The 44,671-nt window shown below is 70.9% G+C and carries 39 protein-coding genes and 1 riboswitch; of the genes, 23 read left to right on the forward strand and 16 right to left on the reverse strand.

What is annotated here, in order from left to right; all coding sequences use genetic code 11:
- Positions 1-104: 104 nt before the first annotated feature.
- Positions 105-569: an ATP-binding protein gene (locus ACFXAE_RS28420; protein WP_384719892.1), complete on the reverse strand. Its 465-nt coding sequence runs from the start codon at positions 567-569 to the stop codon at positions 105-107.
- 220 nt (positions 570-789) lie between these two features.
- Between ACFXAE_RS28420 and ACFXAE_RS28425 the strand changes: the two genes are divergently transcribed.
- From ACFXAE_RS28425 to ACFXAE_RS28465, 9 genes are all read left to right on the forward strand, one after another.
- Positions 790-1,587, forward strand: a complete 798-nt coding sequence (locus tag ACFXAE_RS28425; protein ID WP_384719894.1) for a hypothetical protein — start codon at positions 790-792, stop codon at positions 1,585-1,587.
- 178 nt (positions 1,588-1,765) lie between these two features.
- On the forward strand, positions 1,766-2,521 hold the full coding sequence (locus ACFXAE_RS28430) for a YcnI family protein (protein ID WP_384719896.1): 756 nt from the start codon (positions 1,766-1,768) through the stop codon (positions 2,519-2,521).
- 92 nt (positions 2,522-2,613) lie between these two features.
- Positions 2,614-3,270, forward strand: coding sequence for an SCO family protein (locus ACFXAE_RS28435; RefSeq protein ID WP_384719898.1), 657 nt, complete (start codon positions 2,614-2,616; stop codon positions 3,268-3,270).
- A complete protein-coding gene (locus ACFXAE_RS28440; protein WP_384719900.1) occupies positions 3,267-3,716 on the forward strand; it encodes a copper chaperone PCu(A)C in 450 nt (149 codons plus the stop codon). The genes ACFXAE_RS28435 and ACFXAE_RS28440 overlap by 4 nt, the downstream gene beginning before the upstream one ends.
- Before the next feature lie 13 nt (positions 3,717-3,729).
- Positions 3,730-5,637, forward strand: coding sequence for a copper resistance CopC/CopD family protein (locus ACFXAE_RS28445; RefSeq protein WP_384719902.1), 1,908 nt, complete (start codon positions 3,730-3,732; stop codon positions 5,635-5,637).
- A gap of 6 nt (positions 5,638-5,643) precedes the next feature.
- Complete coding sequence (efeB, locus tag ACFXAE_RS28450) at positions 5,644-6,930, forward strand: iron uptake transporter deferrochelatase/peroxidase subunit (protein WP_384719904.1); 1,287 nt, start codon at positions 5,644-5,646, stop codon at positions 6,928-6,930.
- A 70-nt stretch (positions 6,931-7,000) separates the two neighbouring features.
- Complete coding sequence (pheA, locus tag ACFXAE_RS28455; protein ID WP_384719906.1) at positions 7,001-7,933, forward strand: prephenate dehydratase; 933 nt, start codon at positions 7,001-7,003, stop codon at positions 7,931-7,933.
- 548 nt (positions 7,934-8,481) lie between these two features.
- On the forward strand, positions 8,482-9,759 hold the full coding sequence (gene serS, locus ACFXAE_RS28460; protein ID WP_384719908.1) for a serine--tRNA ligase: 1,278 nt from the start codon (positions 8,482-8,484) through the stop codon (positions 9,757-9,759).
- Complete coding sequence (locus ACFXAE_RS28465) at positions 9,756-10,568, forward strand: HAD family hydrolase (protein ID WP_384719910.1); 813 nt, start codon at positions 9,756-9,758, stop codon at positions 10,566-10,568. Before serS ends, ACFXAE_RS28465 begins: the two co-directional genes overlap by 4 nt.
- A 444-nt stretch (positions 10,569-11,012) precedes the next feature.
- Here the strand turns inward: ACFXAE_RS28465 and ACFXAE_RS28470 are convergent, their stop codons facing one another.
- The 4 genes from ACFXAE_RS28470 to ACFXAE_RS28485 are packed head-to-tail and all read right to left on the reverse strand — an operon-like array spanning position 11,013 to position 14,553.
- Positions 11,013-11,732, reverse strand: a complete 720-nt coding sequence (locus tag ACFXAE_RS28470; RefSeq protein ID WP_384719912.1) for an ABC transporter permease subunit — start codon at positions 11,730-11,732, stop codon at positions 11,013-11,015.
- Between the two features lie 10 nt (positions 11,733-11,742).
- Positions 11,743-12,654 carry an ABC transporter ATP-binding protein gene (locus tag ACFXAE_RS28475; protein WP_384719914.1) on the reverse strand — a complete coding sequence of 304 codons (912 nt, stop codon included), beginning with the start codon at positions 12,652-12,654 and terminating at the stop codon, positions 11,743-11,745.
- A complete protein-coding gene (locus tag ACFXAE_RS28480) occupies positions 12,651-13,565 on the reverse strand; it encodes an ABC transporter permease (protein WP_384719916.1) in 915 nt (304 codons plus the stop codon). The genes ACFXAE_RS28475 and ACFXAE_RS28480 overlap by 4 nt, the downstream gene beginning before the upstream one ends.
- Positions 13,555-14,553: an ABC transporter ATP-binding protein gene (locus ACFXAE_RS28485; protein ID WP_384719918.1), complete on the reverse strand. Its 999-nt coding sequence runs from the start codon at positions 14,551-14,553 to the stop codon at positions 13,555-13,557. Before ACFXAE_RS28485 ends, ACFXAE_RS28480 begins: the two co-directional genes overlap by 11 nt.
- 187 nt (positions 14,554-14,740) lie before the next feature.
- Between ACFXAE_RS28485 and ACFXAE_RS28490 the strand changes: the two genes are divergently transcribed.
- The 4 genes from ACFXAE_RS28490 to ACFXAE_RS28505 all read left to right on the forward strand — a co-directional run bounded on the left by ACFXAE_RS28490 (position 14,741) and on the right by ACFXAE_RS28505 (position 19,162).
- On the forward strand, positions 14,741-16,525 hold the full coding sequence (locus ACFXAE_RS28490) for an SDR family oxidoreductase (RefSeq protein ID WP_384719920.1): 1,785 nt from the start codon (positions 14,741-14,743) through the stop codon (positions 16,523-16,525).
- A 147-nt stretch (positions 16,526-16,672) separates the two neighbouring features.
- Positions 16,673-17,242: an RNA 2'-phosphotransferase gene (locus ACFXAE_RS28495; protein WP_384719922.1), complete on the forward strand. Its 570-nt coding sequence runs from the start codon at positions 16,673-16,675 to the stop codon at positions 17,240-17,242.
- 42 nt (positions 17,243-17,284) lie between these two features.
- Positions 17,285-18,187 carry an LLM class flavin-dependent oxidoreductase gene (locus ACFXAE_RS28500; protein ID WP_384719924.1) on the forward strand — a complete coding sequence of 301 codons (903 nt, stop codon included), beginning with the start codon at positions 17,285-17,287 and terminating at the stop codon, positions 18,185-18,187.
- An 87-nt stretch (positions 18,188-18,274) separates the two neighbouring features.
- Positions 18,275-19,162 (forward strand): HAD family hydrolase, encoded by an 888-nt coding sequence (locus ACFXAE_RS28505; RefSeq protein ID WP_384719926.1) that lies wholly within the window; start codon positions 18,275-18,277, stop codon positions 19,160-19,162.
- A 12-nt stretch (positions 19,163-19,174) separates the two neighbouring features.
- On the opposite strand, the gene ACFXAE_RS28510 is transcribed toward ACFXAE_RS28505, so the two are convergent.
- The 5 genes from ACFXAE_RS28510 to hisC all read right to left on the reverse strand — a co-directional run bounded on the left by ACFXAE_RS28510 (position 19,175) and on the right by hisC (position 27,734).
- Entirely contained in the window at positions 19,175-20,227 is a 1,053-nt protein-coding gene (locus tag ACFXAE_RS28510) for a M23 family metallopeptidase (protein ID WP_384719928.1), read from the reverse strand.
- A 151-nt stretch (positions 20,228-20,378) separates the two neighbouring features.
- Complete coding sequence (cydD, locus tag ACFXAE_RS28515) at positions 20,379-23,873, reverse strand: thiol reductant ABC exporter subunit CydD (protein ID WP_384719930.1); 3,495 nt, start codon at positions 23,871-23,873, stop codon at positions 20,379-20,381.
- A gap of 12 nt (positions 23,874-23,885) precedes the next feature.
- Positions 23,886-24,890: a cytochrome d ubiquinol oxidase subunit II gene (cydB, locus tag ACFXAE_RS28520; RefSeq protein ID WP_384719932.1), complete on the reverse strand. Its 1,005-nt coding sequence runs from the start codon at positions 24,888-24,890 to the stop codon at positions 23,886-23,888.
- Positions 24,891-24,910: 20 nt separating this feature from the next.
- Positions 24,911-26,416 carry a cytochrome ubiquinol oxidase subunit I gene (locus ACFXAE_RS28525; RefSeq protein ID WP_384719934.1) on the reverse strand — a complete coding sequence of 502 codons (1,506 nt, stop codon included), beginning with the start codon at positions 26,414-26,416 and terminating at the stop codon, positions 24,911-24,913.
- A 238-nt stretch (positions 26,417-26,654) separates the two neighbouring features.
- On the reverse strand, positions 26,655-27,734 hold the full coding sequence (gene hisC, locus ACFXAE_RS28530; RefSeq protein ID WP_384719936.1) for a histidinol-phosphate transaminase: 1,080 nt from the start codon (positions 27,732-27,734) through the stop codon (positions 26,655-26,657).
- Positions 27,735-28,173: 439 nt separating this feature from the next.
- Between hisC and ACFXAE_RS28535 the strand changes: the two genes are divergently transcribed.
- The 3 genes from ACFXAE_RS28535 (at position 28,174) to ACFXAE_RS28545 (ending at position 32,054) form a co-directional block, all read left to right on the forward strand.
- Complete coding sequence (locus ACFXAE_RS28535; protein WP_384719938.1) at positions 28,174-29,286, forward strand: LacI family DNA-binding transcriptional regulator; 1,113 nt, start codon at positions 28,174-28,176, stop codon at positions 29,284-29,286.
- 623 nt (positions 29,287-29,909) lie between these two features.
- On the forward strand, positions 29,910-31,001 hold the full coding sequence (locus ACFXAE_RS28540) for a metallophosphoesterase (RefSeq protein ID WP_384719940.1): 1,092 nt from the start codon (positions 29,910-29,912) through the stop codon (positions 30,999-31,001).
- Between the two features lie 183 nt (positions 31,002-31,184).
- Positions 31,185-32,054 (forward strand): hypothetical protein, encoded by an 870-nt coding sequence (locus ACFXAE_RS28545; RefSeq protein ID WP_384719942.1) that lies wholly within the window; start codon positions 31,185-31,187, stop codon positions 32,052-32,054.
- A 120-nt stretch (positions 32,055-32,174) separates the two neighbouring features.
- Here the strand turns inward: ACFXAE_RS28545 and ACFXAE_RS28550 are convergent, their stop codons facing one another.
- Both ACFXAE_RS28550 and thiC read right to left on the reverse strand, forming a co-directional pair.
- Entirely contained in the window at positions 32,175-33,593 is a 1,419-nt protein-coding gene (locus ACFXAE_RS28550; protein ID WP_384719962.1) for a VWA domain-containing protein, read from the reverse strand.
- 126 nt (positions 33,594-33,719) lie between these two features.
- Complete coding sequence (gene thiC, locus ACFXAE_RS28555) at positions 33,720-35,516, reverse strand: phosphomethylpyrimidine synthase ThiC (protein ID WP_384719944.1); 1,797 nt, start codon at positions 35,514-35,516, stop codon at positions 33,720-33,722.
- A riboswitch (TPP riboswitch) is annotated at positions 35,509-35,699 on the reverse strand. It overlaps the preceding gene by 8 nt.
- A 71-nt stretch (positions 35,700-35,770) precedes the next feature.
- On the opposite strand from thiC, the gene ACFXAE_RS28560 reads away from it, so the two are divergent.
- The gene (locus ACFXAE_RS28560; RefSeq protein WP_384719946.1) at positions 35,771-37,183 is read left to right on the forward strand and encodes a YibE/F family protein; all 1,413 of its coding nucleotides are present in this window, start codon (positions 35,771-35,773) and stop codon (positions 37,181-37,183) included.
- A gap of 67 nt (positions 37,184-37,250) precedes the next feature.
- Here ACFXAE_RS28560 and ACFXAE_RS28565 read toward each other — a convergent pair whose 3' ends face one another.
- The 4 genes from ACFXAE_RS28565 to ACFXAE_RS28580 all read right to left on the reverse strand — a co-directional run bounded on the left by ACFXAE_RS28565 (position 37,251) and on the right by ACFXAE_RS28580 (position 39,487).
- The gene (locus tag ACFXAE_RS28565; RefSeq protein WP_384719948.1) at positions 37,251-37,685 is read right to left on the reverse strand and encodes an SsgA family sporulation/cell division regulator; all 435 of its coding nucleotides are present in this window, start codon (positions 37,683-37,685) and stop codon (positions 37,251-37,253) included.
- A 98-nt stretch (positions 37,686-37,783) separates the two neighbouring features.
- Complete coding sequence (locus tag ACFXAE_RS28570) at positions 37,784-38,497, reverse strand: IclR family transcriptional regulator (RefSeq protein WP_384719964.1); 714 nt, start codon at positions 38,495-38,497, stop codon at positions 37,784-37,786.
- Between the two features lie 310 nt (positions 38,498-38,807).
- The gene (locus tag ACFXAE_RS28575; protein ID WP_030048440.1) at positions 38,808-39,020 is read right to left on the reverse strand and encodes a DUF5326 family protein; all 213 of its coding nucleotides are present in this window, start codon (positions 39,018-39,020) and stop codon (positions 38,808-38,810) included.
- Between the two features lie 149 nt (positions 39,021-39,169).
- A complete protein-coding gene (locus ACFXAE_RS28580) occupies positions 39,170-39,487 on the reverse strand; it encodes a cupin domain-containing protein (protein WP_004929283.1) in 318 nt (105 codons plus the stop codon).
- A 60-nt stretch (positions 39,488-39,547) separates the two neighbouring features.
- Between ACFXAE_RS28580 and ACFXAE_RS28585 the strand changes: the two genes are divergently transcribed.
- From ACFXAE_RS28585 to ACFXAE_RS28610, 6 genes are all read left to right on the forward strand, one after another.
- Positions 39,548-39,925 carry a phage holin family protein gene (locus tag ACFXAE_RS28585; protein WP_384719950.1) on the forward strand — a complete coding sequence of 126 codons (378 nt, stop codon included), beginning with the start codon at positions 39,548-39,550 and terminating at the stop codon, positions 39,923-39,925.
- A gap of 5 nt (positions 39,926-39,930) precedes the next feature.
- Positions 39,931-40,422: a low molecular weight protein-tyrosine-phosphatase gene (locus tag ACFXAE_RS28590; protein WP_384719952.1), complete on the forward strand. Its 492-nt coding sequence runs from the start codon at positions 39,931-39,933 to the stop codon at positions 40,420-40,422.
- Positions 40,419-41,588, forward strand: coding sequence for a cystathionine gamma-lyase (locus ACFXAE_RS28595; RefSeq protein ID WP_384719954.1), 1,170 nt, complete (start codon positions 40,419-40,421; stop codon positions 41,586-41,588). Before ACFXAE_RS28590 ends, ACFXAE_RS28595 begins: the two co-directional genes overlap by 4 nt.
- Positions 41,589-41,804: 216 nt before the next feature.
- Positions 41,805-42,710, forward strand: a complete 906-nt coding sequence (locus ACFXAE_RS28600; protein WP_384719956.1) for a LysR family transcriptional regulator — start codon at positions 41,805-41,807, stop codon at positions 42,708-42,710.
- An 87-nt stretch (positions 42,711-42,797) separates the two neighbouring features.
- Positions 42,798-43,280 carry an NUDIX domain-containing protein gene (locus tag ACFXAE_RS28605; RefSeq protein ID WP_384719958.1) on the forward strand — a complete coding sequence of 161 codons (483 nt, stop codon included), beginning with the start codon at positions 42,798-42,800 and terminating at the stop codon, positions 43,278-43,280.
- Between the two features lie 489 nt (positions 43,281-43,769).
- On the forward strand, positions 43,770-44,636 hold the full coding sequence (locus ACFXAE_RS28610; protein ID WP_384719960.1) for a GNAT family N-acetyltransferase: 867 nt from the start codon (positions 43,770-43,772) through the stop codon (positions 44,634-44,636).
- Positions 44,637-44,671: the final 35 nt, after the last annotated feature.

Below are 44,671 nucleotides of genomic sequence, written 5' to 3' on the forward strand. Positions count from 1 at the left end.
GCCGGGGCGCCGGGGGGGGCGGCCGGGGGTCGGTGGTTGTCGGCCCCCCTCGTGGGCGGCCCCCACCCCTGTGGTGCGGGGCCCCACCGGCCCCCCCCCCACCGCTACACCGCGACGAGCGGGGCGTTCTCGCGCCACTTGAGTATTTTGTCGAAACTCACCACCGCGCCGCCCCGGCCCGGCTTGTTGCCGATGTGGACGTGGTCGGCGAGCTCCTGGATGAGACACAGGCCCCGTCCGTGCTCGGCGTCGGCCGGCGCGGGACGGGCCGGCCGACGGGAGCGGTTCCCGGTCGCGCCGGGGAAGCCGGGGCCCGCGTCGGTGACCTCGATGCGGCACTTCTCGCCGTCGAGATAGGCGGTCACCCGGAACGCCTCCGAGGTGCCGCCCCGCGCGGTGCCCCCGCCGTGCTCGACCGCGTTGGCGCAGGCCTCGCCGAGGGCGACGGAGAGGTCGTAGGAGATGTCGGGGTCGACGCCCGCGGTCTCCATGGTGCCGAGCAGCAGGCGCCGGGCGAGCGGCACGCTGGCGGCATCGCGCCGCAGATGGAGTGACCACCAGATGCTCATGCTCCAGCCTCCTGGCTGCGGCTCGACATACCGTTACGTATTGCCCTGAGTTCTCGCTCGTAAGCATGGAGTCGACGTGACACCGCCCATATGGCGGGTGTGTCGTGGAACCGACAGGTGTATGTGGGGCGTGCCGTGGCAGATGTGATCTTCCGGTCGTACCTCATCTTGTGGACCTGCCGTACGGCGACCGGTGGGCTGGTGCGATGATGAGCGCGCCATGTCTGCCCCCCACCCGCGCACGATGCGCTCCGGACGAGGACTCCGGATCCTGCGGGCCGCGGTGTTCGCCGCGGTCTGCGTCGTGCTGGCCGGGGCGGGCCACACGCTCGCCTCCTGCGCCGACGTACCGCTGTGGACACTGGGCGCGGGCTTCCTCGGGGTCTTCGCGGTCGCCGCGCCGCTCGCCGGACGCGCCCGGTCGCTGCCGGGAATCGCGGTGCTGCTGGCGTGCGGCCAGACGGCCCTGCACACACTCTTCGGCCTGGGACAGCACGGCACACCCGCCACGGGTTCGTCCTCCGCGCTCTCCGACGCCGCGCTGATCGAGCAGGCCGCGCGGCTGTTGTGCGGGACCACCGCGGCGGGGCTCAGCCCCGCTCGGGCCGAGCGCGTCCTCATCGAGGCGCGGGTCCACCACGCCGGGGCCGCCACCCACGCGGAGGCCGTCGCGGACGCCCCGGCGTCCCTGCTGCCGTCCCTGCCGATGCTGCTCGGCCACGTCCTCGCGGCGCTGGCCGCGGGATGGCTGCTGCGCCGCGGTGACCTGGCCCTGCTGCGGCTGGCCGAACTGTCGGCGCACGGTGTCGTCGAGGGCGCCCTCGTACGGTCCCTCCGCGCGGCGCTCGCCCTGGTGCGTGCCCTGCGCGCCGGGCTCCCGGGAGCACCGGAAGGGGCCCCGCGCATGGCGCGCACCGCGCTGCTCGCCCCGCTCCCACCCCGTGCTGCCGAGCTGCATCACACGGTGATCCGCCGGGGCCCGCCGGCCGCCGTCACCGCACTCGCTCTCGCCGCCTGACGCGAGGCGACCACCACTCCGGGCTTCGACCGAGGAGAGGGGCGCCGGCGTGCGGCACGCGCGCGTGCGGCCGTTCTTGTGTGCGCCCGGCCGTCCTGCCCGAAAGGCTCGTCCGGCCGTACGCGCGGCACGTCCCTCACCGTCAGTGAAACCTCAATCGAAGCGGAGTGCTTCTGCCATGAAGGCTTCCCGTATCGCCGCCGCCGGTGCCGCCGCCGGTGCCGCCGTCCTCGCCGTGTCCACCCCCTGCTTCGCGCACGTCAGTGTGCAGCCGGAGGGTGAGGCCGCGAAGGGCGGCTACGCGGTCGTCGGCTTCAAGGTCCCCAACGAGCGGGACAACGCCTCGACCACCAAGCTCGAGATCACCTTCCCCACGGACCACCCGCTGGCGTCCGTGATGCCGCAGCCGGTCGAGGGCTGGGACGTCAAGGTCACCAAGTCCAAGCTGGACAAGCCGCTCGAGATGCACGGCGAGAAGATCAACGAGGCCGTCTCCAAGGTCACCTGGACCGCCAAGGGCGACGGCATCGAGCCCGGCTTCTTCCAGAAGTTCCCGGTGTCCGTCGGCACACTGCCCGAGGACGCCGACGAACTCGTCTTCAAGGCCCTGCAGACGTACTCCAACAAGGAGGTCGTCCGCTGGATCGAGGTGCCGCAGGAGGGCCAGGAGGAGCCCGAGCACCCTGCCCCCGTGCTCACCCTGTCCGAGGCCTCCGAAGACGGCCACTCGCACGGTGCCGCAGCCGACGACAAGGCCTCCGACGACACCGCGGCGGCCGAGAACGCCTCCGCCCAGACCTCCGCCTCCGACGACGAGGGCGACTCCGGCGGTACGGACACCACCGCCCGCGTCCTGGGCGTCGTCGGCATCGTGGTCGGCGCCGCGGGCGTCGCCTACGGCGTCCTCGCCGGGCGTCGGCGCACCACCGCCTGACCACCTCCCTCCTCTCGACGGCGCGCACCGGGTCGCCCACGGCCCCGTGGCCTCCCGGTGCGCGCCGGAACACCCACCCCTCAGGACCATTCATGCGCAAGAAGACCTTCGCGGCCGCGGCCCTGCTCGCCGTCGCCTCCCTCACCCTGTCCGCCTGCGGCAGCGGAGCCGGCGACAGCGGCAAGCCCGTCGCCGTGGTGTCCGAGGAGGCCGGCGCCCGGAAGGCTGCCACCGTCCTCGACAAGCCGTTCGAGAAGCCGGACCTCGTCCTCACCGACACCCGGGGCAAGGAGTACGACCTCCGCGAGCGGACCGCGGGCAGGCCCACACTGATCTACTTCGGCTACACCCACTGCCCCGACGTCTGCCCGCTGACCATGAACAACCTCGCCGTGGCCAAGAAGCAGCTGCCCCGGGAACAACAGGACGAGCTGCGGATCGTGTTCGTCACCACCGACCCGGAGCGCGACACCTCCGCCGCCCTGGGCACGTGGCTCAAGGGCATCGACTCCCAGGTCGTCGGCCTGACCGGCGACTTCGACACCATCCAGGCCGGTGCCCGCACCCTCGGCATCTCGATCGACCCGCCGCGCAAGGACGACAACGGCAAGACCGTCTCCGACCACGGCACCCAGGTCATCGCCTTCTCCCCGAAGACCGACGGCGGTTACGTCCTCTACGGCGAGGACGCCACCGTCGAGGACTACACCAAGGACCTCCCCAGGATCATCAAGGGCGAGAACCCGTGAGGCGCCCGGCAACCACGGCCCTGATCATCGCCGGGGCGCTGGCCCTGACGGGTTGCGGCGGCCCGGACGACGGCACGGCGGAGCTGTCCGTCGGTTCCGCGTACATGCCGCAGCCGGTCTCCGACATGGCCGCCGGCTTCCTCACCATCACCAACGAGGGCGACTCCGCGGACCGGCTGACCTCGGTCGGCAGCGACGTCGCCGGCCAGATCACCGTGCACGAGACCGTCGACGGGGCCATGCGGGAGGTCGAGGCCCTCGACATCCCGGCCCACGGCAGCCTGGTGCTGGAGAGCGGCGGCAACCACCTGATGTTCGAGCAGCTGAAGCGGAAGCCGAAGCAGGGTCAGAAGGTCACCGTCGAGCTGCGCTTCGACCGGTCCGACCCCGTCACGGTCGAGATCCCGGTGAAGCCGGCCACCTACACCCCGAAGACCGGACACTGAGGGAGACACCCCTGTGACCCAGACCATCGCCCCCCGCGTGCGGACCCTGGTGCTGTTGCTCCTGGCCGTCACCGGCGCGCTCCTCGCCGGAGCCGCTCCCGCCTCCGCGCACGCCGCGCTGACCGGCAGCGACCCCGGGCAGGGGGCGGTGGTCGACACGGCGCCCACCCAGGTCTCGCTCACCTTCTCCGAGCAGATCGCGGTGAGCGACGACGCCGTGCGCGTCCTCGGCCCCAAGGGCGAGCGCGTCGACAAGGGCGCCCCTGCCAACCCCAGCGGCACGACGTACACCGTGCGGCTGCTCAGCGGGCTGCCCGACGGCACGTACACCGTGGCCTACCAGGTGGTGTCCGCGGACAGCCACCCCGTCGCCGGCGCCTTCACCTTCTCCATCGGCGCACCCTCCCAGACCTCCGTTTCGGTCTCCGCGCAGGCCTCCGACGACGGCCTGATCGACTGGCTGTACGGCATCGGCCGCTACGTGTCGTACGCCGGCTTCGTCGTCATGGCCGGCGGGGCCGCCTTCGTGCTCGCCTGCTGGGGGCGCGGTTCCGGGGTGCGGGCGGTACAGCGGCTGGTCGTCTCCGGCTGGCTGGTACTCACCGCGGCCACACTCGCACTGCTGCTCCTGCGCGGCTCCTACACCACCTCCGGCACGGTCGGCGACGTCTTCGACCTGTCGCTGCTCGGGGACGTGCTCCAGACGAAGACCGGCGCGGCGCTGGTGTCCCGGCTGCTGCTGCTCGCCGCGGCGGCCCTGTTCATCGCGGTGCTGTTCGGTGCCTATGACAAACGGGAGGCCGAGGAGAAGCGGGACCTGACCTTCGGCCTGGCGATCGGCGGAACGGTCGTGGCGGCCGGACTCGCCGCCAGCTGGGCCATGTCCGAGCACGCCTCCCAGGGACTCCAGCCCGGCATCGCCATGCCCGTCGACGTGCTCCACCTGCTGGCCGTCGCCGCCTGGCTCGGCGGACTCACCACCCTGCTCGTCGCCCTCTACCGGGCACCCGCCGACACCCCGGTCGACCAGGACGCCGTCCAGCGGTTCTCCCGGCTCGCCTTCGGCAGCGTGGTGACGCTGGTCGTCACCGGCGCCTACCAGAGCTGGCGGCAGCTCGGCTCCTGGTCGGCGTTCACCGACACCCGGTACGGGCAGCTGCTGCTCGCCAAGATCGGGCTCATGGCGGTCCTGGTCGCGATCGCCTCCCTCTCCCGGCGCTGGACGGCACGGCTGGCAACGGCACCGGCCTCGGCCCCGGCGGCGCGCGAGGAGGAGAAGCAGCCGGCGGGGGCGGGCAGAGCCACCGGGGCCGAGAAGGGCGACGCCGCCCGGGCCGCTCAGCTCGCCCGGCAGCGGGCCGCGATGGAGAGCACCCGGCAGAAGCGGCTGCGCGACGCCGACCCCAACCGCTTCGGTCTGCGCCGTTCCGTACTCGCCGAAGCGGGCATCGCTGTCGTCCTGCTCGCCGTCACCACCGTGCTGACGCAGACCGAGCCGGGACGTACGGAGCAGGAGGCCGAGGCGGCCACCTCCACCTCCGCCTCGTCCTCGTCGTCCGCCTCGACCGGCCAGGGCACCGGCGCGGTGACACTGAACATGCCCTTCGACACCGGCGGCGAGAACGGCAAGGGCGTCGTCACGGTCGATCTCGACCCCGCCCGGGCCGGCGACAACACCATGCACGTCTATGTGGAGGGTCCCGACGGCCAGGCCGTCGACATCCCCGAAGTGAAGATCGCCCTCACCCTCTCCGCCCAGGACATCGGGCCACTGCCCGTCGTCCCCGACCACATCACCACCGGCCACTGGTCGGCGAGCGGAGTACAGATCCCCATGACGGGCGACTGGAAGATCGAGGTGACCGTGCGGACCTCCGACATCGACCAGGTGACCGTCTCGAAGAACGCGCAGATCGGCTGAACCACCATGGTTGACCATTCCATCCCGCAGGTCCGGGAACCCGAGTCGCCCCGGGAGGAGCCCCGGGGCCGGACCGCCGGGAACGGCCTCTCCCGACGCCGGCTGCTCGGTACGGCCGGTGCCACCGGACTCGTACTGGGAGCCGCGGGCGGGGCCGTGGGATACGCGTCGGCGCCCGCCGGAGCCACCCCGCTGACGTCGGTGGGCGACAGCCGGGTCGAGTTTCACGTGAAACATCAGCCCGGCATCACCCAGCCGCTCCAGGCCCGCGGCCATCTCATCGCGTTCGACCTCGCCCCCGGAGCCGGACGCAAGGAGGCGGCCGCACTGCTGCGCCGCTGGTCGGACACCGCCCGCCGGCTGATGGCGGGCGAGCCCAGCGCGCAGGACGACACCGGCGTGGCCCGCGACGCCGGCCCCTCCTCACTGACCCTCACCTTCGGCTTCGGCCACAGCTTCTTCGGGCGCACCGGCCTGGAGAAGCAGCGCCCACTCGCCCTGGACCCGCTGCCCGACTTCTCCTCCGACCGCCTCGACAAGGCGCGCAGCAACGGCGACCTGTGGGTGCAGATCGGCGCCGACGACGCCCTCGTGGCCTTCCACGCCCTGCGCGCCGTCCAGAAGGACGCGGGCTCCGCGGCCAAGGTGCGCTGGCAGATGAACGGCTTCAACCGCTCACCCGGCGCCACCGCCCACCCCATGACCGCCCGCAACCTGATGGGCCAGGTCGACGGCACCCGCAACCCCAAGCCCGCCGAACCCGACTTCGACGAGCGGATCTTCGTCCCCGAGAAGAGCGAGCCCGCCTGGATGGCGAACGGCTCCTACGCCGTCGTACGCCGTATCCGCATGCTGCTCGACGACTGGGAGAAGCTGCCGGTCAAGGAGCAGGAGAGCGTCATCGGACGCCGCAAGTCCGACGGGGCACCGCTGTCCGGGGGCGCCGAGACCTCCGAGATGGACCTGGAGAAGACGGATTCCCGGGGCAACCTGGTCGTCCCCGTCAACGCCCACGCGAGGATCACCCGGCCCGACCAGAACGGCGGTGCCGCCATGCTCCGCCGCCCGTTCTCGTACCACGACGGCATCGACGCGGACGGGGCGCCGGACGCCGGGCTGCTGTTCATCTGCTGGCAGGCCGATCCGCTGCGCGGCTTCGTGCCGGTGCAGCGCAAGCTCGACCGGGGCGACGCCCTGACCCCGTTCGTCCGTCACGAGGCGAGCGGACTGTTCGCGGTGCCGGGCGGCGCGGCGGAGGGAGAGTATGTGGGGCAACGACTGCTGGAGGGATGAGAACCGTCCCGCGTCACCCCTGAGCGCTCTTGCCGGGCTGCCGTCGACCGGGGCCCATTAGGGTGAGGTCATGCCAGCGAGCTATGCGTATCTCGGCCCAGAGGGCACCTTCACCGAAGTCGCCCTGCGCACGCTTCCCGAGGCGGCCACCCGTGAGCTGATCCCGTACGTGTCCGTACAGTCCGCGCTCGACGCGGTGCGCGTCGGCGAGGCCGAGGCCGCGTTCGTCCCCATCGAGAATTCCGTCGAGGGCGGCATCACCACCACCCTCGACGAACTGGTCGCGGGCACCCCGCTGATGATCTACCGCGAAGTGCTGCTGTCGATCACCTTCGCACTGCTCGTCCGTCCGGGCACCAAGCTGTCGGACATCAAGACGGTCACCGCCCACCCGGCCGCCCAGCCGCAGGTCCGCAACTGGCTCAGGAGACATCTCCCGGACGCCGTCTGGGAGTCGGCCGCCTCCAACGCGGACGGTGCGCGACTGGTCCAGGAAGGCCGGTACGACGCCGCCTTCGCCGGTGAGTTCGCCGCCGCCCGGTACGGCCTGGAGGCCCTGGAGACGGAGATCCACGACGCGGAGAACGCCCAGACCCGGTTCGTGCTGGTGGGCCGCCCCGCCCGGCCCGCCGCGCCCACGGGCGCCGACAAGACCTCCGTCGTGCTGTGGCAGCGCGACGACCACCCCGGTGGTCTGCGCGACCTGCTGGGCGAGTTCGCCACCCGCGGCATCAACCTGATGCTGCTCCAGTCCCGGCCGACCGGTGCCGGGATCGGCAACTACTGCTTCTGCATCGACGCCGAGGGCCATATCTCGGACCGCCGGATGGCCGAGGCGCTGACGGGGCTCAAGCGGATCTGTCTGCAGGTGCGCTTCCTCGGTTCGTACCCGCGTGCGGACGTACGTCCCGAGGAGGTGCGTCCGCTGTTCCCCGGGACGTCGGACGAGGAGTTCGCGGGGGCGGCGGACTGGGTCGCGCGGTGCCAGGACGGGCGGTTCTGACAGGGCCGGGGAGGACGGGCCAGGTCCTACCTGCTGATTTTCGTTGTCCACAGGAGTTATCCACAGGTCCGCTTCTCCATGTGGGGACAAGTCGACACCGAAGCCGCATCGGGTCGACAAATCGCTCCACAGGGGATGACCTTGTTCATCGTCCCGCGCATCACGCTTCGTCCACCCTTTTCCTTTGGTCAACCCTTTAGGGTGATCCCTTTCCACTCAAAAGTGGGGATGAAGGGGGTTTGCCCTGGGAATCCTCGGCCTTGATCAGGCATTTCGGAGTGATCGATTCCGATGTCCACAGACCTTCCCCACAACCTGTGGATAACTTCCCGAGGGTGGGGATACCTGTGGACAACCGAAGCCCAAGTTCCGTACCGCGCAAGGAATTCCGGTCAACCGGCAGCCCGCGAACTGACCCGTTCCGGGGGGAGCGCCCCATTCATTGACTTTGTGGAACACTTTGCGCAATTGCCCCATAAAGGAGCGCGTGCCGCCGCACCGCAATAGTGGGTCGTGAGGCGTCACCCCGCACCGGTAGCCTTGACCGCGTGATTGACCTTCGCCTGCTTCGTGAGGACCCCGACCGTGTGCGTGCTTCGCAGCGCGCCCGTGGAGAGGACGTCGCGCTCGTCGACGCCCTCCTGTCTGCCGACGAGCGGCGCAGGTCGTCCGGCGTCCGCTTCGACGAGCTGCGCGCCGAGCAGAAGTCGCTCGGCAAGCTCATCCCCAAGGCGGCCGGTGACGAGAAGGCCGAGCTGCTGAAGCGGGCCGGCCGGCTCGCCGCCGACGTCAAGGCGGCCGACGCCGACCGCGACGCCGCGGCGAGCGAGACCCAGGACCTGCTGCTCAAGCTGAGCAACCTCGTCCACCCCGACGTGCCCGTCGGCGGCGAGGAGGACTTCGTCACGCTGGAGAAGCACGGCAGCATCCGTGACTTCGACGCCGAGGGCTTCGCGCCCAAGGACCACCTGGAGCTCGGCCAGCTCCTCGGAGCCATCGACGTCGAGCGCGGCGCCAAGGTCTCGGGCTCCCGCTTCTACTTCCTGACCGGCGTCGGCGCGCTGCTCGAGCTCGCCCTGGTGAACGCCGCGATGGCCCAGGCCACGGCCGCCGGCTTCACGCCGATGCTGACCCCCGCGCTGGTGCGCCCCCAGTCGATGGCGGGCACCGGCTTCCTCGGCCAGGCGTCCCAGGACGTGTACCACCTGGACAAGGACGACCTCTACCTGGTCGGCACGTCCGAGGTGGCGCTGGCCGCGTACCACATGGACGAGATCATCGACGCCGACCGGCTGCCGCTGCGGTACGCGGGCTTCTCGCCCTGCTTCCGCCGCGAGGCCGGTTCGCACGGCAAGGACACCCGGGGCATCTTCCGCGTACACCAGTTCGACAAGGTCGAGATGTTCTCGTATGTCGCCCCGGAGGACTCCCGGGCGGAGCACCAGCGGCTGCTGGAGTGGGAGAAGCAGTGGCTGACCTCGCTGGAGCTGCCGTTCCGGGTGATCGACGTCGCCTCGGGCGACCTGGGTTCCTCGGCCGCGCGCAAGTACGACTGCGAGGCGTGGATCCCGACCCAGGGCAAGTACCGCGAGCTGACCTCGACCTCGGACTGCACCGAGTTCCAGTCGCGCCGGCTGTCGATCCGCGTCCGTGAGGACAAGAAGGTGCGGCCGCTGGCCACGCTCAACGGCACGCTGTGCGCCGTGCCGCGCACGATCGTGGCGATCCTGGAGAACCACCAGCAGGCCGACGGCTCCGTGCGTGTGCCGGAGGTGCTGCGTCCGTACCTGGGCGGCCGGGAGATCCTGGAGCCGGTCACCAAGTGAGCACCGCCCCCGCGACCTTCCCGTACCGGCTCATCGCCACCGACCTCGACGGCACGCTGCTGCGGAACGACCACTCGGTCTCCCGCCGCACCCGTGACGCGCTCGCGGCGGCCACCGCGGCGGGCGCCGCGCACATCGTCGTCACCGGCCGCGCGGTGCCGTGGACCCGCCCGATACTCGACGACCTCGGCTACGAGGGCCTCGCCGTCTGCGGTCAGGGCGCCCAGGTGTACGACGCCGGGACGCACCGCCTGCTGACGTCGGTGACCCTGGACCGGCAGCTGGCCGGGGTGGCGCTGGCCAAGATCGAGGCGGAGGTCGGCCCGCTGCACCTGGCGGCGAGCCGCGACGGTCTGGACGGGGAGGTGCTGGTCGGTCCCGGTTACGAGGTCGTGGGCGGGCTGCCCGCGACGCCGTTCACGGACGCGTCGGACCTGTGGACGGCGCCGCTGAACAAGCTGTACATCCAGCACCCGGCCATGGCCTCGGACGAGCTCGCCGACGCGGCCACCCGCGCGGCGGGCGGGTTCGTCACCGTCACCATGGCGGGCGAGGGCATCGTCGAGCTGCTCCCGCTCGGCCTGTCGAAGGCCACGGGGCTGTCGCTGGCGGCGCGTCGGCTGGGCGTGAAGGCCGCGGAGACGATCGCCTTCGGCGACATGCCGAACGACATCCCGATGTTCGCCTGGGCCGCCCACAGCGTGGCCATGGCCAACGCCCACGAGGGCCTGAAGGCGGTGGCCGACGAGGTGACGGCCTCCAACGAGGAGGACGGCATCGCGGTGGTCCTGGAACGCCTGTCGGCATAGCTGCGGGCAAGTCGTGCCTCCCCCAGTGCTTTAAGGGCCTGGGAGGTGCCCCCAGCGGCACGGATGGGCGGTGGGGGCACCTCCCCGCTCATGGGGTCCCCCCGCTCCAGCGAAGCCGAGAGCGGGGGCACCTCGAAGCGCCGGGTTGCGCAACCCCACCCGCCCCGCCGCAACGAAGCAGGGAGGGGCGGCCCACGCGACAGACTGCGCGTGCTCGAAGCGGCCGCCCCGGACAGCTCCCCGTACGGGCGGACTCAACGGAGCGGTAGGGATGACTCCAGAGTCCGCCGCGGGCTGCCCTGACAGAAGTGGGACGTGCCGTGCATGGACACCGTCCCACTCCTCTCCCAGCAGGTGACGCCGGACTTTCCCGGCGATGCGGACACAACCACTCTGCCCGCCGGGCAAGTCGGACGCCACCGAATAAACCGGCGGGCGAACGCCTCACTCCTCGCCGGCGAGTGTCAGCGAGCGCAGCTTCTGGCCGGCGTACCAGGTGGCCAGCACGGTGACGGTGGCCAGCAGCACCGTCGCGGTCGTCAGGCCCACGTCCGAGGTGACCAGGTCACCGCCGGAGACCTTCTGCGCCACCGCCAGCGACCACTGCTGGACGCTCAGCGTGCGCGCGCCGGGCACCAGGGAGCCGAACAGCGCCTCCCAGACCAGCGCGTAGACCAGCCCGAACACCACCGCGTGCCGCGAGACCGTGCCGAGCAGCAGGAAGAGCGCCGCGTACGCGATGGAGGCGACCAGCGCGGCCACGGTGTAGGCGACGGCGACCTGCTGTCCGTTGCCGTTGAGGATGAAGCCCGCGATCAGGGTCGGCACCGCCGAGAACACCATGGTGACGGCGACGGCGACGATCAGCTTGGTATAGATGATCGTGGGCCGCTTGATCGGCTTGGACAGCAGGTACACCACCGAGCCGTCGTCGATCTCGGGGCCGATGGCTCCGGTTCCGGCGATGACACCGATGATCGGCACCATGGTGGCGAGCGCGAACCCGCCGAGGACGTCGGCCGCGGTCTGGTCGTCGGCGCCGCTGAGGGCGCGCACCGCCAGGGAGATCGCGATCAGCAGCAGGGGCAGCGCGCCCAGGATGAGGGCCCGGCGACGGCCGAGCAGGGCCCGGTAGGTGAGCCGGGCGACTGTGGGGTCGTACATTTTCGGCCTCCTACGCCGCGACGAGATACGAGAAGACGGACTCGAGGGACTCGTCGGACGGCGAGACCGTGAGCAGCCGGATGCCGTGTTCCTTCGCGACCTTCGGCAGCAGGACCGTGAAGCGGCCGAAGTCGACGGCCTGGATGCGCAGCGCGCCCTCGGCGTGGTCGACCTCGATGCCGGACGTCGACGGGTCGGCGATCAGCGCGGCCGCGAGGGCGCGGTCGTCGCTGGAGCGCACCAGGTAGCGGTGCGGGCGGTCCGTCATCAGGCGGCGGATCCTGCGGAAGTCACCGCTGGCCGCGTGCCGGCCGGCGACGACGACCTCGATGTGCCAGGCGAGCTGCTCGACCTCTTCGAGGATGTGGGAGGAGAACAGCACGGTGCGGCCCTCGTCGCCCATGCGCCGCAGCAGGTCCATCAGCTGCATGCGCTGGCGCGGGTCCATGCCGTTGAAGGGCTCGTCGAGGAGGAGCAGCGACGGCTGGTGGACCAGCGCGGACGCCATCTTCACGCGCTGACGCATGCCCTTGGAGTACGTGGAGATCTTGCGGTCCTGCGCGTACTCCATCTCGACCGTGGCCAGTGCCTGCTGGGCGGCCTTGGCGCCCAGGCCGTGGAGTTCGGCGTTGGCGAGGACGAATTCGCGGCCGGTGAGGAAGTCGTACATCGCCTCGCGTTCGGGGACGATGCCGATGTGCCGGTAGACGGCCTCGTTGCGCCACACCTGCTGTCCGTCGAGGGTGACGGTGCCGGTGGAGGGGGCGAGGAAGCCGCCCATCATGTTGATGAGGGTGGACTTTCCGGCGCCGTTGGGGCCGAGGAGTCCGGTGACGCCGGGGCCGATGGTCATGGTGATGTCGTTGACGGCGACCACGTTGCCGAACCAGCGGGAGACGTGGTCGATGCTGAGCGTGGTCACAGTCCTACCTTCTTGTAGCGACGCACCAGGAGGCCGTAGCTGCCGGTGATCAGACCGAGGGTGAACAGGACGTAGACGACGCCCTCGGCGTTGCTCGGGCCGATTCCGCCGGGGAAGGCGGAGGTCGCGCCCAGGAAGGCGGACTGCACACCGTCGATGAGGGTGATCGGCGAGAACAGGCCGATCCAGGCGATGGCGTCGCCGCTGCTCTGGACGTCCGCGATCGCCTGGAGGGTGGAGACCGCGCCGTAGGAGATGGTCAGTACGGCGATGACGGCCGCGATGCCGAAGCCGCGGCGCGGGGTGACCGAGGCGATGACCAGGCCGATGCCGGCGAAGAGCAGCGAGAGCAGTGCCACGGAGACGAGTCCCTGCGCGAATCCCTTGGTCTGGTCAGTGAAGTCGAGCTTGGCCAGCAGCGCGCCGACGTACAGCACCAGCAGGGGGGCGGCGGTGAGGATGAACAGGGCCGACGCCAGCGCGGCGAACTTGGCGCGTACGTAGTCGGCGGTCTCGATGGGCCGCGAGAAGTACAGCGGTACGGTCTTGAAGCGCAGGTCGCGCGAGACGGACTGAGGGGCCTGCGAGGCGATGTACAGGCTGATGACGGCCTGCATGACGATCGCATAGCGCGTGTAGTCGAGGGGCAGTTCCTTGGCCTTGGTGGCGACGGCGACGGCCACCATGATGGCGGCGGGCACGCACATCACCACGAACAGCAGCATCGGCAGCACCTTGGACTTCACCGAGCGGCCGAGGCCGTAGGAGCCGCGCAGGGACTGCGAGTACAGCGAGAGCCTGGCGTAGGAGCGGCCGAGGCGGGGGCCGTCGTAGGAGCGGTAGCCGATGTTGTGGATACGGGTGTCACCCGTTGCAGTGGCTGGTGTCTGCATGGACTGCTCAGTTGCCATGGCCGACCGCCTCCTTCCGCTGCTCGTAGCTGTTCTTGTCGCTGTTTTCGGCGCTGTTCGTGAAGACCTCGGAGATGTGGTGCCGGCGCTGTTCCATGCGCACCAGACCGAGGCCGAGGTCGGCGATGACGTCCCGGACCAGGTCGTAGGTGTCCTCGCCCTGTGCGGTGAGCAGCAGGATGTGTCCGGCGCCCGGCAGTCCGCTGCCGTCCTCGACGCCCATCCCGCGCGCGTGGAGCGCGTCGCGCACCGCGCGGGTGCCGTCCGGGTGCTCGTCGGTGTCGGTGACCTCGATCGCGAGGGTCGTGGTGGTCTGGGTGAAGTCCGTGGTGGAGCTGGAGCGCAGCAGCTTGCCGCCGTCGACGACGACGACGTGGTCGCAGGTGCGCTCCAGTTCGCCCAGCAGGTGGGAGGTGACCAGGACCGAGATGCCGAAGTCGGTGTGGATGCGGCGGATCAGGCCGAGCATCTCGTCGCGGCCGACCGGGTCGAGGCCGTTGGTGGGCTCGTCCAGGAAGACCAGCTGGGGGTCGTGCACGAGGGCCTGCGCGAGCTTCACCCGCTGCTTCATGCCGGTGGAGTAGCCGCCGATGGGCCGGTAGCGCTCCTCGTACAGGCCGACGTGGCGCAGGGTGTCCGCGGTGCGCTCCCGCGCGGCGGTGGGCGGCAGGCCGGACATGCGCGCCATGTGGACGACGAACTCGGTGGCCGAGACGTCCGGCGGCAGGCAGTCGTGCTCCGGCATGTAGCCGACCCGTTCGCGGATGGCGGCGCCCTCGGTGGCGACATCGAGGCCGAGCACTTCGGCGCGGCCCTCGGTGGCGGGGGACAGACCCAGCAGGATCTTGATCAGTGTGGACTTGCCGGCTCCATTGGCTCCGACGAGTCCGGTCACACCGGGCCCGACGTCCACGGAGAGCCGGTCAAGAGCGGTCACCCGGGGGAACCGCTTGCTCAGGCTTTCGGTCGCGATCACAGTCACGTCCATGACAGTAGTGACCCGTACCACTGCGGTCGTCAGACCGGAGAGCCGTCTTGGGGTCCGTCTGGAGTCGTACGGGCCCGTAGGGGGTTCTCCTCCCGGGGAGTTATCCACAGCCGGCGGCCCGCCCTTGACGGGACTCCGGCCGACTGCGAGATTCGCCCGTGTCACGTTACGGACACGTAGCGCAGTCATGACCGCAGGGGGTGACGGCTTGTCGGGGACGGTGTGGGCGGGGGCGCGGGAGCGCCGGGTGCGTACGGGCGGGGTCGAGCTGTGTGTGGCCGAGCTGGGTGAGCGCGGGCGGCCGACGGTCGTCCTGGTGCACGGTTATCCGGACAGCAAGGAGGTGTGGTCCGAGGTCGCGTCCCGGCTCGCCGGGCGTTTCCACGTCGTGGCGTACGACGTCCGGGGCCACGGCCGGTCCACGGCGCCGCGTCCGCTGCGCGGCGGGTTCACCCTGGAGAAGCTGACCGACGACTTCCTGGCCGTCGCCGACGCGGTCAGCCCGGGCCGGCCGGTGCATCTGGTGGGGCACGACTGGGGTTCGGTGCAGTCCTGGGAGTTCGTCACGGTCGGACGCACCGCGGGGCGGATCGCCTCCTTCACGTCGATGTCGGGGCCGTCGCTCGACCACTTCGGGCACTGGATCAACCGCCGCCTGAAGCGGCCCACCCCGCGCCGGATCGGCCAGTTGCTGGGCCAGGGCGCCAAGTCCTGGTACGTGTACCTGCTGCACACCCCCGTGCTGCCCGAGCTCGCCTGGCGCGGCCCGTTGGGCAGGCGCTGGCCGCGGATCCTGGAGCGCGTCGAGAAGGTGCCCGGCGGCGGTTACCCGACCTCGTCCCTGCCGTCGGACGCGGCGCACGGGGCGTGGCTCTACCGGGACAATGTGCGGCCCAGGCTGCGCAGCCCGCGTGCCGACGCCTACGCGCACGCGCCCGTGCAGCTCATCACGCCGTTGGGGGACGCGTTCCTCTCGGAGCGGCTCCACGACGAGCTGGAGCTGTGGGCGCCGCAACTGACCCGGCGGACGTTGCCGGCCCGGCACTGGGTGCCGCGCACCCGCCCCGACCTGCTGGCGACGTGGATCGGTGAGTTCGTGGCGTCCGTGGAGGACGGCCGGCCGGAGGTGACGGCTCCGGGCCGGTACGCCGACCGCTTCGGCGGGCAACTGGTCCTGGTCACGGGGGCGGGCAGCGGTATCGGGCGGGCGACCGCGCTCGCGTTCGCGGAGGCGGGCGCGCGCGTGCTGGCGGTCGACCGGGACGCGGCGGCCGCGTCCCGTACCGCGGGGGAGGCCCGCGGTCGCGGAGCGGCTGCGGCCTGGGCGGAGACGGTGGACGTGTCCGACGAGCCGGCCATGGAGAAGCTCGCCGAGCGGGTCACCACGGAGTACGGCGTGGTGGACGTCCTGGTGAACAACGCCGGCATCGGGTTGGGCGGCTCCTTCTTCGACACCACCCCGGAGGACTGGAAGAAGGTCCTCGACGTCAATCTGTGGGGGGTGATCCACGGCTGTCGGCTTTTCGGGCGGCGGATGGCCGAGCGCGGACAGGGCGGCCACATCGTCAACGTCGCCTCGGCGGCGGCGTTCCAGCCGTCCAGGATGCTGCCCGCCTACAGCACGTCCAAGGCGGCGGTGCTGATGCTGAGCGAGTGCCTGCGGGCGGAGCTGGCGGGCCGGGACATCGGCGTGACGGCGGTGTGCCCCGGGTTCGTGAACACCCCCATCACCTCCACCGCGCGCTTCGCGGGCGTGGACGCCGAGGAGGAGCGGCGGCTGCGGAAGCGGGCGGCACGCCTGTACGGGCTGCGCGACTACCCGCCGGAGAAGGTCGCCGCCGCGATCCTGCGGGCGGTGGTGCGTGACGAGGCGGTGGTGCCGGTCACTCCGGAGGCGCGGGCCGCGTATGCGCTGTCGCGGTGGGTGCCGGGGGCGCTGCGGAGGATCGCGCGGGTGAAGCCGCCGTGGTGAGGGCGGTCCGGGTGAGGCCGGTCGATGTGAGGCCGGTTGTCCACAGCAGACGTCAATTCCCCTGTGGATAACCACACTTGGCTGTGGATCAAACCTCCGAAGGTAAATCGATCGCGTGATGCGCGTCTCTCCCGGCAGTCTGAGCGGATGGATGAAAGACGCACCGTGAAGGTGTCGAAGTACCTCGCCAAGCATCTGCGTCATCAGCCCGAGAGGATCGGGCTCACCCTCGACGAGGGCGGCTGGGTCGAGATCGGCACGCTGATCGCCGCGGCGTCCGCGCACGGCTTCCGGTTCACCCGGGAGGAACTGGACCACGTCGTCGCCGTCAACGACAAGCGGCGCTTCGCCGTCGAGGGCACCCGGATCCGCGCCAGCCAGGGCCACAGCGTCGAGGTCGACCTCGGGCTGGCACCGGCCGTCCCGCCGCCGTACCTGTACCACGGCACCGTCGCCCGCAGCCTGGAGGCGATCCGCGCCGAGGGGCTGCGTCCCATGAACCGGCACGACGTGCACCTCTCCGCCGACCGCGAGACGGCGACCCGCGTCGGCGCCCGCCGGGGACGCCCGGTCGTGCTGTCCGTGGACGCGGCCGCCATGCACCGGGACGGCCATGTCTTCCACGTGAGCGCGAACGGCGTGTGGCTGACCCGGGTCGTACCGAGCCGGTACCTGCGGTTTCCCGCGAGCCACCGAGGCGGAACGCCGACGGCCTGACCGTTTCACGTGAAACACGGCCCGCCGCATAGGCTCGGTGGTATGACTCTGCGCCTGAGCACCGTGATCCTCCCGTACCGCCGCTGGCACGAGGGCAGCCGTTCGGCGTGGGTGCGCGCCGAGGAACTCGGCTTCCACACGGGGTACACCTACGACCATCTGTCCTGGCGCAGTTTCCGGGACGGCCCCTGGTTCGGCGCCGTTCCCACCCTGACCGCCGCCGCGGCCGTGACCGACCGGATGCGGCTGGGCACACTGGTGACCTCGCCGAACTTCCGGCACCCGGTGACCCTCGCCAAGGAGCTCATCTCCCTCGACGACATCTCCGGCGGGCGGGTCACGCTCGGGATCGGCGCGGGCGGCACCGGCTTCGATGCCACGGCGCTCGGCCAGGAGCCCTGGACACCTCGCGAGCGCGCCGACCGCTTCGCCGAGTTCGTGTCCCTGCTCGACCGGCTGCTCACCGAGGACTCGGTGTCGTACGAGGGCGACTTCTACGCGGCGCACGAGGCGCGCAACATCCCGGGCTGTGTGCAGCGGCCCCGGCTGCCGTTCGCCGTGGCGGCCACAGGACCGCGCGGGCTGCGGCTCGCGGCACGTCACGGGCAGGCCTGGGTGACCACGGGAGACCCCCGGCTGTACGAGGACGGCACCCCCGAACAGTCGGTTCAGGCCATGCGCGGCCAGGCGGAGAAGCTGGCCGACGCCTGCGCCGAGCTCGGCCGGGACGTGACCGGGCTGGACAAGATCCTGCTCACCGGATTCACCCCGGACCGGGGCCGCCCACTGGAGTCCCTGGACGCCTTCGTCGACTTCGCGGGCCGCCACGCCGAGCTGGGATTCACCGAGATCGTGATCCACTGGCCCGTCCCCGACTCGGACTTCGCCGCGGACCAGAAGGTCTTCGAACGGATCGCCATGGAGGCGCCTGCGCAGCTGCGGTGATCCCGGCTGTCCCAGGGTGCGGGAAAGACCGCTGGTGACGACGGTAACCACTCAGATGTGCGGAGTCCCGCACGGTCGTGCGGGCATATGCGGGACAATGGCCGGGTGACCTCAGCGACCCGACAGCCCGAGACCCAGGCAGCCACCACTCGACCGCGGCTCATCGCCACCGACCTCGACGGCACCCTGCTGCGCGACGACAAGTCGGTGTCCCCTCGCACCGTCGCCGCGCTCGCCGCCGCCGAGGAGGCGGGCGTCGAGGTCTTCTTCGTCACCGGCCGCCCGGCCCGCTGGATGGACGTCGTCAGCGACCACGTCCACGGCCACGGCCTCGCCATCTGCGGCAACGGCGCGGCCGTCGTCGACCTGCACGGAGGACCCGGCGCGCACCGCTTCGTGAAGGTGCGCGAGCTGCCCCGGAAGAACGCGCTGGACGCCGTACGGCTGCTGCGCGAGGCCGCGCCGGGCACGGTGTACGCCGTGGAGCAGACCTTCGGCTTCAACCAGGAGCCGGCGTACCCGAAGCTGCACATGGAGATCCCGGACACGCTCGCTCCCGCCGAGGACCTGCTGGCCGCGGACTCCCCCACCGCCGGCGAGCCGGTGCTCAAAATCCTCGCCCACCACCCCGAGCTCGACCCCGACGCCTTCCTGACCCTGGCCCGGCTCGCCGTCGGCGACCGTGCCAACGTCACCCGCTCCAGCCCCAGCGCCCTGCTGGAGATCAGCGGCCCCGAGGTGTCCAAGGCCAGCACGCTCGCCCTGTGCTGCGCCGAGCGGGGCATCTCGCACGAGGAGGTCGTCGCCTTCGGTGACATGCCGAACGACGTCGAGATGCTGACCTGGGCCGGCCGTTCCTACGCGATGGGCAACGCCCACCCGGACGTGATCGCCGCCGCCTCGGGCCGCACGGTCGCCAACAACGACGACGGGGTGGCCGTGGTGATCGAGCGGCTGCTGAACGAGCGGCCGTAACCGCTCAGGAGCTCAGAGCGACACCCCGTGCCGCGCCAGCCACGACACGGGGTCCACCGCCGACCCCGCCTCCGGCGTGACCCGCACCTCGAAGTGCAGATGCGGGCCGGTGGAGTTACCGCTGGTGCCGGACTGGCCGATCCACTGCCCGGGCGCCACCCGGTCCCCCTGGTCGACGGCGACGGCGGCGAGATGGGCGTACTGCGTGTAGTAGCCGCCCGCGTGCCGGAGCACGATCTCGATGCCGAAGGCTCCCCCGCAGGACACCTTCACCACCCTCCCGGAGCCCACGGCCCGCACCGGCGTGCCGATCGGCACCGCGAGGTCCTGCCCGGTGTGCCGGTTCGCCCACCGGGTGCCGCCGCTGCCGTAGGAGGCGGACAGTTCGTACGTCTCCACCGGCGCCACCCAGTGGGTGGTGAACCGCGTCCGAGGCTGGTCGAGGCGGACCGCGCCGCGGCAGGCGCCGGCCGCGACGGAGGCGTCCGCCTGGCCCTGCAGCTTCCACCGCGCCGCTTCGAGCTTCCGCTCGATGCCCTGCTGCAGGGCGACGAGTTCCGTGTTCTGCTTCTCCAGCCTCTTCCACGCCGCCGCGGCCTTCGCCTCGTCGCGGGCGAGCCGGGCCTCGGCCCGTTCACTCCTGTCGATCGCCTTGTCGAGCGACACCTCCGCCTGCCGCACCGCCCGCTGACCACGCATCAGCTCTTCGGGATCATCGGCGAGCAGCATGTGCGCGGTGAGCGGCAGCCCGCCGCCGTCCCGGTACTGGGAGCTCGCGATCCGGCCCAGGTCCTCGTGCAGCCCGGTCATCTCCCGCCGCTCGCGGTCGAGCCGCTCCTCCAGCCGCTGTGCCCTGGCCCGCTGCTCCTCGGCCTCGCGCCGGCCGGCCTCGTACCGCTCCGTCGCCGCCGCCGCTTCCTCGTACAGCCGCGCCACTTCCGCACCGATGCCGGACGCGGAGCCGTGGCCGGGGGCGTGGGGGCCGTCGGCGGGCCGGGCGGCGAGCACGGCGAGCGCGCACAGCAGCACGGCGGTGAGCAGCGGATGACGGCGGGTGAAGCGCATGACTGCGATCCTGGACCCTGCCCCGGAGCACGGTCCTGTTCACGTCGTACACATGGGGGACCACCCGGCCCCGTACGGACCAGCGATACCGCCGAACAGCCGTCTTCCCCTCCCTGCTTGACGCCACGTCACGCGAGGGGCGTCCACCGGGCTAGCGTGCCGCCACCAGGAGCCCGGCCTGCTCCTCCCGGCGCGCCATGGCCCGCAACGGACCCGCTACGGCCACCAGTTCGGCGTACGGCCCGCGCTGCACCACCCGTCCCTCGTCCAGCACGACGACCTCGTCCACCGCCTCCAGGCCGGCCAGCCGGTGGGTGATGAGCAGCGTCGTACGGCCCTCGGTGGCGGCCAGCAGGTCGGCGGTGAGCGCGTCGGCGGTCGGCAGGTCGAGGTGTTCGGCGGGTTCGTCCAGCACCAGCACGGGGAAGTCCGCGAGCAGCGCCCGGGCGAGCGCCAGCCGCTGCCGCTGCCCGCCGGACAGCCGCGCCCCGTGCTCGCCGACGAACGTGTCGAGCCCCTCGGGCAGGCCGTCGGCCCACTCCAGCAGCCGGGCCCGGCCAAGAGCGTCGCGCAGCTCGTCCTCGGTCGCGTCCTTCCTGGCGAGCAGCAGGTTCTCCCGTACCGAGCTGTTGAAGAGGTGCGCGTCCTGCGCGCACAGTCCGACCAGCCGCCGTACGTCGTCGCCGTCCAGGGCGTACGCGTCCACCCCGGCCAGTGTGTAGGAGCCCGCGCCCGGGTCCAGGAACCGCAGCAGCGTCTGCGCGAGGGTCGTCTTGCCCGACCCGGAGGGGCCGACCACCGCGACGCGGCGGCCCCGCTCGAGCGTCAGGTCCACCCCGGCGAGCGCGTCCCGGTCCTGCCCTGGGTGCCGGGCGGCCAGCCCCTTGACCACCAGCGGGAACGGCGACGCGGGCGCCTGCCGGGGCGTCTCCGGCTCCCGTACGGGAGCCGGGGCGTCCAGGACCTCGTACACGCGCTCGGCGCTGCGGCGCACCCGCTGCCGGTACTGCACGGCGAGCGGCATCCCGAGGACGGCCTCGAACGCGGCCAGCGGGGTGAGGACGACCACGGCGAGGGCCACACCGTCCAGCCGGCCGGTGGCCACGGCCTGGGCGCCGACGAGGGCGGCGGCCGCGACGGTCAGTCCGGAGATCAGTGCGGTGAGCCCGTCGCCGAGCGCGGTGGCGGTGGCGGCGCGCGAGGCGATCCGGGTGAGCGTGCCGTCGGCCCGGCGCGTCTCCGCGGTCCGCGCGGGCAGGGCGCCGGCCACGGTCAGCTCCGCGGTGCCGGTGAGCAGATCGGTCACCCGGGTCGCGAGGACGCCACGCGCCGGTGCCAGCCTGCGTTCCGCGCGACGGGCCACGGCGCCGGTGAGCAGGGGCACACCGGCGCCCGCCGCGAGCAGCCCGGCCGCGAGCACGGCTCCGGCCTCGGGCAGCAGCCAGGCGGTGAAGCCGACGGACAGGGCGGAGACGGCGACGGCCGCACCGGCCGGCAGCAGCCAGCGCAGCCAGTAGTCCTGGAGCGCGTCCACGTCGGAGACCAGCCGGGAGAGCAGGTCGCCCCGGCGGGCGCCGCGCAGTCCGGCGGGTGCCAGCCGCTCAAGGCGCCGGTACACCGCGACGCGGGTGTCGGCCAGCATGCGCAGCACGGCGTCGTGCGACACGAGCCGCTCGGCGTAACGGAACACGGCCCGGCCGATGCCGAAGGCGCGGGTCGCCGTCACGGCCACCATCAGATACAGCACGGGCGGCTGCTGCGAGGCCCGGGAGATGAGCCACCCGGAGGTCGCCATGAGCCCGACGGCGCTGCCCAGGGCGAGGGTGCCGAGCAGCAGCGCGAGGGTGATCCTCCCCCGCCGGGCGCCGGACAGGGCACGGACGCGGGCGAGGACACCGCCCGGAACCGGTCCCCGGTCCTCGTGCTCGGCGGGCCCGCTGTCCGGTACGGGGGCCGTTTCGCCGGCCGTCGCGGTGTGGACCTCTCGGCGCGGGGACTCCCCGGGGGCCGCGGGAGCCGGTTCGGCGAGTCGCACCACCCGGTCCGCCACGGCCAGCAACGCCGGCCGGTGCACCACGAGCAGCACCGTCCGGCCGGCGGCCAGCCGCCGTACCGCCGCCACGACATCGGCCTCGGTGGCGCCGTCCAGCGCCGCCGTCGGCTCGTCGAGCAGCAGGACGGGCCGGTCCGCGAGGAAGGCGCGGGCCAGTGCGAGCCGCTGCCGCTGCCCGGCCGACAGTCCCGCTCCGTCCTCGCCCAGCACGGCCTGGGCGCCGTCGGGCAGCGCGTCCACGAACTCCAGTGCCCCGGCGTCCCGCAGGGCGCGCCGCACGGCGTCGTCGTCCGCGTCGGGCCGGGCCAGCCGTACGTTCTCGGTGATCGTCCCGGCGTACAGATGCGGCCGCTGCGGCACCCAGGCGACGCGGCCGTGCCACTCGGCGAGGTCGAGTCCGCCGAGATCGGCTCCCCCGATCCGCACCCGGCCCCCGGTGGGGCGGACGAACCCGAGCAGCACGTTCAGCAGGGTCGACTTGCCCGAGCCGCTCGGTCCGACGAGCGCCACCGTCTCCCCGGGGGCGACGGTGAAGGACACGTCCGTCACCGCGTCCGTGGACCGGTCCGGATAGCGGACCGTCACGTCCTCGAAGGCGAGGACGCCCGTCGGCACCGCCGCCGTCCCCGGCACGGGCACCGGCGTCTCCAGTACCGAGAAGATCTCCTCGGCCGCCCCGAGGCCCTCCGCGGCCGCGTGGTACTGGGCACCGACCTGCCGCAGCGGCAGATAGGCCTCGGGCGCCAGGATCAGGACGATCAGGCCGGTGTAGAGGTCCATCTCGCCGTACACGAGCCGCATGCCGATCGTCACCGCGACCAGTGCCACCGAGAGCGTGGCGAGCAGTTCCAGCGCGAAGGAGGAGATGAAGGCGATCCGCAGCGTCCGCATGGTCGCCCGCCGGTACTCGGCGGTGATCCGGCGGATGGACTCCGCCTGGGCCTTGGCCCGTCCGAAGACCTTCAGCGTCGGCAGTCCGGCGACGACGTCCAGGAAGTGGCCGGACAGCCGGGACAGCACCAGCCACTGGCGGTCCATCCGGGACTGGGTGGCCCAGCCGATCAGCACCATGAAGACCGGGATGAGCGGCAGGGTGCCCACGATGATCGCCGCCGAGACCCACTCCTCGGTGACGATCCGCGCCAGCACCGCCACCGGGACGACCACCGCGAGCCCCAGCTGGGGGAGGTAGCGCGAGAAGTAGCCGTCGAGGGCGTCGATCCCCCGGGTGGCCAGGGCGACCAGCGATCCGGTGCGCTGACCGTCCAGCCATCCCGGCCCCAGCGCCGTCGCCCGCTCCAGCAACCGCTCCCGCAGCTCCGACTTCACCGCGGCGCTCGCCCGGTGCGCGGCCAGCTCGGTCAGCCAGCCGACCAGACCGCGGCCGGCCGCCACGCCGACGAGAAGCAGCAGGGGAGTGCCGAGTTCACCGACGGACAGTCCGTCCTGGAACGCGCCCACCACGATCTCGGCGATGAGCATGGCCTGGGCGATGACCAGCACCGCGCCGACGGCGCCCAGGCCGACGACCGCCACCAGGAAGCCACGGGTGGCGCGGGCGTACCGGAGAAGACGCGGGTCGATCGGTTTCACGTGAAACACACCTCAGTGCACGGGATCGGCGATGTGCTGGGTGCCTATCCGCTTACGGAACACCCAGTACGTCCAGCCCTGGTAGAGCAGCACCACCGGCGTGGCGATCACCGCCAGCCAGGTCATGATCTTCAGGGTGTAGGGGCTGGAGGAGGCGTTGGTGACGGTCAGGCTCCAGTCGGCGTCCAGCGTGGACGGCATGACGTTCGGGAACAGCGTCAGGAAGAACATCGCCACGGCGGCCACGATGGTGACGCCGGACAGGGCGAACGCCCACCCCTCGCGTCCCGCCTGGTTCGCCGTCAGCGCGGCGACCAGCGAGGCGACCGCCACGGCCAGCGCGACCAGGCTGGTGCCGTCACCGCGGTCGGCCTGGGTCCACAGCAGGAAGGCCGACGCCAGGACCGCCGTGACCAGACCCACGCGCAGGGCCAGCTTCCGTGCCCGCTCCCGGATCTCGCCGACCGTCTTCAGCGCCGTGAAGACCGTGCCGTGGAAGGTGAACAGCGTCAGTGTGACCAGGCCGCCCAGCAGCGCGTACGGGTTGAGCAGGTCCCAGACGCCGCCCACGTACTCGAACTCGGCGTCGATCTTCACACCGTGCACGATGTTCCCGAAGGCCACGCCCCACAGGAACGCCGGGATCAGCGAGGTCCAGAAGATCGCCGTCTCCCAGTTGCGCTGCCAGCTCTCCTCCGGTCGCTTCGCCCGGTACTCGAAGGCGACACCGCGGATGATCAGGCAGACCAGGATGGCCAGCAGCGGCAGGTAGAAGCCGGAGAAGAGCGTGGCGTACCACTCGGGGAAGGCGGCGAAGGTCGCGCCGCCGGCCGTGAGCAGCCACACCTCGTTGCCGTCCCAGACGGGGCCGATGGTGTTGATCAGCACCCGCTTCTCGGCCCGGTCGCGGGCGAGCAGCCGGGTGAGGACGCCGACCCCGAAGTCGAAGCCCTCCAGGAAGAAGTAGCCGGTCCACAGGACGGCGATCAGTACGAACCAGACGTCGTGCAGTTCCATGACGGTGCGGCTCCCTCGGCCTAGTACGAGAAGGCCATCGGCTTGTCGACGTCACGGACGTCGCCACCGAGCTTCGTGGGCGGGTTGAGGTCGGAGTCACTGAGCTCGGGCGGGCCGGCCTTGACGTACTTGGCGAGCAGCTTGACCTCGATGACGGCCAGGACGGCGTAGAGCAGGGTGAAGACGGACATCGAGGTGACGACCTCGGCCGTGGACACACCGGGGGAGACCGCGTCCTCGGTCCGCATCACGCCGTAGACGACCCAGGGCTGCCGGCCCATCTCGGTGAAGATCCAGCCCCAGGCGTTGGCGATCAGCGGGAACGCCATGGTCCACAGCGCCAGGAGCCAGTACAGCCGGGTGAGCCGGGTGCCGAGCGGCTCCTTCAGCAGCACCAGGCGCGGGACCTCGTCCTCGCCGGTGCGGTGGGCGGGCGGCAGCAGGAACTTCCTGCGGGTGAGCCACAGGCCGAGGAGGCCGAGCGAGAAGGAGGCCATGCCGAAGCCGATCATCCAGCGGAAGCCCCAGTAGGCGACGGGGACGATGGGCTTGTAGTCACCGGGGCCGAACTTCTCCCGCAGGGCCTCGTTGGTGTCGCTGATGCCGGGCACGTACGAGTCGAAGTCACTGTGGGCGAGGAAGGACAGCAGGCCGGGGATCTCCAGGGCGACCTTGTTGTGGCCCTCGTCCACGTCTCCGTAGGCGAACACGGAGAAGGGGGCCGGTTCCTCGCCGTCCCAGAGGGCCTCGGCCGCGGCCATCTTCATCGGCTGCTGCTCGTACATGACCTTGCCGAGGGTGTCGCCGCTGATCGCGGTGAACAGACCGCCGACCGCCAGGGTGACCAGACCGAGCCGGAGCGAGGTCCGCATCACCGGGATGTGCTTCTTACGCATCAGGTGGAAGGCGGCGATGCCCACCATGAAGGCGCCGCCGGTCAGGAAGGCCGCCGAGAAGCTGTGGAAGACCTGGTTGAGCGTGGTGTTCTGGGTGAGCACCAGCCAGAAGTCGGTGAGTTCGGCGCGGCCCTTCTCCTCGTTGATCCGGTAGCCGACCGGGTGCTGCATCCAGGAGTTGGCGGCGAGGATGAAGTACGCCGACAGCAGGGTGCCGATCGAGACCATCCAGATGCAGGCCAGGTGGATCCTCTTGGGCAGTTTGTCCCAGCCGAAGATCCACAGCCCGATGAAGGTGGACTCGAAGAAGAAGGCGATCAGGGCCTCGAAGGCGAGCGGGGCGCCGAAGACGTCACCGACGAACCGCGAGTAGTCGGACCAGTTCATGCCGAACTGGAACTCCTGCACGATGCCGGTGACCACGCCCATCGCGATGTTGATCAGGAAGAGCTTGCCCCAGAACTTCGTCGCCCTGAGGTACTTCTCCTTCTCCGTACGCACCCAGGCGGTCTGCAGCCCCGCGGTGAGGGCGGCGAGCGAGATCGTCAGGGGAACGAAGAGGAAGTGGTAGACGGTGGTGATACCGAACTGCCATCGCGCCAGGGTCTCCGGCGCCAGAGCCAGATCCACGTCGTCGCTCCTTACTTCGCCGTGGTCGCGGCGGCCGCTTGATCCCGTTCGTCCCTCGACATCTCGGACGAAAACGGGATGCGCTTGTGAACGCGTTCACATTCACAAGCAATTATGACCTACCGCTTTTCAGACCTGGAAGGGGGGTCCACTGTGACATCGGCCCCTTGCCGCACCCTCCGGCGCACACGAAGGCGGCCGACGGGAAAGCCGTCGGCCGCCTGGACGTACGCGCCGGTCAGAGCTCCTTGCGGAAGCCTTCCGCCACCTTCAGGAAGATGTCGTTCGCCTCGGTCTCGCCGACCGTGACCCGCACACCCTCCCCGGGGAACGGCCGGACGACCGCACCCGCCTGCTCGCACGCTTGCGCGAACGACGCCGTGCGCTCCCCCAGCCGCAGCCAGACGAAGTTGGCCTGGGTCTCGGGCACCGTCCAGCCCTGGGCCCGCAGCGCGTCCATCACCCGGTTGCGTTCGCACACCAGCGAGCCGACCCGGCCGATCAGCTCGTCCTCGGCGCGCAGCGAGGCGATCGCCGCGTCCTGCGCGATCTGGCTCACCCCGAACGGCACCGCCGTCTTGCGCAGCGCCGCCGCCACCGGCTCGTGGGCGATGGCGAAACCGACGCGCAACCCCGCCAGGCCGTACGCCTTGGAGAAGGTCCGCAGGACACAGACGTTGGGCCGCTCCCGGTAGATCTCGACGCCGTCCGGCACCTCGGTGTCCCGGATGAACTCGCGGTAGGCCTCGTCGAGCACCACCAGGACATCGCTCGGCACCCGGTCGAGGAAGCGCTCCAGCTCGGCCCGTCGCACGACTGTGCCGGTCGGGTTGTTGGGATTGCAGACGAAAATCAGCCGGGTCCGGTCGGTGATCGCCCCGGCCATCGCGTCCAGGTCGTGCACATCGCCCGGGGTCAGCGGCACCTGGACCGAGGTGGCGCCGCTGACCTGCGTGATGATCGGGTAGGCCTCGAAGGACCGCCAGGCGTAGATCACCTCGTCGCCCGGACCCGACGTGGCCTGCAGCAGCTGCTGGGCGACGCCGACCGAGCCGGTGCCGGTGGCCAGGTGGGAGACCGGGACCGCGAAGCGCTCGGACAGCTCGGCCATCAGCGCCGTGCAGGCCATGTCCGGGTACCGGTTGAAGGAGGAGGCCGCGGCCGTCACGGTCTCCATCACGCCGGGCAGCGGCGGATAGGGGTTCTCGTTGGAGGACAGCTTGTACGCCACCGGTCCGCCGGCCGCCGCCGGCTTGCCCGGCTTGTACGTGGGGATCCCCTCCAGCTCGGCGCGCAGCTTGGGGCTCGTCTCGCTCACCGCAGTCCTCCTCGCGAAGACCGGCGGCACCCGTGTCCGCCGCCGACATCCAATACTGCTCACCTTATGAGGATTCGGCGCCGCCGCGTAGAGGAGCGGTGGTTGCTCTCCGGCCCCGTCCGTCACAGCGGCAACAAGGGCAACGTAACCCGAAGGTGTACGAATGACGTGCGGGCCAGGGGCGCGCCGTACATATATCTACGCGCCGGTGGCTTACGCCGTGGCGCGCGTCCCCCGTGCAGGTGAGTTGAGACCTCTTCGCAACATCACACCCTCGACAGGTCCGCATGCGCCGACACGTCAGGTCCTGATATTGGAACGTTCAACACCCTTAACTTCCAAGCCGATCGGTCATTAATGATCATGCAGAAACGTGCCTGTCAACGCGTGCATATGCGTCCGCCCTACCCCACCGCATGAGCCCTACTATCGGCTCGCCATGACAGCAGCAGGGAAGCACCAGGTGAGCCGCGCGGATACCTCACGCCGAGGCGGCCGGCCGGGCAGAGCGGGCATCAGGGACGTGGCCGCCGCCGCCGGAGTCTCCATCACGACCGTCTCGGACGCCCTCAACGGCAAGGGCAGGCTCCCGGACGCCACCCGGCGCCACGTCCGCGAGGTGGCCGACAGACTGGGGTACCGCCCCTCGGCCGCCGCCCGTACGCTCCGCACCGGGAAGTCCGGACTCATCGGCCTGACCGTGACGACGTACGGGGATGAACCTTTCACCTTCACCGAGTTCGCGTACTTCGCCGAGATGGCGCGCGCCGCCACCTCCGCCGCGCTCGCCCGCGGCTACGCCCTCGTCATCCTGCCCGCGACCTCCCGCCACGACGTGTGGTCCAACGTCGCCCTGGACGGCACGGTCGTCATCGACCCCTCCGACCAGGACCCGGTCGTCAGCGAGCTGGTCCGCCAGGGCTTACCGGTCGTCTCCGACGGCCGCCCGGCCGGCTCACTGCCGGTCACCGCCTGGGTCGACAACGACCACGAGGCCGCCGTCCTCGGCATCCTCGACCACCTCGCCGACGCCGGCGCCCGCCGCATCGGCCTGCTCACCGGCACCACCACCGACACGTACACCCACCTGTCGACCACCGCGTATCTGCGCTGGTGCGAGCGCGTGGGCCAGGACCCGGTCTACGAGGCCTACCCGGCGCACGATCCGTGCGCGGGCGCCGTCGCCGCCGACCGGCTGCTCGCCCGCCCCGACCGGCCCGACGCCGTCTACGGCCTGTTCGATCCGAACGGCACCGATCTGCTCGCCGCCGCCCGCCGCTACGGCCTGCGCGTCCCGGACGACCTGCTGCTCGTCTGCTGCAGCGAGTCCACGGTCTACGCCAACGCCGAACCGCCCGTCACCACGCTCTCCCTCAAACCGCGCCGCATCGGCACGGCGGTGATCCAGCTGCTCATCGACGCCATCGAGGGGGTCGACTCGGACCGGCCGGTGGAGCAGGTCATACCGACCGAGCTGATCGTGCGGACCTCCTCGCAGCGGCGTCCGCCCCGTACTACGGTCAGCCCGCCGAGGTCACCGAAGGGGGCGTGACACAGGGGTCGCCGAAGGACGCGTGTCGCCGAGGTCACCGAAGGGGGCGTGCCGCGGCCCGGAGCGCGGAGCTTCCGCTTCCGAAGGGGAAAGCGGCGACTTCGGCGCCCGTCCACGCCTCGGAGGAAGGCGCGTCACGCACGCCGGGTCCTGCGTCCGGGGGCATCTGGGGCGGTGTCGGCTCCGCTTACGGGATGGCGTCAGGGCCCGGCACCGGTTCCACTCGCGGGATGGCGTCAGGGCCCGGTACCGGCTCCGCTTACGGGGTGGCGCCGGGACGCGGTACCGACTCCGCTCCCGGGGGAGGGTCTCGTGCGGGCGGGTCCGGACTCCACAGGGACGGTTCCTTCTCCGGAAGGAGAACGCGAAGGTGTTTCCCGGGCATCCCTCCGGGAGAAACGGGCCGGGCTCCCGGGAGAGGGCGGGCCGGTCGGCGGCGGAAGGTGTGCGGCCAGGCCCGCCGAAGACCCGCCCAAAAAGGGCGAAAGCCGCAGCGAACCGGAGTCTCGCTCTGATTCACCACCCCTGGGTCATCACACGGCGCGATCCGCATTCCTATGATGGGCCCACGACACCGCGGGCCGCTGCGACCAGGCAGTCCGACGCGGTGCAGAAGCGGCGCGATGGTGGAGGGGTCGATGACTCAGGGGGCCGGTCAGGGACCCGAGATGGAGCGGACGGCGACGTTGCGCGACTTCCGGGTACCCGCGTACGTCCACGAGACCGGTCCGTACGCCCAGAGCACGCACCCCGGCGACGTCGTCCCGCCCTCCGAGGAGACCTACCCGGAGGGATACACACCCACCCAGCGGGACCTCCCCGTCATCAATCGGGGTGACACTGTTCAGGTGACCGTCGACCCCGCGTCCGTCCCCGCCCCGCAGCCCGCCACCGGCCAGGGCCCGCTGTACGTGGTCGGCGACGTCCACGGCTACCTCGACGAGCTGGTGACCGCCCTCCAGGAGCAGGGCCTGCTCGATCCGGCGGGCCAGTGGTGCGCCGGCACCGCGCGGCTGTGGTTCCTCGGCGACTTCACCGACCGCGGCCCGGACGGCATCGGCGTCATCGACCTCGTGATGCGGCTGTCCGCCGAGGCCGCCGCCGCCGGCGGCTACTGCAAGGCCCTCATGGGCAACCACGAGCTGCTGCTGCTCGGTGCCAAGCGGTTCGGCGACACCCCCGTCAACTCCGGCGCGGGCACCGCCACCTTCCAGGCGGCCTGGCTGCTCAACGGCGGGCAGAAGACCGACATGGACCGCCTCCAGGACCACCACCTGCAGTGGATGGCCCGTCTCGACGCCGTCGAGGAGGTCGACGGCCACCTGCTGCTGCACTCCGACACCACCGCCTACCTCGACTACGGCCGCTCCATCGAAGAGGTCAACGACACCGTCCGCGAAACGCTCACCCGCAACGACGCCGACGAGGTCTGGGACCTGTTCCGCAAGTTCACCAAGCGGTTCTCCTTCCGTGACGAGGGCGGCGCCGACGCGGTGCGCTCCCTGCTGGATACGTACGGCGGCACCCGGGTCGTTCACGGCCACAGCCCGATCCCGTATCTGACGGGCGAAGTCGGTTCCGAGGACGGCGAGGACGACGGCGGCCCCGTGGTCACCGGACCTCATGTCTACGCCGACGGACTCGCCATCGCGATGGACGGCGGGGTCACCATGGCCGGAAAACTGCTGGTCCAGCAACTGCCGCTGGGCGTCTGACGGTTCAGCGGGCCGTGACCGTGCGGCCCGCAACCGCACCGTGCACGTGCCAATTTCGGTAAACCCCCTGTCACCGCGCGCCGTCACCGCTCTACCATCGGCTTATCCGTAGCAGGCTCCCCTCCGTTTCTGCCCGACGGCTCGTCAGCATGCCGAGCCACAAGCCCTACGGAGCATCGGGGGATGCACATGAACAGCGTTCCGCAGCACCTGCTGAACGAGGACCGCCAGGAATACGAGCGGATTCTCGATGAGGCGCTGCGCTCCGCACCACACCACCCGGAACTGGCCGCGGTCGGCCAGCGGCTCAACTCGGAACAACTGCGCACGATGGCGCTCAACGCCACCGCGATCATCACGACGGCCGCGGCGACCGAGTACCAGCACTATGTGAAGGTCCGCGAGGAACTGCGCCGGCCACCGGCGTCGTCCGCCCCGCCCGTCCGCGAGTCCGGTTCCAGCGAGCCGGGCACGAACGCGGTGGGGTTCGCCGCCACCGTGGGAGAGGTCGCCGAGACCGCCGGCGCCGGCGCCGGCGCCGTCGTCGCCGTCCTGGCACCCGTCCTGGCCGGAACCGCGGCCACGATCTTCCTGCTCGTCGGCTACGTCCTGCGGATGCTCGATCCCGGCGCCGCGTTCACCCGGACCATGCTCACCACGGGATGGGTGTTCGGCGCGGTGACGGCGGTCGCCGTCCTCGTCGCCGCCGTGGGCCTGCTGCTCACCGCGCTGCGCAACAAGCCCTCGGCGCTCGGCGGGCCGTACCGCGAACTCGACGGGGAGGTGTCCCTGGCCAGGGACGCCTGGCGCGAGGCCCTGCTGGAGCGGGGGATCCTGCCGTTCCTGCGGGACGCGCTCACCGACCCGGCGACGGTCACCGCGCTGCAGCACACGGCACCACCCCCGCCGTCCGGCCGCATCCCGCACCTGGGGTACGGCCGGCCGGGCTTCTCCAGCCCGGAGGAGGGGGCGGCCCGTGGCACACGGCCGAGCTACTCCAGTCCGGACTACTCGAGCCCGGACTTCGGGGGACCGGAGCACCAGCCGGAGTAGCCGGGCGGCCCGTCCGTCGGCTTGCGTTCTCCGTTCCGGAGGCGCGAGCCGGATGGACAGGGTGGATGGTCGGACCGGGTGATCGGGCCGGACGGGCGGGTCGAGTGGTCGGACCGGGTCTCAGAGAATCCCCGCCCGTCCCGCGGCTGTGATCCACTGGGGGAACTCGGACAGCAGACGGTCGTACAACTCCGCGTCCGGCACGGTGCTGATGTCGTCGACGGCGAAGAACCCGACGTTGTCGACGCGGCGTCCCGGCAGTGTGTCGAACCGCTCCAGCACACCGTAGTTGGATCTGCCCAGCCCCACGAACTGCCAGAAGACCGGTTCCTCCACCGCCTCACGGAGCTCGTGCTCGATCTCCTTGTTGCGGTAGACACCACCGTCGGAGAAGAACAGGACGAGGGTCGGAGCGGACGCGGGACGGTCCCGGACGAACGTGCGCACCTCGGCGATGACCTTCTGCTCCTCGTTCTGGATGCCCACGTCCCGCATGTCGACCTGGCTGGGGTCCAGCCCTTTCTTCCGCCCGCGCCGGAACAGACCCACCTCCCCCACGCGCACATGCAGCCGCAGCCACTCGGGAAGCTCCCCCAGCCGCAGATCCGGCAGCCGGGCCGGGTTCGAGGCGAACGTCCAGGCCTGCATCTCACCGTCGTCGTCCAGCTGCGCCGCGACCGCCGCCATCCGCTCGACGACGTCGGCCACGACCCCCTTGGAGTACAGGAAGGACATGGACCCGGAGGCATCGAGTACGAGGATGACGCGCGCGGTGACCCCGGCGGCCCCATGCTTGTGCAGGCTGACCGCCACCTGCTCCTTGCGCAGCGACAACCGCTTGCGCATGTCGACGGGCAACCGCTCCTCGCCCTTGGTGAGCCGCGGGGCACCGGGGTGGGGACGGGGTGCGGAGGGCTGCCGGGCGGGTGCGGAGGGCTGCCGGGCGGGTGCGACCGGCATCGCGGGAGGAACGGGCGGGGGAGGCGGGGCCGGGGCCGCGGTGGCCGGCGGGACCGGGGGCACGTCGTCCACGGTGATGCCGAAGTCCGTGGCCAGGCCCGCGAGCCCGGAGGCGTACCCCTGCCCCACCGCCCGGAACTTCCACTTCCCCTGCCGCCGGTACAACTCGCCGCCGATGAAAGCGGTCTCCGTCCCCGCCGCCATGTCGAACCGGGCCAGCTCGGTCCCCGCCCCGGCGTCGAGCAGCCTGAGCACCAGTCCCGGCACCTGCCCGAACGTCCCGCCGTCCGCCGACGCGCACAGCACGATCCGTTCGACCATCCCTTCCACGGCGCCCAGATCCACCTCCACGGTGTCGGTCGTGTCCCGTGTGCCGCGCTGTTTCCCGAGATGTGTCACGGCGCCGGACGCGTGACGAGACTGGTTGTAGAAGACGAAGTCCCCGTCGTCCCGTACCCGCCCGGCCTCCGTGAGGAGCAGCGCCGAGGCATCGATGTCGGGCACCCCGGCCCCGGCCGCCCAAGCGAGCTCAACGCGCACCACGCGGGCATCGACGGGAAGATTGGACCCCTTGTTCATCGGACTCGCTGTCATGCGGCCAGTCTGCCCACTCGCCCCGGCGGAGGGGAGGGGCAACCGCACCTGCCGCCCCGCGGGAGCGGCACCCACCACGGGCACCGCCCCCGCGCCGCCCGCGGTGAACGCTCAGTCCGTGATCGGCAGATACACGCGATTGCCCGCCTCCGCGAACTCCTTCGACTTCTGTGCCATCCCCTCCTCGATCTCGTCCCGGCTCCCGCCGTGTTCACGACGGATGTCCTGGGAGATCTTCATCGAACAGAATTTCGGGCCGCACATCGAGCAGAAGTGGGCCGTCTTGGCGGGTTCCGCCGGCAGGGTCTCGTCGTGGAACTCGCGTGCCGTGTCCGGGTCGAGGGCGAGGTTGAACTGGTCCTCCCACCGGAACTCGAAGCGGGCGTCGGACAGCGCGTCGTCCCATTCCTGGGCACCCGGGTGGCCCTTGGCGAGGTCGGCCGCGTGGGCGGCGATCTTGTAGGTGATGACGCCGGTCTTGACGTCGTCGCGGTTGGGCAGGCCCAGGTGCTCCTTGGGCGTGACGTAGCAGAGCATGGCCGTGCCCCACCAGGCGATCATCGCGGCGCCGATGCCGGACGTGATGTGGTCGTACGCGGGCGCGACGTCCGTCGTCAGCGGGCCGAGCGTATAGAACGGGGCTTCATCGCAGATCTCCTGCTGAAGGTCGATGTTCTCCTTGATCTTGTGCATCGGGACATGTCCCGGGCCCTCGATCATGGTCTGAACGTTGAAACGCTTCGCGATCGTGTTGAGTTCCCCGAGCGTGCGCAACTCCGCGAATTGTGCCTCGTCGTTGGCGTCCGCGATCGACCCGGGTCGCAGGCCGTCGCCGAGCGAGTACGTGACGTCGTACGCGGCGAGGATCTCGCAGAGCTCCTCGAAGTTCTCGTACAGGAACGACTCCTTGTGGTGCGCCAGGCACCACGCGGCCATGATCGACCCACCGCGGGAGACGATGCCGGTCTTGCGGTTGGCGGTGAGCGGTACGTACGCGAGGCGCACGCCCGCGTGGACCGTCATGTAGTCCACGCCCTGCTCGGCCTGCTCGACGACCGTGTCCTTGTAGATCTCCCAGGTCAGTTCCTCGGCCCGGCCGTCGACCTTCTCCAGGGCCTGGTAGAGCGGCACGGTGCCGATGGGAACAGGGGAGTTGCGCAGCACCCACTCGCGGGTGGTGTGGATGTTCCGGCCGGTGGAGAGGTCCATGACCGTGTCGGCGCCCCAGCGGGTCGCCCAGGTCATCTTCTCGACCTCCTCCTCGATGGAGGACGTCACCGCCGAGTTGCCGATGTTGGCGTTGACCTTCACCAGGAACCGCTTGCCGATGATCATCGGCTCGATCTCCGGATGGTTGACGTTGGCCGGCAGCACCGCCCGGCCCGCCGCGATCTCCTCACGGACCACCTCGGGGGAGACGTTCTCCCGGACCGCCACGAACTCCATCTCGGGCGTGATCTCGCCGCGGCGCGCGTACGCCAACTGCGTGACCGCCCGGCCCGCGCGGCCCCGGCGCGGCAGGCGCGGCCGGCCGGGGAACACGGCGTCCAGATTGCGCAGGCCCCCGCGTGGAGAGGTGTGCTTGATCCCGTCGTCCTCGGGACGGACGGGACGGCCCGCGTACTCATCGGTGTCACCGCGGGCGATGATCCAGTTCTCCCGCAGCGGAGCCAGGCCCCGGCGGACGTCGGTGTCGACGAGTGGATCGGTGTACGGGCCCGATGTGTCGTACAACGTGACCGACTGCCCGTTGGTGAGGTGCACCTGACGGACCGGCACCCGCAGGTCGGGGCGTGTGCCCTCGACGTACGCCTTGTGCCAGCCGATGGACTTCCCGGCCTCCCCGTTCACCGACGTCTCCGTCGGGTCCTGCGTGAAGGCAGGCGTGCGTGCGTCCTTGTTGGTCATGAGACCTACTCCCTACGCCGGCATTACCCGGTAACAGGTTCGGCGGTCGACGCAGCGGTTTCCGTCTGCCGACGTTCCGTGGGAAACATCACTCGCCCTACAGTGATGTTTCATGTGAAACGTCGTTGGGACGGAGGTCAGCGCCCTCTCAGCCCGGTGCTCCGAGCTCCCGCGTGTACAAAAGCGCCTCCACGCTAGCGTCATTTCTGGCGCGGTGAACAGAGGGCCCCTCCTGTTCTTGCGATGATCGGGCGGTGACCCCCAATCAGCCTCCTCCGTATCAACCGCCCGAGCCGTCGCGCACACCCGGCGCCGGGGACGGCGGTGGTCACGGCCACGCGCACGGACACAGCCACGGTCACGGCCCGGCGGCACCCGTCTCCCAGCACCTGCGCAAGGTCATCGCGGCGATCCTGATCCCGTTCGCGGCGGCGGTGCTGATCGGACTCGCCGTGCTGTGGCCGGGCGGTGCCCCGGCACACGAGCGCACCGGCGTCGGCTTCGACCGGCAGACGCAGCACGCCACGGTCACCAAGGTGGTCGAGGTGAGCTGTCAGTCCGTCAACGCCTCCGGGGGCGTCCCGACCGGCGACACCTCCACGGCCGAGGGCTCGTCCGCCCAGCAGCAGGCGGACGGCACCTGCAAGAAGGCGACGATCCGGGTCGACACCGGCGACGACAAGGGCCGTACGTTCAACGAGATCGTGCAGCCGGACCAGTCCCGGCAGCTGAGCGAGGGCCAGGAGGTCGTGGTCGCCTACGAGCCCTCCGCGCCCGAGGACCTCCAGTACTCGGTCACCGATGTGAACCGGCGCTTCCCGTTGGCGCTGCTCGCGGGCATCTTCGCGCTCGCCGTCGTGGCCGTGGGGCGACTGCGTGGCGTGATGGCGCTGGTCGCGCTGGCGATCAGCTTCCTGGTGCTCAACTTCTTCATCCTGCCCGCGATCCTGCAGGGGTCGAACCCGCTGGTCGTGGCGGTGGTGGGGGCGAGCGCGATCATGCTGATCGCGCTGTATCTGTGTCACGGACTGTCGGCGCGTACTTCGGTGGCGGTGCTCGGCACACTGATCTCGCTGCTGCTGATCGGCGTCCTCGGCTCGGTGTTCATCGGGTGGGCCGCGCTGACCGGCAACACCGACGACAACACCGGTCTGATCCACGGGCTGTATCCCGGGATCGACATGAGCGGTCTGCTGCTGGCCGGCGTCATCATCGGCTCGCTCGGTGTCCTCGACGACGTGACGGTCACCCAGACGTCCGCGGTCTGGGAACTGCACGAGGCCAACCCGTCGACGGGCCGGCGCGGGCTGTACCGCGCGGGCATCCGCATCGGCCGCGATCACATCGCGTCCGTGGTCAACACGCTGGTCCTCGCCTACGCGGGTGCCGCACTGCCGCTGCTGCTGCTGTTCTCCATCGCGCAGAGCGGTGTGGGGACGGTGACCAACAGCGAGCTGGTCGCGGAGGAGATCGTGCGCACCCTGATCGGCTCGATCGGCCTGGTGGCCTCGGTGCCGGTGACCACGGCCCTGGCCGCGCTGGTGGTCTCGGCCGACCGCCCGACGGCTCAGGGACACGGGCCGGCACAGGCACAGGGGACCGGGCAGACACCGGACGCTCGGCCGGCCGCGGGACGCGGCGGGCGGGGCAGACGTCGTAAGCGCTGATGTCCCGCGTGGCGGGCGGAACGCGCTGAAGCGTTCCGCCACCGGCCCACCCGACTGGCATAACGCTTCAGCCGGCGCTCTGCTCCGCCAGGATCCGGTCCAGCGCGTCGTCGAGGTGGGCGTCGAAGTCGGCGAGCGCCCCCTCCTGGCCCAGTGGCACCAGCTTGTCGGTGCGGTCGAGGAAGGCCACGAGCGGTGCGGTCGAGGAACGGAACAGCGCCTGGTCGCTGCCGACCTGAAGCCGGATCAGCACCTCGCCCAGCGCGTCGGGGTCCACCGGCGAGACGCGTACGTCGCCCTCCCCGCACGGCCGGCCGACGCCGTCGACCAGCAACTCCCGGCCGAACGCCCAGGTCACGGGAGCGTCCCCCGGCAAGTGGAAGGTCAGCCGTACGGCGTAGGGATCACAGGTGTCGTAGCGGAGCTCCACCGGGATGCGGAAGGACAGCTCCTCCGACACGAGAAAGCTCATCATGACCTCTGCCTGTACGGATTCGCGCATCGCCTACCCCGTCATTCGCCACGGACTGGCCGGGCATGGACCCGGACACCAGAGGGAATCTTGCTGAAAGTACACAGCAGATCACAAGGAGTGAGTTTTCAAATACTGATAGACAGCGTGAGTGACCCGACGAAACGACCCATCTCGGCCTGCAGTCGCTGCGCCGCGAGGGCGAGCCGGTCGGCCTGATGTGCGGGCAGCGAGATGGCCACCGACGCGGCCGTGCCGCCGACGGTGATGGGGATCGCCGCGCACACCGTCCCCAGGACATACTCCTGACGCTCCGTCACCGGTCCCATCCGCCGCGTCCGCTCCAGGCGCCTCAGCAGACTGTGGTCGTCGCGCACGGTGTACGGCGTGACGGGACGCACGGGATGGCGGTCGAGGTGGTCGCGGCGCGCCTCCTCGTCGAGCTGGGAGAGCAGGCACTGTCCGATCGCGTGGGCGTGTCCGGTCTCCCGGAAGTCGGCCCACTCCGCCACCGCGGGATGGGCGGGGGTCTCGGAGACGCAGACGACGTCGATCTCACCCTCGCGGTACACGGCGTAGTACACGGGGGCGCCGATCGCGTCCCGCCAGCGGGCGAGGGTGTCGACCACCGTGCTGCGACGTTTCTGCTCGGCTCCGCTGCTGCTCAGCCGTTCTGCCGCTTCCCCCAGGAAGAACAGCCCCTTGTCGCGGCGCAGATAACCCTCGTGCACCAGGGTGCGCAACAGGTGGTACGTGGTGGGGAGCGCCAGTCCGGTCTCCCGGGCCAGTTGTTTGGCGGGAGCCCCGTAGCCGTGTCCGGCGACGGTCTCCAGCAGGCGCATGGCCCGCTGGACGGAGCCGATGAGGGTCGCGGTGGGCGGCGGTGCGGTGGGCGCCGGCGAGCGGGGCTGCGGAGGGACCGCGGTCATCTGCGCGGAGCCGGTGCCAGTGGTGGCCAAGGGTCACTCCCGAAACGCGAGGGGGCAGCCCGTGCGGGGAACACGGGTGGGGGTCGCCGCTCGCGGGGATCGTCCCCGCGTCGAGTTCCGGACTCTAACGGGCTGTCACCGCACACAGACGGCCCGCCGGGGAAACTTCCCCCGCCCGAGGGAACCAGTGATTCCTGTTACCGCTTCACCGGTCCCCCTCGGCTCACCAGTCGCTGCGCGACGAGGAACTCGATGTGAACTTCCGTACGACGTAGATCAGTCCGCCGACCAGCGCCACGAAGACCAGCACCTTGAAGAGCAGTCCGATCACGAAGCCGACCACGCTCGCTATCAGCCCGCCGAACACGACCAGGGCGATGACCGGCACCGCGATCCACTTCACCCACCACGGCAGTCCCGCGAAGATCTCTCGCATCGCCCTTGTCCTTACCTCTCCGCCCGCCGAGTGCCGGGTCGCGTCGATGATGTCCTGCACTCGATGCTAGGGCGGCAGGTGCTCCGGCGGGGGCCCCGGATCCCTTGTCCTCCCCTGACCGTCCCCCTAGGGAACCCCGACAGCACCCCTCAGCTCTCGGGGGGAGAGAACACCACCAGCACCCGCAGATCCTCGCTGATGTGGTGGAACTTGTGGGCCACTCCGGCCGGTACGTACACGACGCTGCCGCGTGCCACCTGGGTGGTCTCCATGCCGACGGTGATCGCCGCGCGGCCGCTGACGACGAAGTACACCTCGTCCTGGCTGTGCGGCTGCTGCGGGTCCTGGGCGCCGGCGTCCAGGGCGTAGAGGCCGACCGACATGTTCCGCTCACGCAGGAACTGCAGATACGCTCCGTCGTTGGCGGCGCGCTCCGCCTCCAGTTCGTCCAGCCGGAATGCCTTCATCGCCTTGTCCCGCCCCTGCCTCACTGCCCGAGTCCGATCGTGTCTGCCACGATCAGACACATGATGAATTTCCTAGTCAAGACGATCGCCAACGCGGGCGCCCTGGCGGTCGCGGTGTGGCTGCTCGACGACATCACCCTGACCGGTGACAGCACGGGCAAGGAGATCGGCACCCTCATACTGGTCGCACTGATCTTCGGTCTGGTGAACTTCCTGGTCAAGCCGGTGGTGAAGCTGCTGAGTCTCCCCCTGCTCATCCTGACGCTCGGGCTGTTCACCCTGGTGGTGAACGCGCTGATGCTGATGCTCACCTCCTGGCTCGCCGACCAGCTCGATCTGAGCTTCCACGTGGAGGGCTTCTGGACGGCCGTACTGGGCGGTCTGATCATCTCCGTCGTCTCCTGGGCGCTCAACGTCGTCCTGCCCGACGGGGACTGAAGCCGATGACCTATCGCGTCTGCTTCGTCTGCACCGGCAACATCTGCCGCTCCCCGATGGCCGAGTCCGTCTTCCGCGCGCGGGTGGCGGAGGCCGGACTCGACGGCCCGGTCGAGGTGGACAGCGCCGGTACGGGCGGCTGGCACGAGGGCGAGGGCGCCGATCCCCGCACGGTGACCGTGCTGCGGGAGAACGGCTACGACGCCGGCCACACGGCCCGGCGGTTCGACCCGTCCTGGTTCGCCCGCCTCGATCTCGTCATCGCGCTCGATTCCGGCCACCTCAGGGCGCTGCGCCGCCTCGCGCCCACGGACCGGGACGCCGACAAGGTGCGTCTGCTGCGCTCCTACGATCCCGCCGCCGGCGACGATCTCGACGTGCCGGACCCCTACTACGGGGGTGCGGACGGATTCGACGAGTGTCTTGAGATGGTGGAGGCGGCGAGCACCGGACTGCTCGCCGCGGTACGCGAGCAGGTGGAAGGACGGGCGGCATGAACGATTCGACGACGGGCGCGGGCCACGGGCAGGCGCTGCCGGACGGGGCGGGCGACGGCACCCGCGCGGTGCGGGCCGGGCTTCCCGAGCCGGTCAAGCACGAGCCGACCCTGCCAGGACCCGTGTTCGCCGCCCACTTCCATCTGCCGGGCGACCCCACCGGCCCGTACACCTACGGCCGGGACGAGAACCCGACCTGGACGCTGCTGGAACGGGCCATCGGCGAGCTGGAGGCACCCGGGCAGGACGACGTCGAGGCCCTGGTGTTCGCCTCGGGCATGGCCGCGATCTCCTCGGTGCTCTTCTCCCAGCTGCGCGCCGGGGACGCGGCCGTCCTGCCGGACGACGGCTACCAGGCCCTGCCCTTGGTACGGGCCCAGCTGGAGACGTACGGCGTCGAGGTGCGGACCGCGCCGACGGGCGGTGACGCCCAGCTCGAAGTCCTCGACGGCGCGAAGCTGCTGTGGATCGAGACGCCCTCGAATCCGGGGCTCGACGTGTGCGACGTACGACGGCTCGCCGAGGCGGCACACGCGCGCGGCGCCCTGGTCGCCGTCGACAACACCCTCGCGACGCCGCTCGGCCAGCGCCCGCTGGAGCTCGGCGCCGACTTCGCGGTGGCCAGCGGTACCAAGCAGCTCACCGGGCACGGCGACGTGCTCCTGGGCTACGTCACCGGCCGGAACACCGAGGCCATGGCCGCCGTCCGCCGCTGGCGAAAGATCGTCGGTGCTGTTCCGGGACCCATGGAGGCCTGGCTCGCGCACCGCTCGATCGCCACGCTCCAGCTGCGCGTCGACCGGCAGAACGCCACCGCGCTGACGCTCGCCCGGGCGCTGCGGGAGCGGTCCGAGGTCACCGGGCTGCGTTATCCGGGGCTGCCCGACGATCCCTCGCACAGGATCGCCTCGCAGCAGATGCGGCGCTACGGGTGCGTGGTGTCCTTCACGCTGCCCACGCGCGCCCGTGCGGACCGTTTCCTCGACGCGCTGCGGCTCGTGGACGACGCGACGAGTTTCGGCGGCGTACGGTCCACGGCGGAGCGGCGCGGCCGCTGGGGCGGGGACGCGGTGCCGGAGGGCTTCATCCGCTTCTCCGTGGGTGCCGAGGACCCAAAGGACCTGGTCGCGGACGTACTGCGGGCCCTGGACGCATCAGCCGGCTGACCGGCCGGGCCGGCAGGCGCCCGGCACACTGCGGCGGACGGTCCGAGCCTCCCCCCTCGTGGCTCGGACCGTCCTCGGTTCTGCGCGCGAAGAACCGCGTGACCAAGGCTAGTTGACTCAGTGTCAGTGTCCAATCACAGTAGCGACAGCAGCCTATCGACTTATTTATAGTTGGGCGTCCGAGCCCGGAGCGGGGCCGGCGAGGGAGGGTGTGGCGTGGATCTGGCCTTGCTACGGACCTTCGTGACCGTGCACCGGGCCGGTTCCTTCACCCGTGCCGCCGCCCTGCTCGGTCTCTCCCAGCCGGCCGTCACTTCGCAGATACGGACGTTGGAACGGCAGCTGGGCCGGCCCCTGTTCCTTCGGCAGGCGCGCGGTGTGACACCGACGACCATCGGGGACGAGCTCGCCCACAAGGCGGCGCCGCATCTCGACGCCCTGGTGGAGATAGCCGAGTCCGGACTGGAGGAGGACTCCTCCTTACGGACGCTGCATCTGGCCGGCCCTCCGGAGTTCACCGCCGAGCGGGCGCTGCCCGCGCTCACGGAGCTGACCGGAGAGGACGGCCAGAGCTTCGCCCTGCGCGCCTCCTTCGGCACCGCCGAGGAAGTCATCGAGGGACTGGCCGCCGGACATCACGATCTGGCCATCAGCACGGTCCGGCCACGCGGCGCCCTGCTCTCGGCGACCGCGCTCTGCGACGAGGAGCACGTGCTGGTCGCCGCCCCGCGCTGGGCCGAGCGAATCGGCTCCGGCACGCTCCGCCGCACGGGTCCTTCGGTCCTGGAACACGTCCCGGTGGTCGAGGTGCACGAGTCGCTGCCCTTCCTCGCCCGCTACTGGGCCGCCGTCTTCGACTCCCGCCCTGTCGCCCCCGGCACCGTCATCGTCCCGGATCTACGCGCGGTGCTGGCCTGTGCCACCGCGGGAGCAGGGCTGGCGGTACTGCCCCGCTACCTCTGCACGGGCGCACTCCAGCGGGGTGACGTGGTGGCCCTGCACGAACCGACGGTGTCCCCGCTGCGCACCTACTTCCTGGTGGTCCGCACCGGCACACTGGCGATGCCGCACATCGCGCGGGCCCACGAGTGGCTGGAGCGGGCGGCCACCGGCTGGTGCTGATCCACCGGGGTGGTGTCACACTGCCGGAAGCCGACCGCCGCCCTCTCGCGATGTTTCACGTGGAACCAGCCGGGCCACATTTCCCCCATGACCGTCCGACCCGTGGTCAAGCGCACCGCCCGAGCCGTTCTGCTGGACGGCGAGAACCTGATTCTGATCAAGCGCACCAAACCCGGCATGGATCCCTACTGGCTCACCCCTGGCGGCGGAGTGGAGCCGGAGGACTCCACCGTGGTGGACGCCCTGCACCGGGAGGTGTACGAGGAGCTCGGCGCGAAGATCACCGATGTGGTGCCCTGTTTCGTCGACACTGTGGAGCACATCGGCGCGGACGGCGGTGCCACCGGTGTGAAGGTGCAGCACTTCTTCGTATGCCGCCTGGAATCCATGGACCCGTCCCTGCGCCACGGTCCGGAGATCGACGAACCCGTCGGCGAGTACGAGATCGTCCGCGTGCCGTTCACCCGCGTCGGGATCGCCTCCGTCCATCTGGTGCCGCTCTCGCTGCGGCACTACCTGGACGGCAATATCGAGGGCGTACGCGCCATGCACGCCCCCGACCTGGGGTGACGCCCGATCTGCGGGCCACTCCGAACTCCGCGCGCAGTCGGTCGGCGATCCGGACCCCGACCGCCCCGCCGAGAACCCCGGCCGGGGCCGCGGACTCCTTGAATCCTCCTCCAGCCGGAGCAGGGGGATTCCTGGCTCACGCTGCCTGCGGATCAGCGACCCGGCAGGTCTTCCGCGATCAATGCCAGCCGGGTTGGAACCAGCCCGGTTCGATACGGCACGGAGCCGCTTCGAGCGCCGCCGCAGGCGCCTCCTCCGTAAGACCCGGTCAAAGCGTGCCCACCTGTGTGGCGTACTCCGGTGACCCGATGAGGCCGGAGGAGATCGCCCGGCGGAAGGAATCGGCCACGCGCCGTTCTCGCATGTTTCACGTGAAACGTCCCGTGCCCGTGTCCGCGCTCCGCCCGTGACCACGGCATGGCCAAAAGATCGCACGAGTCTCCTGAAACGGGTGGACGCCGAAGCCCCCTGTCGGACAGCCTGACCTGCGTGCCGACACCTTCCCTTGCCTCTCTGCCCATCCGCCGTCTGACGCTCCGCGACCTCAGCGCCTGCGCCGACTTGTCCGAGGACCGGGGGTGGCCACGGGAGGAGCACAAGTGGGGCCTCCTCCTCGCGGCCGGGACGGGTTACGGCATCGACGATCCCGAGGGCGGCCTGGTGGCGGCCTGTGTCGTCACCGAGTACGGGCCACGGGAACAGCCTGCCCTCGCGGCCGTGGGCATGGTCCTGGTCGCCGAACGGCATGCCCGCCGGGGCGTGGGACGCCGGCTCATGCGTCACATCGTCTCGGCGATGGGCACCACACCCCTCACCCTGCACGCGACCCCCTGCGGCCGGCCGCTGTACGAGGAACTCGGTTTCAAGGTCACCGGCCGTGCCGAGATGCTGCGCGGCCACTTCGTCCCCACGGGTGACCGGTCGGAGATCGCCACCCGGGCCGCGACCGCGGAGGACCTCCCTGCGATCGTCCGGCTCGACGAGGAGGTGTTCGGTGCCGACCGGACGCACATCGTCACCCGCCTGCCCGCCTTCGCCGATCAGCTGCGCGTCGCCGAGGAGGACGGACGGATCATCGGTTACGCGACTGCCTGGCCCAACATGGACACTCATGTCGTAGGTCCGCTCATCGCCCGCGACACGGCGACGGCCGAGGCACTGCTCGCTTCGCTCGCCGCCCGCACCGGCCGACCGCTGCGCACCGACATCGATGTGCGGCACGAAGAACTGCTGAGCTGGGCGAAGGAGCATGGGCTGGCGTCCGTGGCGTCGAACGACGTCATGACGTACGGGATCACAGAGCTACCCGGGGACTGGAGCCGGCGGTTCGCCCCGGTGACGGTCGCTGCGACCTGACGCCCACCGGACGCGACGGCGCCGGATCCCGGGGC

The organism is Streptomyces sp. NPDC059454, from assembly GCF_042749965.1.
Taxonomy (GTDB): Bacteria; Actinomycetota; Actinomycetes; order Streptomycetales; family Streptomycetaceae; genus Streptomyces.

Coding starts and splice junctions, on each gene's coding strand:
- ACFXAE_RS28545 (WP_384719942.1), top strand. CDS start 31,185: ATGCACATGAACAGCGTTCCGCAGCACCTGCTGAACGAGGACCGCCAG.
- ACFXAE_RS28470 (WP_384719912.1), bottom strand. CDS start 11,732: ATGTACGACCCCACAGTCGCCCGGCTCACCTACCGGGCCCTGCTCGGC.
- ACFXAE_RS28585 (WP_384719950.1), top strand. CDS start 39,548: ATGATGAATTTCCTAGTCAAGACGATCGCCAACGCGGGCGCCCTGGCG.
- pheA (WP_384719906.1), top strand. CDS start 7,001: ATGCCAGCGAGCTATGCGTATCTCGGCCCAGAGGGCACCTTCACCGAA.
- ACFXAE_RS28435 (WP_384719898.1), top strand. CDS start 2,614: ATGCGCAAGAAGACCTTCGCGGCCGCGGCCCTGCTCGCCGTCGCCTCC.
- thiC (WP_384719944.1), bottom strand. CDS start 35,516: ATGACCAACAAGGACGCACGCACGCCTGCCTTCACGCAGGACCCGACG.
- cydB (WP_384719932.1), bottom strand. CDS start 24,890: ATGGAACTGCACGACGTCTGGTTCGTACTGATCGCCGTCCTGTGGACC.
- ACFXAE_RS28565 (WP_384719948.1), bottom strand. CDS start 37,685: ATGCGCGAATCCGTACAGGCAGAGGTCATGATGAGCTTTCTCGTGTCG.
- ACFXAE_RS28580 (WP_004929283.1), bottom strand. CDS start 39,487: ATGAAGGCATTCCGGCTGGACGAACTGGAGGCGGAGCGCGCCGCCAAC.
- ACFXAE_RS28480 (WP_384719916.1), bottom strand. CDS start 13,565: ATGGCAACTGAGCAGTCCATGCAGACACCAGCCACTGCAACGGGTGAC.
- efeB (WP_384719904.1), top strand. CDS start 5,644: ATGGTTGACCATTCCATCCCGCAGGTCCGGGAACCCGAGTCGCCCCGG.
- ACFXAE_RS28430 (WP_384719896.1), top strand. CDS start 1,766: ATGAAGGCTTCCCGTATCGCCGCCGCCGGTGCCGCCGCCGGTGCCGCC.
- ACFXAE_RS28590 (WP_384719952.1), top strand. CDS start 39,931: ATGACCTATCGCGTCTGCTTCGTCTGCACCGGCAACATCTGCCGCTCC.
- ACFXAE_RS28550 (WP_384719962.1), bottom strand. CDS start 33,593: ATGAACAAGGGGTCCAATCTTCCCGTCGATGCCCGCGTGGTGCGCGTT.
- ACFXAE_RS28425 (WP_384719894.1), top strand. CDS start 790: ATGTCTGCCCCCCACCCGCGCACGATGCGCTCCGGACGAGGACTCCGG.
- ACFXAE_RS28490 (WP_384719920.1), top strand. CDS start 14,741: ATGACCGCAGGGGGTGACGGCTTGTCGGGGACGGTGTGGGCGGGGGCG.
- ACFXAE_RS28595 (WP_384719954.1), top strand. CDS start 40,419: ATGAACGATTCGACGACGGGCGCGGGCCACGGGCAGGCGCTGCCGGAC.
- ACFXAE_RS28495 (WP_384719922.1), top strand. CDS start 16,673: ATGGATGAAAGACGCACCGTGAAGGTGTCGAAGTACCTCGCCAAGCAT.
- ACFXAE_RS28540 (WP_384719940.1), top strand. CDS start 29,910: ATGGTGGAGGGGTCGATGACTCAGGGGGCCGGTCAGGGACCCGAGATG.
- ACFXAE_RS28500 (WP_384719924.1), top strand. CDS start 17,285: ATGACTCTGCGCCTGAGCACCGTGATCCTCCCGTACCGCCGCTGGCAC.
- ACFXAE_RS28510 (WP_384719928.1), bottom strand. CDS start 20,227: ATGCGCTTCACCCGCCGTCATCCGCTGCTCACCGCCGTGCTGCTGTGC.
- ACFXAE_RS28575 (WP_030048440.1), bottom strand. CDS start 39,020: ATGCGAGAGATCTTCGCGGGACTGCCGTGGTGGGTGAAGTGGATCGCG.
- ACFXAE_RS28505 (WP_384719926.1), top strand. CDS start 18,275: ATGCGGGACAATGGCCGGGTGACCTCAGCGACCCGACAGCCCGAGACC.
- ACFXAE_RS28570 (WP_384719964.1), bottom strand. CDS start 38,497: ATGCGCCTGCTGGAGACCGTCGCCGGACACGGCTACGGGGCTCCCGCC.
- ACFXAE_RS28420 (WP_384719892.1), bottom strand. CDS start 569: ATGAGCATCTGGTGGTCACTCCATCTGCGGCGCGATGCCGCCAGCGTG.
- ACFXAE_RS28485 (WP_384719918.1), bottom strand. CDS start 14,553: ATGGACGTGACTGTGATCGCGACCGAAAGCCTGAGCAAGCGGTTCCCC.
- ACFXAE_RS28605 (WP_384719958.1), top strand. CDS start 42,798: ATGACCGTCCGACCCGTGGTCAAGCGCACCGCCCGAGCCGTTCTGCTG.
- ACFXAE_RS28535 (WP_384719938.1), top strand. CDS start 28,174: ATGACAGCAGCAGGGAAGCACCAGGTGAGCCGCGCGGATACCTCACGC.